The organism is Pseudomonas sp., assembly GCF_036404235.1.
Lineage (GTDB): Bacteria > Pseudomonadota > Gammaproteobacteria > Pseudomonadales > Pseudomonadaceae > Aquipseudomonas.
Genome location: NZ_DASWOT010000109.1, coordinates 1 through 53,664 on the forward strand (window position 1 = coordinate 1; position 53,664 = coordinate 53,664).

General features: G+C 58.0%; 43 protein-coding genes, 1 tRNA gene and 3 pseudogenes. 31 read left to right on the forward strand and 16 right to left on the reverse strand.

The window, feature by feature from the left end; translation table 11 throughout:
• Positions 1-26: 26 nt before the first annotated feature.
• From phnH to phnP, 8 genes are read left to right on the forward strand one after another with little or no spacing between them, the layout of a single operon-like run.
• Positions 27-629 (forward strand): phosphonate C-P lyase system protein PhnH, encoded by a 603-nt coding sequence (gene phnH, locus VGC62_RS13415; RefSeq protein WP_331187572.1) that lies wholly within the window; start codon positions 27-29, stop codon positions 627-629.
• Positions 629-1,720, forward strand: a complete 1,092-nt coding sequence (locus VGC62_RS13420) for a carbon-phosphorus lyase complex subunit PhnI (RefSeq protein WP_331187573.1) — start codon at positions 629-631, stop codon at positions 1,718-1,720. The genes phnH and VGC62_RS13420 overlap by 1 nt, the downstream gene beginning before the upstream one ends.
• Entirely contained in the window at positions 1,717-2,592 is an 876-nt protein-coding gene (locus tag VGC62_RS13425) for an alpha-D-ribose 1-methylphosphonate 5-phosphate C-P-lyase PhnJ (protein ID WP_331187574.1), read from the forward strand. Before VGC62_RS13420 ends, VGC62_RS13425 begins: the two co-directional genes overlap by 4 nt.
• A gap of 14 nt (positions 2,593-2,606) precedes the next feature.
• Complete coding sequence (phnK, locus tag VGC62_RS13430) at positions 2,607-3,431, forward strand: phosphonate C-P lyase system protein PhnK (protein ID WP_414705796.1); 825 nt, start codon at positions 2,607-2,609, stop codon at positions 3,429-3,431.
• Between the two features lie 37 nt (positions 3,432-3,468).
• A complete protein-coding gene (gene phnL, locus VGC62_RS13435; protein WP_331187576.1) occupies positions 3,469-4,185 on the forward strand; it encodes a phosphonate C-P lyase system protein PhnL in 717 nt (238 codons plus the stop codon).
• A complete protein-coding gene (locus VGC62_RS13440; RefSeq protein WP_331187577.1) occupies positions 4,179-5,342 on the forward strand; it encodes an alpha-D-ribose 1-methylphosphonate 5-triphosphate diphosphatase in 1,164 nt (387 codons plus the stop codon). The genes phnL and VGC62_RS13440 overlap by 7 nt, the downstream gene beginning before the upstream one ends.
• Positions 5,342-5,908, forward strand: a complete 567-nt coding sequence (phnN, locus tag VGC62_RS13445) for a phosphonate metabolism protein/1,5-bisphosphokinase (PRPP-forming) PhnN (RefSeq protein WP_331187578.1) — start codon at positions 5,342-5,344, stop codon at positions 5,906-5,908. Before VGC62_RS13440 ends, phnN begins: the two co-directional genes overlap by 1 nt.
• Positions 5,899-6,663 (forward strand): phosphonate metabolism protein PhnP, encoded by a 765-nt coding sequence (gene phnP, locus VGC62_RS13450; RefSeq protein WP_331187579.1) that lies wholly within the window; start codon positions 5,899-5,901, stop codon positions 6,661-6,663. Before phnN ends, phnP begins: the two co-directional genes overlap by 10 nt.
• A 41-nt stretch (positions 6,664-6,704) precedes the next feature.
• On the opposite strand, the gene VGC62_RS13455 is transcribed toward phnP, so the two are convergent.
• On the reverse strand, positions 6,705-7,400 hold the full coding sequence (locus VGC62_RS13455) for a pirin family protein (RefSeq protein ID WP_331187580.1): 696 nt from the start codon (positions 7,398-7,400) through the stop codon (positions 6,705-6,707).
• Positions 7,401-7,679: 279 nt separating this feature from the next.
• Here VGC62_RS13455 and VGC62_RS13460 point away from each other — a divergent pair, with 279 nt between their 5' ends.
• The gene (locus VGC62_RS13460; protein WP_331187581.1) at positions 7,680-10,175 is read left to right on the forward strand and encodes a UvrD-helicase domain-containing protein; all 2,496 of its coding nucleotides are present in this window, start codon (positions 7,680-7,682) and stop codon (positions 10,173-10,175) included.
• A gap of 96 nt (positions 10,176-10,271) precedes the next feature.
• Here the strand turns inward: VGC62_RS13460 and VGC62_RS13465 are convergent, their stop codons facing one another.
• On the reverse strand, positions 10,272-10,553 hold the full coding sequence (locus tag VGC62_RS13465) for a DUF1652 domain-containing protein (RefSeq protein WP_331187582.1): 282 nt from the start codon (positions 10,551-10,553) through the stop codon (positions 10,272-10,274).
• Between the two features lie 638 nt (positions 10,554-11,191).
• On the opposite strand from VGC62_RS13465, the pseudogene VGC62_RS27725 reads away from it, so the two are divergent.
• The 9 genes and pseudogenes from VGC62_RS27725 to VGC62_RS13505 form a co-directional block, all read left to right on the forward strand.
• Positions 11,192-11,962, forward strand: a pseudogene (locus VGC62_RS27725) (MCP four helix bundle domain-containing protein); the annotation flags it as partial.
• Positions 11,954-12,817: a methyl-accepting chemotaxis protein gene (locus VGC62_RS27730; RefSeq protein ID WP_414705797.1), complete on the forward strand. Its 864-nt coding sequence runs from the start codon at positions 11,954-11,956 to the stop codon at positions 12,815-12,817. The pseudogene VGC62_RS27725 and the gene VGC62_RS27730, both read left to right, overlap by 9 nt.
• A 265-nt stretch (positions 12,818-13,082) precedes the next feature.
• Positions 13,083-14,201: an MFS transporter gene (locus tag VGC62_RS13475; RefSeq protein WP_331187584.1), complete on the forward strand. Its 1,119-nt coding sequence runs from the start codon at positions 13,083-13,085 to the stop codon at positions 14,199-14,201.
• Between the two features lie 312 nt (positions 14,202-14,513).
• On the forward strand, positions 14,514-15,119 hold the full coding sequence (locus VGC62_RS13480) for a hypothetical protein (RefSeq protein ID WP_414705798.1): 606 nt from the start codon (positions 14,514-14,516) through the stop codon (positions 15,117-15,119).
• A gap of 215 nt (positions 15,120-15,334) precedes the next feature.
• Positions 15,335-15,874 carry a methylated-DNA--[protein]-cysteine S-methyltransferase gene (locus VGC62_RS13485; RefSeq protein ID WP_331187585.1) on the forward strand — a complete coding sequence of 180 codons (540 nt, stop codon included), beginning with the start codon at positions 15,335-15,337 and terminating at the stop codon, positions 15,872-15,874.
• Positions 15,875-15,954: 80 nt separating this feature from the next.
• Entirely contained in the window at positions 15,955-16,572 is a 618-nt protein-coding gene (lexA, locus tag VGC62_RS13490; protein WP_331187586.1) for a transcriptional repressor LexA, read from the forward strand.
• Positions 16,572-17,189, forward strand: coding sequence for a translesion DNA synthesis-associated protein ImuA (gene imuA / locus VGC62_RS13495; RefSeq protein WP_331187610.1), 618 nt, complete (start codon positions 16,572-16,574; stop codon positions 17,187-17,189). Before lexA ends, imuA begins: the two co-directional genes overlap by 1 nt.
• A gap of 7 nt (positions 17,190-17,196) precedes the next feature.
• The gene (locus VGC62_RS13500) at positions 17,197-18,627 is read left to right on the forward strand and encodes a DNA polymerase Y family protein (RefSeq protein WP_331187587.1); all 1,431 of its coding nucleotides are present in this window, start codon (positions 17,197-17,199) and stop codon (positions 18,625-18,627) included.
• Positions 18,624-21,722, forward strand: coding sequence for an error-prone DNA polymerase (locus VGC62_RS13505; protein ID WP_331187588.1), 3,099 nt, complete (start codon positions 18,624-18,626; stop codon positions 21,720-21,722). The genes VGC62_RS13500 and VGC62_RS13505 overlap by 4 nt, the downstream gene beginning before the upstream one ends.
• A 236-nt stretch (positions 21,723-21,958) precedes the next feature.
• Here VGC62_RS13505 and VGC62_RS13510 read toward each other — a convergent pair whose 3' ends face one another.
• The 8 genes from VGC62_RS13510 to VGC62_RS13545 all read right to left on the reverse strand — a co-directional run bounded on the left by VGC62_RS13510 (position 21,959) and on the right by VGC62_RS13545 (position 31,969).
• A complete protein-coding gene (locus VGC62_RS13510; RefSeq protein ID WP_331187589.1) occupies positions 21,959-23,374 on the reverse strand; it encodes a sigma-54 interaction domain-containing protein in 1,416 nt (471 codons plus the stop codon).
• Between the two features lie 58 nt (positions 23,375-23,432).
• Positions 23,433-25,016 carry an ABC transporter ATP-binding protein gene (locus tag VGC62_RS13515; protein ID WP_331187590.1) on the reverse strand — a complete coding sequence of 528 codons (1,584 nt, stop codon included), beginning with the start codon at positions 25,014-25,016 and terminating at the stop codon, positions 23,433-23,435.
• Between the two features lies 1 nt (position 25,017).
• The gene (locus VGC62_RS13520) at positions 25,018-26,040 is read right to left on the reverse strand and encodes an ABC transporter permease (protein WP_331187591.1); all 1,023 of its coding nucleotides are present in this window, start codon (positions 26,038-26,040) and stop codon (positions 25,018-25,020) included.
• Positions 26,040-27,104: a microcin C ABC transporter permease YejB gene (locus VGC62_RS13525; protein ID WP_331187592.1), complete on the reverse strand. Its 1,065-nt coding sequence runs from the start codon at positions 27,102-27,104 to the stop codon at positions 26,040-26,042. The genes VGC62_RS13520 and VGC62_RS13525 overlap by 1 nt, the downstream gene beginning before the upstream one ends.
• Positions 27,104-28,972 (reverse strand): extracellular solute-binding protein, encoded by a 1,869-nt coding sequence (locus VGC62_RS13530; RefSeq protein WP_331187593.1) that lies wholly within the window; start codon positions 28,970-28,972, stop codon positions 27,104-27,106. The genes VGC62_RS13525 and VGC62_RS13530 overlap by 1 nt, the downstream gene beginning before the upstream one ends.
• 344 nt (positions 28,973-29,316) lie before the next feature.
• Complete coding sequence (locus tag VGC62_RS13535; RefSeq protein WP_027898593.1) at positions 29,317-29,598, reverse strand: peptidylprolyl isomerase; 282 nt, start codon at positions 29,596-29,598, stop codon at positions 29,317-29,319.
• 103 nt (positions 29,599-29,701) lie between these two features.
• Positions 29,702-30,583 (reverse strand): triacylglycerol lipase, encoded by an 882-nt coding sequence (locus VGC62_RS13540; protein ID WP_331187594.1) that lies wholly within the window; start codon positions 30,581-30,583, stop codon positions 29,702-29,704.
• A 300-nt stretch (positions 30,584-30,883) separates the two neighbouring features.
• A complete protein-coding gene (locus VGC62_RS13545; RefSeq protein ID WP_331187595.1) occupies positions 30,884-31,969 on the reverse strand; it encodes a 3-deoxy-7-phosphoheptulonate synthase in 1,086 nt (361 codons plus the stop codon).
• Between the two features lie 666 nt (positions 31,970-32,635).
• Here VGC62_RS13545 and VGC62_RS13550 point away from each other — a divergent pair.
• Both VGC62_RS13550 and VGC62_RS13555 read left to right on the forward strand, forming a co-directional pair.
• Positions 32,636-33,409, forward strand: a complete 774-nt coding sequence (locus VGC62_RS13550) for a carbon-nitrogen hydrolase family protein (RefSeq protein WP_331187596.1) — start codon at positions 32,636-32,638, stop codon at positions 33,407-33,409.
• Positions 33,402-33,848 (forward strand): GNAT family N-acetyltransferase, encoded by a 447-nt coding sequence (locus tag VGC62_RS13555; RefSeq protein ID WP_331187597.1) that lies wholly within the window; start codon positions 33,402-33,404, stop codon positions 33,846-33,848. Before VGC62_RS13550 ends, VGC62_RS13555 begins: the two co-directional genes overlap by 8 nt.
• 44 nt (positions 33,849-33,892) lie before the next feature.
• Here VGC62_RS13555 and VGC62_RS13560 read toward each other — a convergent pair whose 3' ends face one another.
• Positions 33,893-34,132 (reverse strand): DNA-binding protein, encoded by a 240-nt coding sequence (locus tag VGC62_RS13560; RefSeq protein ID WP_331187598.1) that lies wholly within the window; start codon positions 34,130-34,132, stop codon positions 33,893-33,895.
• 82 nt (positions 34,133-34,214) lie between these two features.
• Here VGC62_RS13560 and VGC62_RS13565 point away from each other — a divergent pair, with 82 nt between their 5' ends.
• The 8 genes and pseudogenes from VGC62_RS13565 to VGC62_RS13600 all read left to right on the forward strand — a co-directional run bounded on the left by VGC62_RS13565 (position 34,215) and on the right by VGC62_RS13600 (position 43,420).
• A complete protein-coding gene (locus VGC62_RS13565) occupies positions 34,215-34,577 on the forward strand; it encodes a helix-turn-helix transcriptional regulator (RefSeq protein ID WP_331187599.1) in 363 nt (120 codons plus the stop codon).
• A 187-nt stretch (positions 34,578-34,764) separates the two neighbouring features.
• A complete protein-coding gene (gacA, locus tag VGC62_RS13570; RefSeq protein WP_331187600.1) occupies positions 34,765-35,409 on the forward strand; it encodes a response regulator transcription factor GacA in 645 nt (214 codons plus the stop codon).
• 1 nt (position 35,410) lies between these two features.
• The gene (uvrC, locus tag VGC62_RS13575) at positions 35,411-37,234 is read left to right on the forward strand and encodes an excinuclease ABC subunit UvrC (protein WP_331187611.1); all 1,824 of its coding nucleotides are present in this window, start codon (positions 35,411-35,413) and stop codon (positions 37,232-37,234) included.
• Positions 37,235-37,266: 32 nt separating this feature from the next.
• The gene (gene pgsA / locus VGC62_RS13580) at positions 37,267-37,827 is read left to right on the forward strand and encodes a CDP-diacylglycerol--glycerol-3-phosphate 3-phosphatidyltransferase (RefSeq protein WP_331187601.1); all 561 of its coding nucleotides are present in this window, start codon (positions 37,267-37,269) and stop codon (positions 37,825-37,827) included.
• 62 nt (positions 37,828-37,889) lie between these two features.
• Positions 37,890-37,965: transfer RNA gene (locus tag VGC62_RS13585), tRNA-Gly, on the forward strand.
• Between the two features lie 235 nt (positions 37,966-38,200).
• A complete protein-coding gene (locus VGC62_RS13590) occupies positions 38,201-40,039 on the forward strand; it encodes a tyrosine-type recombinase/integrase (RefSeq protein WP_331187602.1) in 1,839 nt (612 codons plus the stop codon).
• Between the two features lie 450 nt (positions 40,040-40,489).
• Positions 40,490-41,080: pseudogene (locus VGC62_RS13595) on the forward strand (DEAD/DEAH box helicase family protein); the annotation flags it as partial.
• Positions 41,081-41,221: 141 nt separating this feature from the next.
• The gene (locus tag VGC62_RS13600) at positions 41,222-43,420 is read left to right on the forward strand and encodes a DEAD/DEAH box helicase (protein WP_331187612.1); all 2,199 of its coding nucleotides are present in this window, start codon (positions 41,222-41,224) and stop codon (positions 43,418-43,420) included.
• Between the two features lie 100 nt (positions 43,421-43,520).
• On the opposite strand, the pseudogene VGC62_RS13605 reads toward VGC62_RS13600, so the two are convergent.
• A pseudogene (locus tag VGC62_RS13605) lies at positions 43,521-43,787 on the reverse strand (transposase); the annotation flags it as partial.
• 129 nt (positions 43,788-43,916) lie between these two features.
• Between VGC62_RS13605 and tssE the strand changes: the two are divergent.
• The gene (gene tssE, locus VGC62_RS13610; protein WP_331187603.1) at positions 43,917-44,342 is read left to right on the forward strand and encodes a type VI secretion system baseplate subunit TssE; all 426 of its coding nucleotides are present in this window, start codon (positions 43,917-43,919) and stop codon (positions 44,340-44,342) included.
• A 265-nt stretch (positions 44,343-44,607) separates the two neighbouring features.
• Here the strand turns inward: tssE and VGC62_RS13615 are convergent, their stop codons facing one another.
• From VGC62_RS13615 to VGC62_RS13630, 4 genes are read right to left on the reverse strand one after another with little or no spacing between them, the layout of a single operon-like run.
• Positions 44,608-46,350, reverse strand: coding sequence for an ABC transporter ATP-binding protein (locus VGC62_RS13615; RefSeq protein WP_331187604.1), 1,743 nt, complete (start codon positions 46,348-46,350; stop codon positions 44,608-44,610).
• Positions 46,347-47,285: an ABC transporter permease gene (locus VGC62_RS13620; protein WP_331187605.1), complete on the reverse strand. Its 939-nt coding sequence runs from the start codon at positions 47,283-47,285 to the stop codon at positions 46,347-46,349. Before VGC62_RS13620 ends, VGC62_RS13615 begins: the two co-directional genes overlap by 4 nt.
• Positions 47,282-48,199, reverse strand: coding sequence for an ABC transporter permease (locus VGC62_RS13625; RefSeq protein ID WP_331187606.1), 918 nt, complete (start codon positions 48,197-48,199; stop codon positions 47,282-47,284). Before VGC62_RS13625 ends, VGC62_RS13620 begins: the two co-directional genes overlap by 4 nt.
• A gap of 23 nt (positions 48,200-48,222) precedes the next feature.
• On the reverse strand, positions 48,223-49,893 hold the full coding sequence (locus VGC62_RS13630) for an ABC transporter substrate-binding protein (protein WP_331187607.1): 1,671 nt from the start codon (positions 49,891-49,893) through the stop codon (positions 48,223-48,225).
• A 327-nt stretch (positions 49,894-50,220) separates the two neighbouring features.
• On the opposite strand from VGC62_RS13630, the gene VGC62_RS13635 reads away from it, so the two are divergent.
• Together VGC62_RS13635 and VGC62_RS13640 are read left to right on the forward strand one after the other, a co-directional pair.
• Positions 50,221-51,198, forward strand: coding sequence for an ABC transporter substrate-binding protein (locus VGC62_RS13635; protein ID WP_414705795.1), 978 nt, complete (start codon positions 50,221-50,223; stop codon positions 51,196-51,198).
• A 121-nt stretch (positions 51,199-51,319) separates the two neighbouring features.
• Complete coding sequence (locus tag VGC62_RS13640) at positions 51,320-53,620, forward strand: molybdopterin guanine dinucleotide-containing S/N-oxide reductase (protein ID WP_331187608.1); 2,301 nt, start codon at positions 51,320-51,322, stop codon at positions 53,618-53,620.
• Positions 53,621-53,664: the final 44 nt, after the last annotated feature.

Sequence of the window (53,664 nt, forward strand, 5' to 3'; positions counted from 1 at the left end):
TTCACCTTGGTCAGAGGAGAAAACTGATGACCGCCACTCTTTTACAGCCCGCATTCGCCGACCCCGTGCTTGACGCTCAGCGCAGCTTCCGTGCTGCCCTCAAGGCCCTCGCAGGCCCAGGCGTTGCGCAACATCTGTTGCCAGCGCAATTGCCACCGCACTTGGAAGGTCTGGCGGCGGCCAGTCACGCGTTGTGCCTGGCGCTGCTGGACATCGACACCCCGTTGTGGCTCGCGCCGAAGTTCGACACCCAGGCGATTCGCGCCAACCTGACCTTCCATTGCGGCTGCCCGATTGTCAGCGACCGGCAGAATGCGCGTTTCGCGCTGCTCGATGACAGCCAGTTGCACGACCTCAGCGGCTTCGATCTAGGCAACGACCGTTATCCCGATCAGTCCTGCACGCTGTTGGTCCAGTTGCCCAGTCTGGAGGGCGGTCGCGAACTGGCCTGGCGTGGCCCCGGCATCCAGAGTGAAAACCAGGTGGCGCTACCGCTGGCCGAAGACTTCTGGCATGAGCGCGCATCGCGCAATGACTTCCCGCGTGGCATCGATGTGTTCTTCCTTGCTGGCAGTGAGCTGATGGGGTTGCCGCGCAGCACCCAGGTTGCGTTTCAGGGAGGTGCCTGATGTACGTTGCCGTCAAAGGTGGCGAACAGGCCATCGACAATGCCCATCGGGTGCTGGCCAAGAAGCGGCGCGGCGATACCTCGATTGCTGAGCTGGACGTCGAACAGATCCGCCAGCAACTGCCGATGGCCGTCGCCCGGGTCATGACCGAAGGCTCGCTGTATGACGAACAACTGGCGGCACTGGCGATCAAGCAGGCTGCTGGTGATCTGGTGGAGGCGATTTTCCTGTTGCGCGCCTACCGCACGACCCTGCCGCGCTTTAGCGCCAGCCTGCCCATCGACACCTCGGACATGCTCTTGAGTCGTCGCCTGTCGGCTACCTTCAAGGACGTACCCGGTGGCCAATTACTCGGCCCGACCTTCGACTACACTCACCGCTTGCTGGATTTCAGCCTGCTGGCCGAAGGCCAATACCCAGGGCCGCAGGTTCAGCAAGATGCCGCGCTTGAACCCTGCCCGAAAGTATTGGGTTTGCTGGCCAGAGAAGGCTTGATCAAGGAAGAGGCCGACCTCGGCGAGGCCATCGCTGACATCACCCGCGAGCCGTTGGAATACCCGGCCAGCCGTGCGCAACGCTTGCAAGCACTGGCCCGTGGCGACGAAGGCTTTCTGCTGGCGCTGGGCTATTCGACCCAGCGCGGGTATGGCCGTAATCACCCGTTCGCCGGGGAAATCCGCATCGGCGAAGTCCAGGTGTGGATCGAGCCTGAAGAACTGGGCTTTGCGATTGCCATCGGCGCTATCGAAATCACTGAGTGCGAGATGGTCAACCAGTTCGTCGGCTCGGGCAGCGAACCGGCGCAGTTCACTCGCGGCTATGGCCTGGCGTTCGGTCACGCCGAGCGCAAGGCCATGGGCATGGCGCTGGTCGACCGTTCGTTGCGGGCTGAGGAGTACGCCGAAGAAATCCAGTCCCCCGCGCAGCAGCAAGAGTTCGTCCTGGCGCACTGCGACAACGTCGAGGCCGCCGGGTTCGTCTCGCACCTGAAGTTGCCGCACTACGTCGACTTCCAGTCCGAACTGGAGCTGATCCGTAAACTGCGCAAGCCTTTCAAGGACCAGGCGCCCTCTAAGGAGAAAGGCCAATGAATGCCGCCACCCAACCTCTGCCCGCACGGGACGAGGCGTACAACTTCGCGTATCTGGACGAGCAGACCAAGCGCATGATCCGTCGCGGGCTGCTCAAGGCCGTGGCGATCCCCGGTTATCAAGTGCCGTTCGCGGGGCGCGAGATGCCGCTGCCGTATGGCTGGGGCACTGGCGGCATGCAACTGACCGCCGCGATTCTCGGCGCTGACGACGTGCTGAAAGTCATCGATCAAGGCGCTGACGACACCACCAACGCCGTGTCGATACGCCGTTTTTTTGCCCGTACCGCAGGCATCGCCACGACCGAGCGCACCGCTGACGCGACCATTATCCAGACCCGTCACCGGATTCCGGAAATGCCGTTGCGCGCCGATCAGATCATGGTCTATCAGGTGCCCAATCCCGAGCCGTTGCGGTTCATCGAACCGTTGGAAACCGAAACCCGGACCATGCATGCTCTCAACGATTACGGGGTGATGCACGTAAAACTCTACGAAGACATCGCCACCTTCGGTCACATCGCCACGGCGTATGCGTACCCGGTGACGGTGGACGAGCGTTACGTGATGGACCCCTCGCCAATCCCCAAATTCGATAACCCCAAGCTCGACATGAGCCCGGCACTGATGCTGTTCGGTGCCGGCCGCGAAAAGCGTCTGTACGCCGTGCCGCCGTACACCAAAGTCACCAGCCTGGACTTTGAGGACCACCCGTTCGAAGCGCAGAAGTGGGAACAGAACTGTGCGATTTGCGGCAGTCATGAGTCATTCCTCGACGAGCTGATTATCGACGATCAGGGCACCCAGAACTTCGTCTGTTCGGACACCGATTACTGCGCGCAACGCGTCAGCCAGGGGAGGGACGGCCAATGATCGCTGCCCGTGAAATGAATGACGCGACGCCCGCCGAGCGCTTGAACGACCGCGCACAACCGCTGCTGAAAGTACGCGGACTGGGCAAGTTGTACGGTCCTGAGAAAGGCTGCCAGGACGTCAGCTTCGAGCTGTATCCCGGTGAAGTTTTGGGCATCGTCGGCGAGTCGGGTTCCGGCAAATCGACCCTGTTGTCACTGCTCAGCGGTCGTTGCCCGCCTGACGCAGGGGTAATCGATTACCGCCGCGCCGACGCTCATAAAGGCGACGGCCAATGGCTGGACCTCTACAGCGCCAGCGAGGCCGAGCGCCGGACCTTGCTGCGCACCGAGTGGGGTTTTGTCGAGCAGAACCCGCGTGACGGCTTGCGCATGGCGGTGTCGGCGGGGGCCAACATTGGCGAGCGTTTGATGGCCCAAGGGGTGCGCAATTATCAAGCGCTGCGTGCTGCGGGGCTGGACTGGTTGAATCAGGTGGAGATCGATCCGCAACGCATCGACGACCTGCCGCGAACTTTTTCCGGCGGCATGCAACAGCGATTGCAGATCGCTCGCAACCTGGTGTCCGGTCCACGGCTGGTGTTCATGGATGAACCCACGGGCGGCCTCGACGTTTCGGTGCAGGCGCGTTTGCTGGACCTGATGCGCGGGCTGGTGCGTGAGCTGGACCTTGCGGTGGTGATCGTCACCCACGACCTGGCGGTGGCGCGTTTGTTGGCTGATCGGCTGATGGTCATGCGCCGTTCGCGGGTGGTGGAGACCGGCCTGACCGATCAAATACTCGATGATCCACAACATCCTTATTCACAGCTGCTGGTGTCTTCAGTCCTGCAATCGTGACCCGATCTTTGAGGCGGCTTTTTTGGGGAGTGGCTTGATGAACACGCTGATCGAGGTCCGTGACCTCTCGAAAACCTTCACCTTGCACCAGCAAAATGGCGTGGTGCTCAACGTACTGCGCGGCCTGACGTTCTCCGTCAGTGGCGGCGAATGCCTGGTGCTGCACGGCCAGTCTGGCGCGGGCAAAAGCACATTGCTGCGCACGCTGTACGGCAACTACCTGCCAGCGGGCGGCAGCATCCGCGTTCAACACCAAGGCCAATGGCTGGAACTGGTGGGGGCACAGCCTCGGCAGGTGCTAGCGGTGCGTCAGCAAACCCTGGGTTACGTCAGCCAGTTTTTGCGGGTGATCCCGCGTGTCACCACGTTGGAGGTGGTGATGGAACCGGCGCTGGCGCGGGGCTGGGAACGCGCCGATGCCAAGGCCCGCGCGCAAACCTTACTGGCGCGCCTGAACATCCCGCAACGCCTGTGGCAATTGGCGCCGGGGACTTTTTCCGGGGGCGAGCAGCAGCGCGTCAACATCGCTCGCGGCTTCATGGTGCCGTGGCCGGTGATGCTGCTCGACGAACCTACCGCTTCGTTGGACGACACTAATCGCCAGGTCGTGCTGGCGCTGATCAATGAAGCCAAAACAGCCGGCGCCGCCGTGATCGGCATTTTCCATGATCGCCTGGCCCGTGAAGCCGTTGCCGACCGCCATCTGGACATGACCCCGGCGGCACTGACTGCCAAGGAGTTACTCGAATGCTGAGCGAACAGATCCTGAGCAATGCGCAAATCGTGACGGCTGATCGCGTGTTCAACGGCACCGTGGTACTGCGTAACGGGCTGATCAGCGAGGTCGACACCGGCCTTAGTCGTCTGCCGCAGGCGCAGAACCTGAACGGCGATTACTTGCTGCCGGGCCTGGTGGAATTGCACACCGACAACCTGGAAAAACACTTGAGCCCGCGCCCCGGCGTGGACTGGCCGTCGGCGTCGGCGGTGATGAGCCATGACGCGCAGATCATCGCGGCCGGCATCACCACGGTGTTCGACGCGCTGTCCATCGGCGACGTCAACCCCAAGGGCAAACGCATGCAACAGCTGCCAGGGATGGTCGAGGCGATTGCCAAGGCCAACGCGTCCGACATGACCCGCGCCGAACACCGCCTGCACTTGCGTTGTGAGGTCTGCCACCCGGACACCCTCAGTGTGTTCCGTGATCTAGTGGAGCAGCCGCTGGTGCAACTGGTGTCGGTGATGGACCACTCGCCGGGTCAGCGGCAATTTGCCCTTGAATCCAAGTACCGCGAGTACTACATGGGTAAATATCACCTGAGCGCCGCGCAGATGGATGAGTTCATCGTCGAGCAGGTGGCCAACGCGAAGACGTATAGCGACCGTTATCGGCGGGCCATCGTCGATATTTGTCAGGTGCGCGGTCTGTCGGTGGCCAGCCACGACGACGCCACCTTGGCGCATGTCGAGGAGTCGGCGGCCTACGGCATGAGCATCGCTGAATTTCCGACCACCCTGGAAGCGGCCGAAGGCTGCCGACGTTTGGGCATGAGCGTGTTGATGGGGGCGCCGAACATCGTTCGCGGCGGCTCGCATTCGGGCAACGTCGCGGCGGCGAGTCTGGCCAAAGAAGGGCTACTGGATATTCTGTCCAGCGACTATTATCCGGCGAGCCTGTTGCAGGCGGCGTTCGCATTGGCTGCACAGTTGGATGATACTCAACAGCCGTCGGGTGCAGGCCTTGCGAAAGCGATGTCGACTGTCAGTGGCGCGCCAGCCCGTGCGGCGGGGCTCGATGATCGGGGGGAGATCCGAGTCGGGCTGCGCGCCGATCTTATTCATGTTCGCGCCGTGGGCTCACTGCCGGTGATCCAGCAGGTCTGGCGACAAGCGAAGAGGGTGTTTTGATGGCGGGCAGGTTGATCTATCTCATCGGACCGTCCGGTTCGGGCAAGGACAGCCTGCTCGATGCCGCACGCGAACCGATGGCCGAACGCGGCTGTCGGATCGTGCGCCGAGTCATCACCCGCTCTGCGGAGGCGAAGGGCGAGGCTGCGCAAGCAGTCAGTGTCGAGCAGTTTATGGACATGCAGGTTCGGGGCGCGTTTGCCCTGAGCTGGTTCGCCAATGGCTTGCACTACGGTATCCCCAATGACATCGACAAATGGCTGGCGGACGGTCATGACGTGCTGATCAACGGCTCGCGCGGTCATCTGCCTCAGGCCCGTGAGCGTTATCCGCAGTTGATGGCGGTGTTGTTGACCGTCGATCAAACCGTGCTGCGCCAGCGTTTGCTGGCGCGGGGACGGGAATCGGTCGAGGAAGTCGACGCGCGTCTGGGACGTAACGCGCAGTTTGCTTCAGATCTACTGGCCAATGATTCGGCGGTGTATCTGCTCGATAACTCGGGGGCGCTGGAACATACCGTCGGCCGGTTGATTCAACACATCGACCGCGAACACGCATGCGCCTGACCCTGCTCGGCACCGGCGATGCGCGTCAGGTGCCGGTTTACGGCTGCCAGTGCCCGGCGTGTCTGGCGGCGCATGAAGACCCGCGCTGGCGACGACTGCCGTGTTGCGCGCTGGTTGAGTCAGGCGATCAGCGCTGGTTGATCGACAGCGGCCTGACCGACCTCACCGAACGCTTTGCACCGCACACGCTGAGCGGGATATTGCAGACCCACTACCACGCCGATCATGCGCAGGGCTTGCTGCATTTGCGCTGGGGGCAAGGGTTGGTGATTCCGGTGCATGGCCCGGTGGACCCCGAAGGGTTGGCCGACTTGTACAAGCATCCGGGGATTCTTGATTTCAGCCAGCCATTCGCGGCGTTTGAACGGCGAATGGTGGGGGCGTTGAGCGTGACCGCATTACCGTTGATGCATTCGAGGCCGACGCTGGGCTATTTGCTCGAAGATAGCTTGCTGGAAGAGGGCGGGCGACGCGTGGCGTACCTGACCGACACGGTCGGATTGCCCGACGCGACAACCGAGTCTCTGCAACGCCAGCGGTTGGACCTGTTGATCCTCGACTGCTCAATGCCGCCGCAACCTCAAGCGCCGCGCAATCATAACGATCTCAATCTGGCGCTGGAGATCATCGAGCAGTTAAAACCGTGTCAGGCGGTGCTGACCCACATCGGGCATACGCTGGATGCATGGTTGATCCACGAGCCTCGGGCGCTGCCGGAACACGTCGTTATTGCGCGTGACGGGATGGTCCTGTAATCCCGGAGCCTCTTTTTCTGGTCAAGCTTTGCGCAGCGGTTTCACGCCACATCCACCAAAACGATTTCGCTGTCTTCAATGGCAGTCACGCGCAGCGTGCGCTCATTCTCCACCGCTACACCGTCGCGAGCTTCAGCGCGCAGGCCGTTGACTTCGATGACCCCGGTGGCTGGCACCAGATAAGCCCGGCGCCCAACATCCAGCACGTACTCGGCGGTTTCCCCGGCTTTCAGGTTGGCCGCGACCAAGCGGGCATCGGCGCGAATGCGCAGTTCGATGTCATCGTCAGACTTGCCGCTGGCCAGCGTCACAAAGCCCTCGCGATTGCCTTTTGGGAACGGCTTGGCGCCCCAGGAAGGCGCTGCGCCGGTTTCATCCGGCATGATCCATATCTGGAAAATTCGGGTTTCTTTGGATTCCAGGTTGTATTCGCTGTGCGCCACGCCGGTGCCTGCACTCATTACCTGCACGTCACCCGCTTCGGTACGGCCACGGTTGCCCAGGCTGTCTTCGTGAGTGATTGCGCCCTCACGAACGTAGGTGATGATCTCCATGTCCCGGTGAGGATGGCGAGGGAAGCCAGTGCCAGCCTGGATCACATCATCGTTCCAAACCCGCAACTGACCCCAGTTCATGCGTTTGGGGTCGTGGTATTCAGCGAAGGAAAAATGGTGGTGCGCGTTCAGCCAGCCGTGGTTGGCGCCGCCCAGGGTTTTGAAGGGTCTTAGTTGCAACATGATCGTTACCTCCAGAGCAGGGCCGGGATGTACATCAGCGCTGCTGAATGATGAGTCGTTATCGATGGGAGGATGATCTATCAAATTTTCATCGACAAAAAGCGTAAATTTTGCGTTGAGTTTATCTAGTAATTCGATTGGTTTATGGCGCTTACCCTAGAGTGATACGTGCAGTTGATCGGCTAACCCCATGAGCAGTAAGCATTTCGCTGGAGCTTGCGCACGAATGAGGGGACCATAGGCGGCTTTCACGTTCACTCGCTGATAACCGGAGCCCGCGTGCCGCACGATCCTTCTGTCGAGCCTACCCACGAACTGCCCCCTGAACTCTTGCCACCCGAGCGCTTGACGTTTTTCAAACGTCTGCTGGCGCGTCTTATTGGCCGTCATTTGTCGCGGTTGCAGGCGCAACATGTGCCGTCCTGGCGCCAAGGCCACACTGATGGCTATCTCAACGGTCATATGGAAGGCATGAACGAGGGGTACGCCGAGGGCCATCTGGACGGCATCGAAGAGGGCCGTCAGGTGTTGGTGATCCGTGATACGCGGACGCAAGCGCATCGTGGCCCGAAGACCGACGATCATCTGTTCGATGACTGGCGCTTGCCGCTGACCACTGAGCTGAAAAAACGCATCAAGGCCGACGTCGCGCAATGCCTTCCCGCCCATGCCCAGCCCACCGCCGCACAATGGAAGATGATCTTCAGCGATACGCCCTCAACCTACGTTATTGCCGGTGCCGGTGCGGGTAAGTCCACCTCGCTGGTGCTGCGCGTGCTGTTGCTGCATCACTATCTGGGGTTCGAGTTGAGCTCGATGACGGTGGTGACGTTCACCCGTGAGTCGCGCAAGGACTTCATCAACAAGCTGATCGACGTCATGGGGCTGTGGGGGCGCAATCTGAGCCTGCGAGAGGCTCGCGATGTGGTTAGAACCTTCCATTCGCGCATTTTGCCGCTGGTGCGCAGTCTGCCCGGCTTCGATCAACTGCAAGCGTTCGAAAACCTCAGCAACCAGACGCGCAACGATCTTGAAGACGGGGTCGACAGCAACCCTTTTGATCTGCGGATCAACGATGCCCAGCGTCAACAGATGAATGTCTGTTACCGCGACCTGTATGCCGCCAATCCGCGTTTTCGTGAAGTCATCGCGCCGATGTATCGTCATGCGCTGCAACTCAAGGAGCTGGACCGCGACCACCCCGATGTACAAAAACGTATCACCGTAATGGGTTTATCCTCGAAACGGGATGAAGAACTGTGCGACGTGGTGGAGGATTTGTGGATCAGGGCCGGGGCCTGGCCGATAAAGGGCATTGAGCCCATGCGCCAAGTCATTGAAATCAGTGGTCTTGCGTTTCATGTACACGGTTATTCGCCTGAGCTGGACGCCTGGATCGTGCTGGGTTTTGATCCCAGTGAAGATCAGCATTTGCGACGCCCGGACGCCAAGCTGCCGGTCTGGGCCGAATGGGTTATCAAGCGCACCTTGTTTCAAGCTTTCTGTCGTAAGCCATTGATATGGATTGAAAGCTACCAGGCGTCCAAGGGCTTTCTACACTCATTGTCGGGTGCCGCGGTCGCCGGGCCTGGCTTTGACTACAAAGTCAAAGGCGAATTGAGCGCTGCGCCACTGCTCGACTGTTTTGTGGCTGCCGCCAGCTTTATCGAGAACCTGGGGCTGGATGTGCCCTGTGCGGTCTCGCAAATGAGCTTCTCGGAGCAAGACCCCGACCGGTATTTCTTCGAAGCCCTGAGTATGTTCTGGAAGGCCTTTGAAGACCACTTGTTGGATCAGTCGCCGCCGATCATGACGTACAACCGGATGTTCTCGCTGTTTGGTGAAACCTCGCCCGAGAACCTAAAACTGGTTAGCGATGAGGTGTTACGCCCCCTTGCGCACTTGATGATCGACGAGTTTCAGGATGTCTCGCCACAGATCGTTTCTTGGATTCGCGCCAGCCTGCGGGAAATCCGCAGTCGCGGCCCGGCCATGCATACCGGGCGTGGCGCACAGCGCTCGTCGCTGCTGTGCGTGGGTGATGACTGGCAATCGATCTATGGCTGGCGCGGCAGTTCGCCGAAGTACTTCATGGAGTTCGCCAAGGAGTTCGCTTCGCCATCGACTACCAGGGTCATGCTTAGCGAAAACTTTCGCAGCCATCAACACATCATCGATGCCGCTGAACACATCGTGCGTGCAGCGCCCGCGATCACGGGCAAAAAGGCCAGGGCCAGCGGCGCCGAGCAGCAATTGCTGCCTGTGACTGTGCTTGATCGTGACGACGATCAACTGGTCGCGCGGTTGATCGAGCATTACAACGATGGCGATTCGGTGTTGCTGCTGTACCGCAAGAGCAGCGATAAGGCCAGGCTGCCTGATGCGCTGCAAGCGCTGGTCGACGCCGATTACGGTTTGCCTGCGCAATCACGACGCTTCAAGCAACTGACCTACCACAGTGCCAAGGGCTTGCAGGCCGATGCAGTGTTCTTGCTGGGCGACTGTCAGCATCTGACGCAATCGCCATACAAGAATCAGGTCTACCTCATGGCAGGGCTTGGCAAGGAAGGCGACCTTGATGCGTTCGACAATGCCCAGAAGGACGAAGTGTTGCGCCTGGCGTATGTGGCGATCACCCGTGCGGTGCGGCACTGCTATTGGTACATCGATGCCAAGGGCCAGGACGATATCAACGTATCGAGGGCCTCGGCGAGGATTGCGGGTGACAAGGCGTTTTTCGAGGATAGGCGCGGGGCGATGGGGGTACAGGATTGATGCGTTATCTGTAATACATGATCTGTACGGCCTGTATGGGAGGGGGCTTGTTCCCTCCCACAATAATGGCGTCAGTCTTCAGAATCGTAAAAAGGATCAAGCCCGATTCAGATAACGCGTCTGGGGTGCAGAGAATGTTTCCAGCTCCAGTTCGATGGCTTCAATGATGCGTTCGACGTCCATGGCGTTCATGACCGTTGCGCAGGGAATGCCTGCGATCGCGATCACCGTTTCGCCGCTGGCTCGGTCGAACAGACGCGCAACCATGCTACTGGGGGCGTCCATATTGGCTTCGAAACCTACCGGATGAAAATGCCAGCGCATCAGCTGGCAGGCATTGGGGAACGTGACTTTATTCATGGGGCCTACCTCGTTCAATCGAGCAATTGCAAAGCTCCGCAGGGCAGGAAACCGGGCTGCCATCTCCCATCGAGAACGCCTGCAACACCTTTGCTAGAGCATGGCGATGCATTTCTTGAAGTAGCGCTGGGCTATACATGGATGGTCAACCCTTGGAGAGATTAAAAGTAGCACCGACTTCTGCTGGTCAGGAGGAAAATTTCCTACACGAGTGATATTTTTTCGATTTATTGATGTACATCATGTTGGTTATTCCCGTACCGAACCGTATGTGATCGATATTTCACTGTTTATTTCTAAGGCGTTTAGCCACTATTGCCTGTGGGGTCGCGTGTTGCCTAAATCTCCTGAAAGATAATGAAAGTAGGTGAAAAAAAAGTGAAATCGCCTTCGGCGTTCTGTCGCTTTAATCAAAAATCAGAAGCACAAACGTTTTTGGTTTTTCATTAAGGCGTTTTCAAACATGTGTTTTGAAAATATTTATTTTACGACTGAATGAATACTTAAATTCGGCCGATAAACCGCTTGGGCGTAAATGAAAAGTGGGCTCGATAGCCCACCATTGCGCCTGCCATTATTGAAGCGCGTGAAACGGGCTCCCTCAATAATGACGAGGCAAGGACGCAAAAAACTGATTTTCAAATGAGAGTGTGTCCATGTCGATAAGAAGCATAAATATCGCGCCACGCGCGTTTCTTGGGTTCACGTTCATTGCCTTGCTGGTCGTGGGGCTGGGCGCTTTTGCGCTTAATCGTATGTCTGTGATTCGCCAAGCGACGACCGATATGCAAACCAATATGTTGCCCAGCGTCGGGTACCTGGGAAATATGCTGGAAAATACGCTGCGCCTGCGCATTACGTCGTTTCGTACGCTGGTCAACCGTGAACCCGCCAGCTTGCGCGAGACGGAAGGCCGCATCGCCGAATTGATCAGCAAACTTCAGGACGCGAAAAAAAGTTATGCCGCCACCCCGATGAGCGACGATGAATCGACGCTCTATAAACAATACGAAGCCACCTTGACGACGTTTCTCGACGTGCAAAGACAGGTGCTAGAGCTCTCGCGACAAGAGAAGAGCGAAGACATGCGTAACTTGATCAACACCCGTATGAAAGATGCGACGGATATTATGGGTGTGCAGATCAATCAACTGATCAGCATCAACAGGAAAGCCGCCGAAGACGCATCAGCTATTTCAACGCAGCAATATGAAAATGCAATTACCGGGGTGATCGGGGTTGCGATTTTCGCCGTATTATTGACCATCTTACTTGCCTGGTTATTAACTAAAAGTATCGTTAACCCGCTGTCTAGAGCGGTCCGGGCTGCACAGGACATTGCTGAAGGCAACCTGACGCGGCCCATCGATGTCGATGGCAACGATGAGCCTGCGCGTTTGCTTGACGCGTTGGTGACGATGCAGAAGAACTTGCGCCAGACCATTGAATTGATCTCTGGCTCCTCGACGCAGTTAGCCTCCGCTGCCGAGGAGTTAAGCGCAGTAACTGAGGAGTCTTCGCGGGGCTTGCAACAACAGAACAATGAAGTCGAACAGGCTGCCACGGCGGTCAATGAGATGACGGCCGCGGTCGAAGAGGTCGCGCGTAATGCGGTATCCACCTCCGAAGCCTCCAAGCAGTCCAACGACACGGCGCGCCAGGGACGTGATCGCGTGCTCGATACCGTCAAGTCTATTGAGTCGATGGCCAAGGAAATCCAGACCACGTCCGGATTGGTTCAAGGATTGGCAGAGCAGGGCCGTGACATTGGCAAGGTGTTGGACGTGATCCGCTCGATTGCCGAGCAAACCAACCTGTTGGCGCTCAACGCAGCGATTGAAGCTGCGCGCGCGGGCGAGGCTGGGCGAGGCTTTGCGGTGGTAGCCGATGAAGTCCGGGCGTTGGCCCATCGCACGGCACAGTCGACTCAGGAAATCGAGCAGATGGTGGCCGCTATCCAGACCCGCACCGGCGAAGCGGTGCAATCGATGGTGCAAAACACCGACCGCACGCAAACCACATTGGGCTTGGCCAATGCTGCGGGCGATGCGCTGGAGTTGATTACCGAAGCCATCGCTCAGATCAATGAGCGCAATCTGGTGATCGCCAGCGCGTCGCAAGAACAGGCGCATGTCTCGCGCGAAGTGGATCGCAACCTGGTGAACATCCGCGATCTTGCTGTTCAATCGGCAGCGGGTGCTAACCAGACCAGCGCTGCCAGCCATGAGCTGTCACGCCTGGCGGTGGATTTGAATACGCTGGTGACACGTTTTGTGATCTGAGTCGCGAGTTTTAACGCCCTGTCACTGAACACATAACCCAAGCGTTTGGTGGCCGTGATTACAACTCTGCGGCCACCAGAAACGTCCATGACAAGCTGAGGCCGTTGTGCAATCCGATGGCAGGCTTGCATGGCAATGGACAAGGGCAGGGGCAGGGGCAAGGTCGCCGGTGGCTCGGGCGCAACAAAACTGTCATGCAGAGGTTGTCAGACGAGTGGCGGCACAGCATTCTGTTGATCTAATTTGTTTCAGGATCTTTCTACACATGTCTGTTGCTGCCCGTGATGCCGATGTCGCTTCCCGCCGTTCGGCGATTGTCCTCAGTCTGTGTCTGCCCAGTGATGTCCTGTTGTATCTGATACTGCCGATGAACGCTGATACGTTCGGTATTTCTCTGGCTCAGGCCGGGATTCTTCTGGCGGCCAATCGACTGGTACGCATCTTCGGTTACAGCTATGTCGTGCGCTATTTCGCCGCCCGGGGTGATCGTCCTACGGTCATGCTGGCGGCGGGTGTCTCTGCGCTGTGCGCACTTGGGAACTCGTTCATTTCCGGTTTCTGGTGGCTGCTGATCCTACGTTTGGGTTGGGGCTTGGCCTACGCTGCACTGAACCTGTCCACGCAAGTGTTGGCGACCTCCGAACCTGGCGGCGCAGCCCGTCGTTCCGGGCGTTCGCGTGCGGTGATCGCGATTGGCCCCATGATTGCCTTACCCGTAGGGGCCTTGATCAGCCTGCACTTTGGGCCTCGGTTGATTTTTCTGATCCTGGCGTTCACGTCGCTGATCGGGCTGTGGTTGGCGCGGGGGTTGCCGGATAAAGCCCACGCGATGCCGGCCTCAAGTGGACGTCGTTTCAAAATGCCTGACAGCGTGGCGGTTTGGTCATTCATCGAAGGTGTGGCGCTGGACGGTCTATTCATTTTTGGTCTGTCGCTGCAGGCGCAATCGGTGCTCGGCGGCAACGCGGTGTTCATCGCCGGGGTGCTGCTGGCGTTGCGTTACGTATCGGAGATGCTACTCAGCCCGTTAGGCGGACGTGCCGCTGATAGCTTCGGCGCCGTGCAAATGCTGGTGGTGTTTTCTGCGCTGACCGCCGTTGCCCTGACGGTCTTTGGTTTGCACTGGCTGATCATCGGTGCCGGTGGTGTTTTGATTCTACGGGCGCTGCAGTTGCCACTGGTAACCACGCTGGTTGCGCAACGCAATCCAGGTGCTGGGCGCGTGCAAGCGCTGGCGGCAAACGCCGTCTGGCGGGACGTGGGTGCAGGGGTCGGTCCGTTGCTGGCCGGGGTGTTGCTGCCGGTGGCCCCGGCTTCATGGGTTTATTCAATGGCTGGGCTGGCGGTGGTCATCAGTGCGGTGGTGTGCAGCTTGCGCAAGTGAAGAAGTTGTTCCCGGCATATGCTTTGTGGGCCTTGGATACATCTTCTTACAGTACCGTTCAGCGATTAATACGTTTAATCAGACACTTACGTGCAACTTCCCAAGCGTTTTAGCCTCACATCGTCATTCTTCATATCGCAATAAAGCCCTGCCAAGCTGTATTGCGTATCAGATAGCCAGCTCACAAGGATGTCGCACGTGGTGGCAGCCCATCACACATTCAGAACCCAGACCGCCATGACCTTCTTCAAGCCATCCGCTTCATCCCGCCCGCTGCGGCGTTTCGCTTATTTGCTGTTGCCGATTGTGCTTATGTGTTCAGCCGTCCTGCTTTTCTCCGTTGGCAGAGGTGTAAACGCTGAGCCGAAGAACGGCATCCAGACCTTGGTTTTCCTGCGTCATGCGGAAAAACCCGACATGGGGCTCGGGCAATTGAACTGCCAGGGTTTGAATCGTGCCATCGACCTGTCGACCTTGTTACCCAAAGAGTTCGGCAATGCCAATTTCATCTTTGCTGCCAACCCGAGTCGGCATGTGGAAGAGGGCGAGGGCGATCATTCCTACAGCTACCTGCGCCCATTGATGACCGTCGGCCCCAGTGCGATCAAATTGGGTCTGCCGGTGAACATCGACTTTGCCGCCAACGACACCAGCGACCTGGCTGACGAGTTGATGCGCGACAAATACCACGACGCCACCATTTACACGGCCTGGTCTCATGGCTATCTGCCTGAACTGATCAACAAGGTCGCCGAAGAAGCCTCAGGAAAGAAAGTCAGACTGTTGGACGACTGGGTGGGCGATGATTTTGATTCGGTGTCAGTGCTGACCTTAAAGTGGGTCAACGGCAAGGCTTCGCTGGAGTATGAGAACTACAAGCAGAACCTCAATGATGGGGCGGTGGGTTGTCCGACGTGAGTAGGCTCAGAGTTCGGGCCCTGTTTTAACGCCGCCCGGCCTCGCGCAAGCACGGGGCTGCCAGGGTGCCATTGTGATCAAGGTCGCTTTCAGCCCCCCTCCTGTTTGGGTCTTGCTCGTATGGCAGCTGACGGAAACGGCAGTGGGGCGTAATCTCACTGTTTTCCATGGCGAACGCCCCTGCGGTGTTCGTTGAAACTGATCAGGATGACACCATGACCTTCACCTACCGCTTTATGGACTCCCCGGTGGGCCAACTGAAACTGGTAGCCAAGGGCAGCAGATTGGCGGCTGTTCTCTGGGAAAACGATCGTCCAGACCGCGTGCGACTGGGCATCATGACCCAGAGCCTGGACAGCGAAATCCTCAGCCAGACTGAACAGCAATTGAACGAATACTTTGCGGGTACGCGCAAGAGCTTCGAACTGGAACTGGACTTTGCCGGGACTGACTTTCAGAAAAAGGTCTGGCAAGCGCTATTGACCATACCCTTTGGCCAAACCCGAACGTACAGCCAGATCGCCCATCAGGTGGGTAGCCCGGCGGCGGTCAGGGCGGTGGGCGCGGCCAATGGCAAAAATCCGATTTCCATCGTTGCGCCATGCCACCGTGTAATAGGCATGTCGGGCGAGCTCACGGGGTTTGCGGGTGGGCTCGCGGCCAAGGAGCTGCTGTTGAGGCTGGAAGGGTGTGATGTGTTTCGATTGAAGAAACGAACAAACGTTGAAGAATCAGTGCAGGCGTCATTGTTTTAAACAGCGCTGCCTGTGCGACGTTAGAAATTGCACCCTCCCTGACCAAAGGTTCTAGTCAGAAAATCCTCCATGGAGTACAAATGTACCCCATGACGACCTTATCTCCCCGCCGTACCCAAATCCTGGCCTTTATTCGCGAACGCATTGCGCAGAATGGGCAACCGCCGAGCCTGGCAGAAATCTCTGAAGCCTTCGGCTTTGCTTCGCGCAGTGTAGCGCGCAAGCATATCGTGGCTTTGACCGAAGCCGGCCTGATCGAAGTCACCGCTCATCAGGCGCGTGGTATCCGGCTGGTGGAAACCCGCCCCAAACCTGAGTTACTCGAACTGCCGGTGCTCGGTCGCGTGGCGGCGGGTTTGCCCATCGGCCCTGATATAGACACCCATGACACATTGCTGCTGGATCGCGGGACCTTTTCGCGCGTTCCTGATTACCTGCTTCGGGTCAAAGGCGACTCGATGATCGAGGACGGTATTCTCGATGGCGATCTGGTGGGCGTGCAGCACAGTATCGAAGCCCATGATGGGCAGATCGTGGTTGCGCGTCTTGATGGCGAAGTCACGATCAAGCGCCTGGAAAGAGGCGAGAACCAGTTCCGCCTGTTGCCACGCAACCCGGCTTACCAGCCGATCATCGTCCACCCCGATCAAGACTTTGCCATTGAAGGCGTGTTCTGTGGCCTGGTGCGACGCGAATGATGGGGGCAGTGGTCAGCCTTGACGCGCTGCTGGATGAGCGTCGGGTCTGGAAAGGCCGACCTGCGGTCCAGCCCGTCGCCGCACAACCCACCGGGCATGCATTGCTGGATGCCGCTTTGCCCATGGGCGGCTGGCCACCCTCAGCCCTGAGCGAGATTCTGATTCCGGCCAATGGCAGTGGTGAGTTGCGCTTGCTGTGGCCGACCCTTGCGCGATTGGCAGACAGCGGTGAGCGCATCGTGCTGGTGGCGCCACCCTATGTGCCTTATCCGCAAGCCTGGCAGGCTGCGGGGATTGATTTGCGACAATTGTCGGTGATCGACGCCAATGAGCGCGACGCTTTGTGGGCCGTTGAGCAATGCCTGCGGTCGGGCAGTTGCGGGGCGGTGTTGTGCTGGCCGAAAACAGTCGATGACCGCGCTCTGCGCCGCTTGCAAGTGGCCGCTGAAACCGGGGAGACCCTGGCTTTTGCCTGTCGTCCTCATTTGGCTGCCGGCAACCCTTCGCCTGCCGCCTTGCGCATCGCCATCGATTTACGCCCCACCCAGTTGCGGGTGCTCAAATGCCGAGGCGGGTTGACGCCGCCAAGGCCCATTCCTTTTTCGACTGACGCGTGAGGTCGCCATGCTCTGGGCCTGTGTCCTGCTGCCGCAACTGGCGCTGGACGGCGTTATGCGTCGTCGCGTCGATCCGCAACAACCGCTGGCGTTGATCAGCGGCACAGCCCAGCGCCGGGTACTGCAAACCGTCAATGCCGCCGCTCGCGAGCTGGGCCTGCGCCCCGGTCAATCGTTGACCGCCGCGCAGGCGATGTCGCGTGCGTTCGACACCGTTGAATACGACCCCGCCGACACCGAGCGTTGGCATCGTTTGCTGGCCGCTTGGGCCTATCGCTTCAGTTCCCAGGTCAGTTTGAAATACCCGCGCGTGCTGTTGCTGGAGATTGAGTCCAGCCTGGGGTTGTTCGGGCCGTGGCCGCAGTTTGAAGCGCGCTTGCGCCAAGAGTTGACGGCGCTGGGTTTTAGTCATCGTATTGTCGTGGCGCCCAATCCGGTGGCGGCCCGCATGCTTGCCAACGGCCATGACGGGCTGTCGGTGACCTGCAATGACAGCCTGTTGCAGATCATCGAGCGGATGCCGGTCAACCGTATTGGCCTGAGCCATGAAGCCTCGACGGCTTTCGCAAGGATGGGGCTGCACACTCTGCGGCACGTGCTGGCATTGCCGCGTGATACCTTGGCGCGGCGCTTCCCCCCACAGGTTTTGCAGCACCTGGATACCCTGGTTGGACGCAGGCCCGTGGCGCTGGAGTGCTATATCCCGCCGAACTTTTTCGACATCCGCATCGAGTTGAATTTCGACGTCGAATCCCATCAGGCACTGCTGTTTCCGCTCAAGCGCTTGATCTCTGACCTGGCGGCTTTCCTCGCCGGACGCGACAGTGGCGTTCAGCGTTTCGTCATTCATCTGGAGCATGTGTCGAGCCTTGGTAACGCGGTGCCCGATACCTTGGTGCCGGTGGGACTGCTCAGCGCCGAGCGGGAAGCGAACATGCTATTCGAGCTGGCGCGAGGTCGGCTGGAGCAGATTCAGGTGCCGTCGCCGGTCCGCGCGGTGCGTTTGCAGGCCCGTGATTTGCCGGCGTTCGTGCCCTCGCACCGCGAGCTGTTCGATGACCGTCCACAGCAGTCCTTGCCGTGGGAGCAACTGCGCGAACGTCTGCGCGCGCGATTGGGGGACTCCGCAGTCAATGGTCTGTGCGCTCATGCCGACCATCGTCCTGAATGTGCCTGGCAGTCGGGTTTGATCAACAAAACCGCTGTGCCCCCACCTTACGCTCCGCGCCCCGGCTGGTTATTACGCGAGCCGGAACCGCTGCGCGAGTCCACGGTGCGGGTGTTGGCCGGGCCTGAGCGTATTGAGTCCGGATGGTGGGATGGTGGCGATATGCGACGCGACTATTTCCTCATCGAAACCCGGTCCGGCCAGCGCGCCTGGGCCTATCGAGCGGTGGGCGACGACAGCGGCCTGTTGCTGCATGGCTGGTTCGCATGAGCTGTGACTACGCCGAATTGCACTGCCTGTCCAACTTCAGCTTCCAGCGCGGGGCCTCCAGTGCCAAGGAGTTGTTCGAGCGGGCAAAGCTGCATGGGTACCGGGCGTTGGCAATCACCGACGAATGCACGCTGGCGGGCATCGTTCGCGCCTGGCAGGCGTCCAAGGACAGCGAGCTGCCGTTGATCATCGGCAGTGAAATGAACATCGACCAAGGGCCAAAAATCGTCCTGCTGGTCGAAAACCTCACGGGTTATCAAGCCCTGTGCGGGTTGATTACCCAAGCCCGACGTCGGGTAAAAAAGGGCGAATATCGGCTGTTGCGCGAGGATTTCACTCCGTCCATAAGCGGCCTGTTGGCTTTATGGATGCCGGACCTGAACGAACCAGCTAGCCGCTTGCAGGAGCAAGGGCAATGGCTGCGTGGGATATTTCCCGATCACTTATGGCTGGGTGTCGAGTTGCATCGCGGGCCCGATGACGAAAAACGCCTTGCGCAATTGTTGGCTCTAGGGCGTGAGGCTGGCATTCCTGCCGTGGCCAGTGGCGATGTACACATGCATGCTCGTGGTCGCCGTGCGTTGCAGGACACCATGACTGCTATTGCCCACCACACCACGGTGGCCGACGCCGGGTATCGATTGTTTAGCAATGGCGAGCGGCATCTGCGCCCAAAACCGCTGCTGGCAGACCTCTATCCTGCGCAGTTGCTGGCTGAATCCCTACGGATCGCCGAGCGTTGTACCTTTGACCTCGGCCAGTTGCGTTACGAATATCCGCATGAACTGGTGCCCAAGGGAGAGACTGCCAGCTCATGGCTGCGCACCTTGACCGAAGACGGCGCTCGCAAACGCTGGCCCGACGGGGTGCCCGTCAAGGCTCGGGCGAACATTGAAAAGGAACTCAAAACCATCGCCCAGATGAAGTACGAAAGTTACTTCCTCACGGTGCAGGACATTGTCGACTTCGCCCGTAAACGTAGCATTCTGTGCCAGGGGCGGGGCTCGGCAGCCAACTCGACAGTGTGTTTCGCGCTGGGCATTACCGAGCTGAATCCTGAGAAGACCGATCTGCTGTTCGAACGCTTCATCTCCACCGAGCGCAATGAGCCGCCGGATATCGACGTGGATTTTGAGCACGAGCGCCGGGAAGAAGTCTTGCAGTACGTGTTTCGCCGTTATGGCCGGGGCAGGGCGGCGCTGACTGCCGTCGCCAGCACCTACCACGGAGCAGGCGCGGTCAGGGACGTCGCCAAAGCGCTGGGGTTGCCACCTGACCAGATCAATGCACTGGCCGATTGTTTCAGTCGCTGGAGCGATTCCACGCCGCCCGCCGAACGCCTACGCGAATGCGGATTCGACCCGGACAGCCCCATTCTGCGCCGGGTCATGGCGCTGACGGGCGAGTTGATCGGCTTCCCTCGGCATCTGTCACAACACCCCGGTGGCTTCGTGATTTCCGAGCATCCCCTGCAAACTCTGGTGCCAGTGGAAAACGCGGCGATGGCCGATCGCACGATCATTCAGTGGGACAAGGACGATCTGGACCTGGTGGGGCTGCTCAAAGTCGACATTTTGGCTCTGGGCATGCTCAGTGCGTTGCGCCGCACTTTCGATCTGGTCGAACTCCATCGGCATAAAAGATGGACACTGGCGAGCATTCCCCAGGACGATAAACCCACCTACGAGATGATCAGCCGCGCCGACACCATTGGTGTGTTTCAGATCGAATCGCGTGCGCAGATGTCAATGTTGCCGCGTTTGAAACCCGAAAAGTTTTATGACCTTGTGATCGAAGTCGCCATTGTCCGGCCGGGGCCGATTCAGGGGGATATGGTGCATCCGTTCCTGCGTCGGCGTAACGACGAAGAACCGATTACCTATCCGCCTCGTTTGAAAGAGGTTTTCGAGCGAACCCTGGGCGTTCCGCTGTTTCAGGAGCAAGTCATGCAAGTCGCCATGATTGCCGCTGATTACACCCCCGGCGAAGCGGACCAGTTGCGCCGTTCCATGGCGGCCTGGAAGCGTCATGGTGGCCTGGAGCCGCATCGTCAGCGCCTGGCCGAACGCATGCAAGCCAATGGCTACGAGGAGGCATTCATCACCCGGATCTTCGAGCAGATAAAAGGCTTCGGCAGCTACGGCTTCCCGGAATCACACGCCGCCAGCTTTGCACTGCTGACCTACGCCAGTTGTTGGCTCAAATGCCATGAGCCAGCGGCGTTCACCTGTGCCTTGATCAACAGCTGGCCTATGGGTTTCTACAGCCCCGATCAATTGCTTCAGGACGCTCGCCGTCATCACATCGAAATCCGGCCGGTGGACGTGCGTTACAGCACTTGGGATTGCTCGCTGGAGCCAGTCGAAAACCGCGAGCATACCCAGAACCTGGCGATCAGGATGGGCATGCGCATGATTCGCGGTTTTCGCGAAGAAGACGCCAAACGCATCGAAACCGCTCGTGCAGACAAGGCGTTCAGCGATGCGACCGATCTGTGCGTGCGCGCGGGGCTGGACAATCGAGCTCGTGAATCACTGGCCGATTCCGGCGCGCTACGTGGCCTGATTGGCCACCGTCATCGAGCACGCTGGGAGATCGCAGGCGTCGAGGCTCAGCGTCCGCTGTTCACCGATCAAGGCACTGTTGACGAGCCGCAAGTGGCGCTGCCTATACCGAACGTGGCGCAGGATTTGATGGCGGATTACCAGACCCTCGGTACCACGCTGGGCCCGCATCCGCTGGCGCTGCTGCGCAGAAAATTGGTGGCCAAACGCTTTCGCAGCTCCAGGGATCTGTTGGCGTTGGAGGATGGTTGCAGCCTCAGCGTGGCCGGGCTGGTGGTCGGCCGGCAGCGGCCCGGCACTGCCAGTGGCGTGACCTTTGTGACCCTGGAAGACGAGCACGGCATGATCAACGTGGTGGTCTGGCTGGATCTGGCCGAGCGTCAGCGCAAAGTACTGGTAGGGTCGCACCTGATGCAGGTCTTCGGTCGCTTCGAATACCAGAAAGGCGTGCGTCATGTGATCGCACAACGGCTGTTTGACCTTACGCCGTTGCTGACTGGGCTGGACGTGCGCAGTCGCGATTTCAAGTGATCGAGCGCTCAATGCACAACGATCAATGCTTGTAAGGGATCGCCCGTGGCCCAGACGCCGCGCTGTCGCGCTGCAAACAAGGGATATGAGCTGCCAAAGGCTTCGATGGTGTGCGCAGCGCGCCCCGTGTTGCAGATGGCCCCTAAAGGTCGTTTGGACCTTATCGCAGCCTTCGGTAGCGGCTACAGAAAATTTCTTTTATTCAGATCGTTACAGTGTGTTTGAGGAGAGTCTCCTTATTGAGACTCGGCGATACCCAACGCCGCCATCTTCTTGTACAGCGTGGAACGCCCCAACCCCAATTGCTGAGCGGCGAGGATGACGTTGCCGTCGCATTGGACCAATTTCGCTTGAATAAGCTGTCGGTCAAAACGTTGTCGGGCCTGGCTGTAGGTTTCCAGACAGTCGCGTTGTGAAGTGTCTGGCACCTTTGCATCAACAGGCATCAGCGTGCCGATGGCCACGCGGATTTCATGGGCATCCAGCAACAAGTCGTCACTGAGCAACGCCGCACGTTCGAGCACATTGCGCAGTTCGCGAATATTGCCCGGCCAGGCGTGCTGCGCGAGTACGTTCATGGCATTGGGCTGGAGCTCATGCTGACTGCGCAGCTCTTCAAGAATCGCTTCGCTGAGGGCGGGCAGATCGTCCAGGCGCTCACGCAGAGGTGGGACCTGAATCGGCAATACGCTGAGGCGGTAAAACAGATCAGCACGAAACTCGCCGCGTTTGATCGCCGCTTTAAGGTCGGCAGAGGTCGTGGCAATCAAGCGTACGTCGCTCTTGATCATCTGGTTGGAGCCGATCGGTTCGTACTCCTTTTCCTGCAACACCCGCAGCAATTTGCTTTGCAAGGGCAGGGGCATGTCGCCGATCTCATCGAGAAACAGCGTGCCACCTTGTGCCAGCTGCAACTTTCCAGCGCGCCCTTTGCGATCCGTACCCGTAAAGGTGCCGGGGGCTGTACCAAAAAACTCGGCTTCTAGCAGCGTCTCCGGGATCGCCGCACTGTTGATGCTGACGAAGGGTTTGCTGGCGCGTGGCGAGGCGTTGTGAATGGCGTGCGCGAGCAGTTCCTTGCCGGTGCCGGTTTCACCCTGCAGCAGCACGGGCGAGTCTGCGCTGGCACTGCGGCGCGCCCGGCGCTTGACCTCAAGGGTCGGTGCGCTGGTGCCAATGAAGTGCGCAAAGCTGTATCTCGCCTGCCGCGCACTGAGCAATGAACGGGTCGATGCCAGTTCCTGCTGCATGCTCAGATAGCGCTTGAGCAACGGGCACAAGGCATGCAGCTCATCGAGCAGGGTAAAGCCAATGGCTCCAATCACCTCGCCGAGATCGTCATGAATCGGCAGGCGCATGACCACCAACGGGTCTTTTGCCGTGTCCATTATGTCGAGCAAGATCGGCTGACCCTTGCTCGCGACCTGGCGTAACAAACTGCCGGGGATCACCTGTTCACAGGGTTGGCCCACAGCCTGGCCGGCGTCTTGCAGGCCGAAGCGCTTTGCATAGCGCTCATTGATCCAGACGATCCGGGCTTGCTTGTCGACGATGACAGTACCTTCACTGGACTGCTCGATGATTTCGAACAACGAACGGATCGCAAGTCGCCGTACGCGTCGGTAATCCTTGAGGCTGTCGCTGTCTTTCATGCACTGTTCCGTCGTTACTCTCTTCGGCACCTGGCCGCGCAGACTGCTGTGGGTGTTTTCAGTTGAACCCCGGATGTGCCGCTGCCAATAACTCTTTGGTGTAGGGATGCTGAGGGGCATCGAATACATCATGGCTGGCGCCGCGTTCGACCACCTTGCCGTCCTGGACCACGATCAAGTCATGGGCCAGCGCCCTGACCACCGCCAGATCATGGCTGATGAACAGGTACGTCAGGCCGTGTTTCTCCTGCAATTGGCGCAACAAGGCAACCACCTGTTTCTGCACAGTACGATCCAGTGCAGACGTCGGCTCATCCAGCAGTATCAGGGCAGGTTTAAGGACCAGCGCACGGGCGATTGCGATACGTTGCCGCTGCCCGCCGGAAAACTCATGGGGATAACGATGTCGGCTCAACGGGTCGATGCCGACTTCTTCCAGCACCCGAATGACTTCGCTCTCACAGCTGATCTTGTCCAGTTGGCTGTGTACTTCCAGCCCTTCACTGATGATCTGCGCCACCGACATACGCGGGCTGAGGCTGCCATAGGGGTCCTGAAACACCACTTGCATCTGCTTGCGCCAAGGGCGCATTTGTTTCTGATTGAGGGTGTCCAGCGACTGGCCCCTGAAACGGATACTGCCACGTGATTCCAGCAAGCGCAGGATTGCCTGACCAAGTGTCGATTTTCCTGAGCCCGATTCACCGACAATGCCGAGGGTTTTACCGCGTTCGATGCTCAGACTGATGTCATCCACCGCTTTGAGGTATTCCTTATGACGGCGAAAGATCCCGCCGCCCAACGAGAACCAGACCCGCAGGTTGTCGACTTCCAACACCTTCTCGCGCGTATCCCGGGGCAGCGGCTCGCCCGCAGGTTCTGCGTCGAGCAGCAGTTGGCTGTAGGGGTGCTGGGGGTGTTGGAACAACGAATGGCAGTTGGACTGCTCGACGATCTCGCCTGCGCGCATCACGCAGACCCGCTGAGCGATGCTGTGTACCAGATTCAAGTCATGGCTGATCAACAATAACGACATGTTCAAGCGTTGTTGCAGCTCTTTGAGCAGCAGCAGTATCTTGCGCTGTACCGTGACGTCGAGCGCCGTGGTGGGCTCGTCGGCGATTAGCAATTCTGGCTCGCAGGCCAGCGCCATGGCGATCATTACCCGTTGCCGCTGCCCGCCAGACAGTTCATGCGGATAGGCTTTGAGGCGCTTCTTGGCGTTCTGGATGCCGACCAGTTCGAGTAATTCAAGGATGCGTTTTTGTGCTGCTCGACCGGTCATGCCTTTATGCAGTAGCAGGGTTTCGCCGATCTGCTTGGACACCGTGTGCAGCGGGTTGAGCGAGGTCATTGGCTCCTGGAAGATCATGGCGATCTGGTTGCCGCGAATCTCGCGCAACAGTTTGCCGTCGGCGCCCAGCAGCTCTTGCCCTCGATAGCGGATGCTGCCGGTGCTGACAGTGCCCGCCTGGGGCAGTAGTTGCAGGATCGAGTGCGCTGTCACCGATTTTCCGGAGCCCGATTCTCCCACCAAGGCCAGGCATTCGCCGGCCGGGATGTCCAGGCTCAGGTTTTTGACCACTGTATTGCCGCTGAAGGACACCGACAGGTCACGTATTTGGATCAGGCTCTCAGACATGTCAGGACCTCGGGTCAAAGGCGTCACGCAGCGCCTCGCCTATGAAAACCAGCAGCGACAGTATCAGCGCCAAGGTGAAAAATGCGGTAAGGCCCAGCCAGGGCGCTTGCAGATTCTGCTTGCCCTGGCCGATCAGCTCGCCCAGTGACGCGCTGCCCGCTGGCATGCCGAAGCCAAGGAAATCCAGGGCGGTCAAGGTCGAGATTGCGCCGGTCAGAATAAAGGGCAGGTAACTCAAGGTTGCGTTCATCGCATTGGGCAGGATGTGCCGCATGATCACTTTGCTGTCGTCCAGGCCCAGCGCGCGGGCGGCTTTGACGTATTCCAGGTTGCGTCCACGCAAAAACTCGGCACGCACCACATCGACCAGCGCCAGCCATGAAAACAGCGCCATGATCCCCAGCAGCCACCAGAAGTTGGGTTCGACGAAGCCCGACAGGATGATCAACAGGTACAGCACCGGCAGCCCGGACCAAACCTCCAGCAGTCGCTGGCCGATCAAGTCCACCCAGCCACCGTAATAGCCTTGCAGCGCGCCAGCGGCAATGCCAATCAGCGCACTGATGACGGTCAACGCCAACGCAAACAAAATCGACACTCGCGAGCCAAAAATCACCCGCGCCAAGACGTCTCGGGCCTGGTCATCGGTGCCCAGCCAATTGACTGAGGAGGGCGGGCTCGGCGCCGGTTTGTTCAGGTCGTAATTGGGCGTGTCATCACTGAAGGGGATCGGTGGAAACATCATCCAGCCGTCGCCTTTTTTGATCAGTTGTTGGACGTATTCGCTGCGGTAGTCTGGCTGGAATGGCAGTTGACCACCGAACTCTTGCTCGGTGTAGCGTTTGAAGGCAGGAAAGTACAACGAGTGTTGATAACTGAGCACCAGGGGTTTGTCGTTGGCGATCAATTCGCCACCCAGACTGAGCAGAAACAGGCCGCAAAACAGCCACAGAGACCACCAGCCACGACGATTGTTACGGAAACGCTCGAAACGACGGCGAGCCACCGGAGACAATCTGCGCATCAGGCATTCCTCGCGCTGAAGTCAATTCGGGGGTCGACCAGGGTGTAGCAAATGTCGCCCACCAGTTTTATCAGTAGCCCGAACAAGGTGAAGATGAACAACGAGCCGAACACCACCGGATAGTCTCGTGAGACTGCGGCTTCATAACTCATGCGGCCCAGGCCATCGAGCGAAAAAATCACCTCGATCAGCAAGGAACCTGCGAAGAACACGCCAATGAATGCCTGCGGGATGCCCGCGACTACCAGCAGCATGGCATTGCGGAATACATGCCCGTACAGCACACGGCGTTCGCTCAGGCCCTTGGCGCGTGCGGTCACGACATATTGGCGAGTGACTTCATTCAGGAAGGAGTTCTTGGTGAGAATGGTCAGTGTCGCGAAACCACCGATCACCAGCGACGTCACCGGCAACACCAGGTGCCAGAAGTAGTCGGCGATCTTGCCGACCGTGGTCATTTGATCGAAGTTCTCCGAGACCAGCCCGCGCACCGGGAACCAGTTCAAGGAGGTGCCACCGGCAAACACCATCACCAGCAACATCGCAAACAGGAACGCTGGCATGGCATAACCGATGATGATTGCCGTGCTGCTCCAGATGTCGAAATGGCTACCGTGCTTGACTGCCTTGCGAATGCCAAGCGGAATGGACACCAGATAGGTAATCAGGGTCGCCCATAACCCCAGCGAGATAGACACCGGCATTTTTTGCAGGATCAGGTCTGTGACCTTGGCTCCGCGGAAAAAACTGTTGCCAAAATCAAGGCGCGCGTAACTCTTGAGCATCAGCCACAGACGTTCGTGCAAGGGTTTATCAAAGCCATACTGGTGCTTGATGTCCTCGATGAGCTTAGGGTCCAAGCCACGGCTGGCGCGGGACTGCCCGGCATTCATGGTTTCGGTGTGGCCGGTGCCAATAGAACCTCCGGCGACTCCTTGCAGCTTGGCAATGGCTTGTTCCACCGGACCGCCCGGCGCTGCCTGCACGATAAAGAAGTTGACCAGCAAAATGGCAAACAGGGTCGGAATGATCAGCAACAGACGCCGCAACAGATAACCGAGCATTACTTCACCTCCGAGGGGCTGGCCGAAGCGCCACGCTGTTTGGCGAACTGCTCATTGGTCAGGGCTTGAGGGCTGATTTCCCACCAGGTGTCGATGGCTTCACTGTTGCGCGCTTGCACTTTCGGGATGCCGAAGCGGTTCCACCATACGGTCGAAGAGCCCGGCGGGTAATAGTTGGGAATCCAGTAGTAGCCCCACTGCATGACTCGATCCAGCGCGTGGGCGTAGTCAATCATGGTCGGTTTGTTGTCAGCCGTAGCCAGTCCATTGATGAGTGTGTCGATGGCCGGGTCCTGCAACACCATGTAATTGCTGGAGCCAGGGTCCTTCGCCACTTTGGAGCCGAAGTTGTTGTACAGCTCCACCCCTGGCGAGGTCGACACACCATAACCGGTGACGATCATGTCGTAATCGCGGGCCATGACCCGGTTCAGGTACTGCGCCGAGTCGATGCGGCGGATTTCGAAGTCGATACCGATCTGCGCCAAATTGCGCTTGTAGGGCAGGAGGATTTTTTCAAAACCGCTCTGGCCGTTAAGAAAGGTGAAGCTCAGCGGCTCGCCGTCGGCATTGACCAGGTGATCGCCCTTGGGCATCCAGCCTGCCTCTTCCAGTAACTGCAGTGCTTGCAGCTGTTTGTCACGGATGAAACCGGTGCCGTCGGTTTTCGGCGTCTGGAATACCGTGGTGAACACTTCCGGCGGGATCTGCCCGCGCAAGGGTTCGAGAATCTTCAGCTCGGATTCTGTGGGTAACTGCGTTGCGGCCAGATCGCTGTTGGAAAAATAACTGCTCTGGCGAATGTAGACGTTGCGCATCATCTGTTTGTTGGTCCACTCAAAATCCCAGAGCATCGCCAATGCCTGACGCACGCGACGGTCCTGGAATTTCGCGCGGTCCAGGTTGAAAACGAAGCCTTGGGAGCTTTGCACCGAGCCCTTGGCCAAATGCGCTCGTTGCAGGCGACCTTCGGTCAAGGCATCGCTGTCGTAGCCGATGGAATAGCCGGTAGCCGAGAACTCTCGGTTGTAGTCGTAGCCGCCGCCGCGCAGCACTTGTCGGGCAACGTCGATGTCGCCGAAGTACTCGACGCTGAAATGATCGAAGTTGTACATGCCTCGGGTGACGGGCAGGTCTTTGGCCCACCAATCGGTATTGCGCTCGAAGGTGATACTGCGTCCGGCATCGACCTTGGCGATGCGGTAAGGGCCGCTACCGAGGGGGATTTCAAAATTGCCAGCGTCGGCGAAGTCGCGGGTTTTCCACCAGTGTTCGGGGAAAACCGGCAGAGAGGCGAGGTCCAGTGGCAGGGTGCGGTTTTGATTGCTTTTGAAGTCAAAACGCACTTGGGTTGGGGATTCGACCTCCACACCTTTGACGTCTTCGAACTCGGTCCTGTAAGACAGGCTGCCTTGAGTCATCAACAGGTTGTAAGTGTAACGAACGTCATCGGCGGTTATCGGAGTGCCATCAGCAAAACGCGCTTTGGGGTTCAAAATGAAACGCAACGACATGCCATCGGCACCGCGCTCCATTTTCTGCGCCACCAAACCATAGACCGTGTAGGGCTCGTCCAGCGAACGCACGGCAAGAGGCGAGTACAGCAAACCGTTGACTTGCGAGACGCCGGTGCCTTTGTCGAGATACGGCATGATGTGGTCAAACTGACCGATTTCCAGCGCCGAGCGGCGCATGCTGCCGCCTTTTGGGGCATCCGCGTTGACGTAATCAAAGTGCTGGAAATTTGCAGGATAGCGGGGCGCCTCTCCGTAGACGGTCAATGCGTGTAGGGGGGCGGCGGACAAGGATTGAAAACCCGAGACTAAGGCCAGTGTGGCAACTATCAGCGATGAAAAAACAAAACGCATTAAACGAATCCTGACTGATGCCCGAAGCAAAGCATCAGGGTTTGAGGGTCACGGGCAAGCAGTGATGGCCTGCCCCGCAGTCGTCCGACTTATTCTTGTTCGTTACCTCTAGTGCCAAGGTAGCGGATTTCCGGTGCTCTTTGTAACCGCATACTACGTGTGGATTATGACGCTGACATAGTGTCGCTGCCGCTTTAAATACCGCAAGGTGTGATCTGCACGATATGCGCATAATCGAAGCAATTTCTTTGCCGGAATCGATAGAGCGCCAGTTTTTACATGATAAAAATGCGAACGGCCCGCTTTATAAGGGCGGGCCATTTGCGATGAGCGGTGCGCCAGGATTAATCCTGACGGCTGGTCACTTCAAGCAGGTGATAACCAAATTGTGTCTTCACCGGCCCTTGGACGACGTTGACAGGTGCGCTGAACACGACAGTATCGAATTCTTTGACCATTTGTCCTGGACCGAACGAACCCAGATCGCCACCTTGACGGCTGGATGGGCAGCTGGAGTTGGATTTTGCAACCTCGGCAAAATCAGCACCGCCTTCGATTTGAGCTTTGAGTTCGTTGCATTTCTCTTCGCTTGAAACGAGGATGTGGCGGGCAGTGGCTTTGGCCATTTGGAGTACTCCTGTGAAAAAAAGGAAGAGCCTACCGGATTAAGGAGGGTTTTTCTCGAGAAAGTTCCTGAGCGTTTCTGCTACGGGGAATCAACCTCCTGTTCTACAAACCTTTGTTACTGAGCCTGACAGCGTGCTCGATATAAAGCTTGATAGGATCAACGTTTTTGCGCACCAGCGACGCGGTTTGGTTGATCGTGTCAACGTGGTCCATTGGGTAGTCAGAGCGAATGACGTTACCCAGGTGTGAGCTGAAACGGCCGACCAGTCCGTCATTGAAGTCCTTTTCTCTATCGAATAATAGAGCGTAGCTGCGACAAGCCAGGTGCAACGGGTCGAGGCCGTTTTTGCCTTCGCCAAGAAGTGTGTCAGTGATGCACCCGCTCCAGGAATAGTAGCCGACGCCGTTGACCCATTCCGGTCCTTCGTCGCCCCAGTTCGGGGGCAGGCCTTGCGGGTACTTGTTGTTGAATTTAGCGACACCTGCGGTGGTGAGTGCATCAAGGGCCTCTATCGGATCTTGTGGCAATGTTGCGTTGCTGCTGATCAGTGCGAGAAATTGCGAGAAACCTTTGGTCAATGCTGCGGCAATTGTCTCGGGCAGGGCACCTGGTTCAAAGGCCAAGCGTAGACGGTCGGCCACTTCCGAGCCGTGGTTGGGGCCGCTGATGGAGGTAACCGACGCAATCAGGTCAGGTCGTTTTGCCGCTGCGTAGCGAGAGGTCAGTGCGCCCTGGCTGTGACCAAACAGGTTGACCCTGGTAAAGCCCGTCCTTTTCAAAAAACGCTCGATTTGCGCCAGCAGTTGTTCGCCACGTGTCTCATTGTTGTGCGCACCTGAGAGCGCGGGGACATATGTTCGACAGCCGGCGTTCTCCAGTGCGTCCTCAATGCCGTAAAACATGTCGAAGTTGCCGATGCGATCAAAGCCAAAGAGGCCATGAACCAGCAGGATGGGGTATTTCGTCGTCACTTCCGTGTGCATGATGAATCGTCTATTGAGTGTGTTGGCCAATGACGATATCGACTGGAAGGATTAAGAGCAGAAAGCTGTTGTCGCCAAGCATCTGCGTGGCTCAATCTGTCGACAAGCTTTGCTCACGCTTGAAGGCCAATCGATTTCAGTACCCAGGTGAGAGACCACCGCACCATGCGCGAAATCCTTGAGGCTGCGGGGTTGTTTCGTACGGATGTGGTCTGAATGAGCACGTGATTGCCCAGTCAGGAACGACATCCGATGGGGAAGCCGGCTACGCGTCATCGGCCAGCTTCCCGTTTCCGTTTGTTACCTGTAACGCAGCTTGCTTACCGCCTGACGCAACAGCTGCTCCGTGGCAGCCCAGCCCAGGCAACCGTCGGTCACCGAAACGCCATAGCTCATCGCCTCGCTCAACGGCTGACAGCCTTCGAACAAATGGCTCTCCAGCATCATGCCGATCAGGCTGTTATCGCCCTTTAAACGCTGGTCGAGAACATCATTGAACACAGCCGGCTGGCGCAATGGGTCTTTGCCGCTGTTGGCGTGACTACAATCGACCATGATCCGCGCCGCTGTGCGGTTCTTCACCAGGCTTGCGTTGACCTGGGCGATGCTTTTTACGTCGTAATTCGGACCGCTGTGCCCCCCGCGTAGCACGATGTGGGTGTCGGGGTTACCCTGCGTTTCGATAATTGCCGGATGGCCCTGGCGATCAATCCCGAAGTGACGATGTGGATGAGCGGCCGAGCGGATGGCGTCACAGGCAATGGTTATGCCTCCATCGGTGCCATTTTTGAACCCTACAGGCATCTCCAGGCCGCTGGCCATTTCGCGATGGATCTGCGATTCGGTGGTGCGCGCACCGATGGCCACCCAGCTCAACAGGTCATCCAGGTAACCAGCAGCCATGGGTTGCAGCAGTTCGGTGGCGACAGGCAAGCCCAGCCGTAGTATTTCGCGCATGAGATGACGAGAGAGCGTCAAACCGCCTGCCATGTCGTCGCTGCCATCAAGGCGCGGGTCGTATGCGAGACCTTTCCAGCCGACTGTGGTCCGCGGCTTTTCAACGTAGGCGCGCATGACCAGTAGCATTTGGTCGCTGACCTCGGTCGACAGTTCAGCCAGGCGTTGGGCGTATTCAAGCGCCGATTGAGGGTCATGGATCGAGCAAGGGCCGACGATCACTAGCAATCGGGAGTCTTCACCATTAAGGATCGCGCGAACTGACTGGCGGTGGGCTGCGACCTGTTGGATCAGTGCGGCGTCGAGCGGCAGTTGGTTCTTAAGCTGCAAAGCGCTGGGCAAGCGTTGTGGGGCAGGGTTGATGTCAATCAGAGTCACAGGGTTGGACTCAAGGTCTGACAAGCTGTTTGTGGCGACGGACGAATTCATGTTCTGGCTTCCTGGCCGGCGGGCATGCTCCCGCGCGGGTCTACTGGGGTGTTCGACAGTGGGTCGGGCTGGCTGTTTGGGTATGGCTGCCACCTATAAATGACCGATCGGAGGCGGCTGGCTGGCCCGAACGGAGGTTGCTAAATCGCCATGCGAAGTGGACGTCGTTGCGGTAGTAGCGGTTGTCGTTCATGTCGTGATCCTCGATTCAATCGTTAAGTTTTCGAAGGCTGAAAAAACAAAACCCCCGGTCGGGTAGCCGACCGGGGGTAGAGAGTTCTCTGGTTGGCGTCCCCTGAGTAATGGGCGCCGGTTAGGTATCAGGCGCGCCAGTGGCTAAACCAATACCCATAAAAATAAGAAGCGCGGGGCGCAGCCTGATTGCTTGCATCCCAGGCAGCGGCTTGCGCAACCAGACGCGTGGCGTCGGCGATTCGGCAAAGCTGAGAGGGAGTGGAAGGCAACATGGTCTGTCTCCGTTGAGTGGACGTGAGCTTACTTCAAGCCCGTGTCTCAGTTCAATTGGAAATATCAATCAAGGGCATAGGTATCGGTTGCGTTGGCGATTTGTTTGCTTGAGTCAGAAAAATCGTTGATTTATCGGTAAGGTGCGTGCTGTTGAATACCACGCTTCTATAAGAGCCGCACAATCAAGGGAATGACGGGATGAGTGTCAGGATTTATGCGATCGCACAGATCGCCGTGGTCGCAGGTGATATCAAGGCCAATGTGCAAAAACATCTGCGCTTCATGCATCAGGCTGCCCGGCACGGCGCGCAATTTTTGCTGTTCCCAGAGCTTTCATTGACAGGTTACGAGCCGTCGTTGGCTCGCGCTCTGGCGATTAACCCAAGCGACGACAGGCTCGAACCGCTGCGTGACCTCGCGATACAGAGCGCGATGCTGACGGTGGTGGGAGCGCCTGTTAAAGGCGCTAACGCACAAGACATTTTGATTGCTGCGCTGATCTTCGATGGCCATCGGCGTGTTGGTTGTTACACCAAACGGCATTTGCATCCGGGCGAAGAAGCCATCTTCACCGCCGGTGATGGCGGCGTTCTACTGAGTATCAATCATGATCAGATTGCATTGGCCGTTTGCGCGGATTTCAATCAGCCGATCCATGTGCAAGAGGCCGTGCAAGCAGGCGCTGATGTGTATGCGGCGAGCGTGCTTATTTCCAGAAACGGTTATGTAGCTGATTGCGAAGTGCTCGCCGGCTATGCACGCGAGCACAAGATGGTTGTGATGATGGCTAACCACGGAGGTCCGACCGGAGGATGGCAATCGGCCGGTGCAAGTGTAATTTGGGGAACTGATGGCGAGCAGATCGCGGTAGTCGAAGGCGAAGGCGACCGCTTGCTCATCGCCACGTGTCGGGATGGCAACTGGGCGGCGTATATCGAGCCATTGACTGATGAGTGGTGCCGTGATGACTGAAAAATCCATCGTGGGGCTAACGCTTCGCGTCGCGGGACATGAAGATCTGCCGTTTGCCCGTGAACTGACGCGAGTCAACATGCGGCCCTATTACGCTCAATACGGTTTGATCTGGCAGCAACGCGCGTTCGACCAAGAATGGTTGTCGCGCCAGACCTTCATCATCCACAAGTCAGCCAAACCCGTAGGCTTTTTCGGGTTTACGGTCGAGTCCGACTATCTCTATTTGCGCGATGTTCAGTTGGTTGAGCCCTATCGGGGAGAGGGCATAGGTACCTGGGTCATGCAGCGCATCGCTGAGATTGCGCGCAGCCATGGTTACAACCGTGCGCGATTGAAGGTTTTCAAAAGCAACCCAGCAAAGGAGCTTTACCTGCGGCACGGGTATTCAGTCGTGAGGGAGGACGTGGCGCTTTTTTGGATGGAGTGCGTCGTGTGATGCCGAGCAGTCATCCTGCGACACCTTGAGCACGAGGCAGTCCATTACTTCTCGGCTCGCACGTCATCAATATCGTTGTCGTCGGGTGACGGTATCACCCCTATCTTCATGCCCAAAAGCACTGCGACTTTGTGCGCCTCCCCCCTGCGGCCCTTTTTGCGACCCGAAAGAATTTGGTAAGTCGTTGCTGGGTCGACATTATTTTCCCGAGCAAACTCTTGAACAGATTTACCTTGTTGTTCGAGCCAAGCCTTGGCTTGTGCTGCGGTGCGGATTCCGGGCATAGTTCAAAACCGCTCAAGTCAGTTTAATTTTATCTGGATTCTACCATTCGTACGGATGGGGTCAACAGGGTTATGCATTCAAATGAGTGGAATAGGCGTCCGACTTAGAAAAGAAAGAGACCGGCTGGGACTTTCTCAGAAGGCATTTGGTGAAATTGGAGGGGTCGAAGCCAATGCTCAGGGGAAATACGAAAGCGGTCACCGCGCTCCCAAGGCTGATTATCTGGCAGCCGTTGCTCGCAGGGGTGTCGATGTTTTATATGTGCTAACTGGCACACGCACGCCGGTTTCGCTTGATCACCTCAGTCAGGTGGAGGAATGGGTGCTAGGCAGTTACCGGTCGTTGGACAAAGAGCATCAAGACGCTATACGGCGCTTGACCACGACCTTGGCTGAGCTATCGGGCCCATACGCGGTGCAGAAAAAGCCGACTACAGAAGAATGACAAGTGTCTGCAATCACAAGCGTACGTTTGAATATTCTTGCAACGAATGTTGTGGGTGATGGTACGTTGTCGACACGTCATATCTTTTTCAGCATGACAGTGCGGGGACTGCATCAAGCTGGGTCCCGGCCATCGTTTTTGTTAAGGTGACGAGTATTCGTCATAAATTGCTTCGCGAGGTGTCTGCTTGATTAGGGTGCTGGTTGTCGACGACCATGATCTGGTTCGAACAGGTATCACGCGCATGTTGGCCGATATTGACGGTCTGCAAGTCGTTGGTCAGGCTGACTCTGGTGAAGAATCCCTTAAGAAAGCCCGGGAACTTAAGCCCGATGTAGTGCTGATGGACGTCAAGATGCCCGGCATCGGCGGGCTTGAGGCAACGCGCAAAATGCTGAGGAGTCATCCTGATATTAAAGTGGTGGCAGTGACTGTTTGCGAGGACGATCCTTTTCCCACCCGATTGTTACAGGCCGGTGCCGCGGGTTACATGACTAAAGGCGCGGGGCTGACCGAAATGGTTCAAGCCATCCGTTTGGTGTTCGCTGGGCAGCGTTACATCAGCCCGCAAATTGCTCAGCAGCTAGCGCTTAAATCATTCCAGCCGCAAACCAGTAATTCTCCGTTCGACCTGTTGTCTGAGCGCGAAATCCAGATCGCCTTGATGATTGTCGGCTGCCAGAAAGTACAGACAATCTCTGACAGGTTGTGCCTCTCCCCGAAAACCGTGAACACCTACCGTTACCGCATCTTCGAAAAGCTCTCGATTGGCAGCGATGTCGAGCTGGCTTTGTTGGCTGTCCGTCACGGCATGGTCGATGCCAGCGCCTGAAATGACTCAATCGTTCGATCCCAGTGCTTTCCTTTCTACCTGCAGTGGTCGTCCTGGCGTGTATCGGATGTTCGACGCCGAGGCGCGGCTGCTGTATGTCGGTAAAGCCAAAAATCTGAAGAAACGCCTTGCCAGTTATTTCCGAAAGACCGGGCACGCCCCCAAGACAGGCGCCTTGGTCGCTCGCATCGCGCAGATAGAAACCACTATTACCGCCAATGAAACCGAGGCGTTATTGTTGGAGCAGACGCTGATCAAGGAATCGCGTCCGCCCTATAACATTCTTCTACGTGACGATAAGTCCTACCCTTATGTGCATTTATCAGATGGCGAATTCCCCCGACTAAGCATTCATCGTGGCGCCAAAAAGGCCAAAGGTCGTTACTTCGGTCCTTATCCGAGTGCAGGCGCAATTCGAGAAAGTTTGAGCCTGATGCAGAAGACCTTTCTGGTTCGGCAGTGCGAAGACAGTTTTTACAAGAACCGCACCCGGCCGTGTCTGCAATACCAGATCAAGCGCTGCAAGGCACCCTGTGTGGGATTTGTCGAGCCGCAGGTGTACGCCGAAGATGTGCGTCACTCGGTGATGTTTCTTGAGGGGCGTAGCAACGCGTTGACCGACGAGTTGAACATGCTGATGGAAAAAGCCGCCACCGAACTCAATTTCGAGCACGCGGCCGAACTGCGCGACCAGATTGGCCTGCTGCGTCGTGTCCAGGATCAGCAGAGCATGGACGGCGGCACCGGCGATGTCGATGTAGTCGCTGCGTTCATAAATCCTGGTGGCGCCTGCGTACACTTGATCAGCGTGCGTGGCGGACGAGTCCTAGGTAGCAAGAATTTCTTTCCGCAAGTGGGTATTGAGGAAGAAGTCGGCGAGGTAATGTCGGCGTTCTTGGCACAGTATTTCCTGGGTGGCACCGACCGTGAGCTGCCAAACGAGATCATCGTAAACGTGGTCAATGAGGATTTTCCGGCACTGATCGAGGCCATCGAAGCATCGCGCGGACGCGAATTGTCCATCAGCCATCGAGTGCGTGGCACTCGTGCTCGTTGGCAACAACTGGCGGTGACTAACGCCGAACAGGCATTGGGCGCCAGGCTTGCCAATCGACAACACATGGCCGCACGCTTCGAAGCGCTAGCCGAAGTGCTCAAGCTGGACGAGTCACCACTTCGCCTGGAATGCTATGACATCAGCCATTCCAGTGGTGAAGCAACGGTGGCATCCTGTGTGGTGTTTGGGCCAGAAGGGCCGATTAAATCCGATTATCGTCGCTACAACATTGAAGGCATCACGGCTGGGGACGACTATGCAGCGATGCACCAGGCGCTGACTCGTCGCTTCGGCAAGATAAAGGACGGCGAGGGAAAACTCCCTGATATCTTGATTGTCGACGGTGGCAAGGGCCAGTTGTCCATGGCTCGCGATGTGATGAGCGAATTGGCCGTGCCCGATCTCATTTTGCTGGGTATCGCCAAGGGGGCTACGCGCAAAGCAGGCTTTGAAACCCTGTATCTGAATGACGCAGCCCATGAATTTACGTTGAAGGGCGATTCGCCCGCATTGCATTTGATTCAGCAAATTCGTGACGAAGCTCACCGATTTGCGATCACGGGACATCGCGCACGACGCGGTAAAACCCGCCGTACCTCGACGCTCGAAGGCGTCGCCGGGGTAGGGCCAACGCGTCGGCGCGATCTGCTCAAGCACTTTGGCGGTTTGCAGGAGTTATCCCGTGCCAGCATCGAAGAGATCGCTAAAGCACCCGGAATCAGTAAAAAGCTCGCAGAGTCGATTTATGCAAACCTGCACAGCGAGTAGAATGCTCGTTCACCTCGTAGCCAGTTGTGCCGATGAATATCCCTAATCTGATCACCGTTTTACGTGTCTTGCTGATTCCGATCTTCATTCTGCTGTTCTATTTGCCCTACTACTGGAGCTACATGGCGGCGAGTTCCGTGTTTGCGCTGGCCGCTGCGACGGACTGGCTGGACGGTTATCTTGCGCGTCGGTTGGAGCAGAGCACACCGTTTGGTGCATTTCTCGATCCAGTGGCAGACAAGCTGATGGTGGCGGTGGCCTTGGTGCTGCTGGTGCAGGCGCATGCCAATTTTTGGTTGACCCTGCCAGCCGCTGTCATCATTGGCCGCGAGATCGTCATCTCTGCCCTGCGCGAATGGATGGCAGAGCTGGGCGCGCGTGCTCAGGTAGCGGTGTCGAATCTGGGCAAGTGGAAAACTGCCGCACAGATGGTTGCGCTGGTAATTCTTCTCGCCAATCCTCCTGCATTTACCTTTTGGGTCGTTCTCGGTTATGTGCTGTTGATGGTTGCGGCTGGGCTGACGTTGTGGTCGATGGTGCAATATCTGCGCGCTGCATGGCCGCATCTACGAACCACAACGGATGAGAAATAAGTTTTGAATCAAAGGGTTGACGTCGCCATTTGAGTCTATAGAATGGCGGCCATTACCAAGATGCGGGAATAGCTCAGTTGGTAGAGCACGACCTTGCCAAGGTCGGGGTCGCGAGTTCGAGTCTCGTTTCCCGCTCCAAATATTGCGCTGCAGAGTTCCACTGAATTCTGTAAGTGATTGAAATCAGGACCTTCGGGTCCTTTTTTCGTTCCGGCGGGAACCACTGAAATCCAGCACCATCCAGTGCGTTTAAGTCCTGAATTGAGTCCCGAATGAGAGTCTTGAATTCGGACGCGCACTGAATCGGTTTGTTGCTGGAGCAGCTTGGATCGTGAGATGAGCATCTGGCCCTGACTCTGATCAGGAGCTCGCTATGGCACTCTCGGATACCACCGTTCGGCAAGCCAGAATTACCGGCAACGATTACTCCCTCGGCGACACGGATGGGCTTGCGCTCAATGTGACGGCCCGCGGGGGAAAGATCTGGTATTTCAGGTACTACTGGGCAGGCAAGCAGAAGCGCATGTCCCTGGGCAGTTACCCGCAGATCAGTCTCAAAGACGCGCGTGGACGCCGTGATGAGGCGCGAACCTTGGTTGCTCAAGGCATCAATCCTTATGAGCATCGTAAACAGCAGCGTCGTTCTGTGCGTAATGCAGCAGAGCACATCTTTGAAGCGGTGTTTGATCAATGGGTCGCGTTCCGCAGGCTGAGCCTGAAGGAGGGGCGCCAGAGCACACTCTCGCAGATCTTGAGAATCTTTAAAAAAGATGTCCTGCCAACGCTCGGCCGGCGCTCCATCTACGACATCAATCGCCACGACTTGATGCACCTACTGAGTGGAATCGAACAACGTAAGGCCTTAACCACGGCCGAAAAATGTCGGACCTGGTTCAAGCAATTGTTCCGATACGCCCTGGTGAAGGTGGAGGGGCTGGAACAAAATCCCGCGTCGGACCTCGATGTTGTCGCAATCCCCAAACCTCCGGTTGGACACAATCCATTTCTTCGTATGGACGAGCTACCTGCGTTGATGATTGCTCTTCGAAACTACGGTGGCGCAATCCAAACACGACTAGGTCTTCGCTTGTTGCTGCTAACGGGGGTGCGTACCGGCGAGCTGCGTTTGGCGACACCCGACCAGTTTGATCTGGAGCAGCGGTTATGGATCATACCGGCGGAGGTGGTGAAGCAACTCCAGTTAGCTATGCGGAAGCCAGGCAAGCAGGTCGCAAATATACCGCCTTACATCGTCCCGCTCTCGGTCCAGGCGCTTGAAATAGTGCGCGAGATGCTGAGCCAAGTTATCCCCGCGCAGCGTTACTTGTTCGCGCACCGAAGTGACCTAAGCAAACGCATTAGCGAGAACACCTTGAATGGAGCGTTGCGTCGAATGGGCTATGCCGACCAACTGACCGGGCATGGGATGAGGGCGACGATTTCGACGGCGCTAAATGAGATTGGCTACCCCAAGGTATGGGTCGACGCGCAGCTTTCTCATGCCGATCCAGACAAGGTGAGTGCGGCCTACAACCACGCGGAATATATCGAGCAGCGTCGGACCATGATGCAGGATTGGGCGAATAGATTGGACCTTTGGGGGCAGGGGAAACCGAAAGCAGCAAGCTCTCCGCTGACTATTCGTTTAGAGGGCGCAGCTTCGCTGCCCTTACTGGAAAACGCGAAGGGAAATGCCGTTCTGTACAGCAGCAGCTTTGCATCGGCGACCGTCTCATCGACGATGCTGGACAGTAGCGAGAAAGACCCCATTGGGCCCAACCAATCGTCTGTTGTGCCCGCTCTAATACGGACTGAAAAACCTCACAACTCTCACGTGTCTGAAATCCAGCGTGAACGGGCCGAAATGTTGGCCACGTTTGAAGCTTCGAGTAATTTGCCGCTGCTGGTCTTCGCCAGACTGGCAGGCAAATCCCGCGATCAGATCAATCGTGATATTAAGGCTCGACGTCTTCTGTCCCTGAGCTTGGGGAATCGTGGTCAGCGCATTCCCGATTGGCAGCTTGATCCGTTACGGCACAAGTTGGTGCTCACGGTATTAACGCGGTCTCCGGATGTGGATGCATGGAGGCTATATCGGGCGCTGTGTAAACCTCATGAGCGACTAAAAGGTCTTTCGCCAATCGATGGACTCACCATGGATAATTTCGAAATTACCGCGCGGGTTGTCTGCTGGGCCCTGCGCTCGATCTAATGTTTCATCTTCGAGTGCTGACGGGCTTGCCACTGATTTGATTACGTTCGACGAGCTCCCGTTGTAACCCGGGTGCTCGTTGGCGGGAGGGCGCGAAGCGGTCAATGTTTCGCAGCAAGTCAAAATGTCCAAAGAACATTTTGACTTGGCTCTAGGACGGTATTTTTAGGCGGAAAAATTCAAAATATGCCCCCAGTTTTGCCCCCAGTTGAATCAGGTTTGCGAGTGATAGCGAATGGCGATTTCTCACATAGGCTAAGATGGATTCGGATGGCTTTCAGTGTACGTTCATCTCGAATTGGACCGTTGGGTATCGATCGCCGGTTGGAGAAGGCAGAGGAGTGGGGCGTTTGAGAACTGCTTTTCGGGGTACACCTGAAATGACGTTCACTGATAGCATGTGGCCATGAATAATCAGCGCTGATTTTCACATTCAATTTGGTGAACGCAATGGTCGATGCTACAGGGAAGTACTTAGACGTATATCAAAGCTGGCAGCAACACCTCTTCAACTTCAACCTGGCAGTCCGGGATACCAATACGCCGGGCTTGCGTAAACCTCAGCTTGCCGCCCTATACGCTTCACTGGGACACCTGGTGATGTCTCCGGCCACGACGGCAACGATCGTGATGCCAACGGGTACCGGCAAGACCGATACCATGCTTGGTCTGCTTATCGCAGGGCGGTTGGCAAGGACATTGGTGCTCGTCCCGTCAGATGCCTTGCGTTCCCAGCTTGTCGAAAAATGCCTCGGGCTGAAAAAACTTCGGGAGATCGGTGCTGTTTCTGCCATAGCACTTAACCCTGTGGTTAGGGCGATCGGCTCAGGAATGTCGGCTGAAGATGTCCAACAGCTTGCCGAGGCGAATGTAATTGTCGCTACCCCGCAAGCATTGCAGTGATTCGACACAGAATCCCTCCAAGCCTTGGCTGAGCTCTGCAGCCACCTGATCATCGATGAAAGCCATCATGTGGCCGCCATGACATGGGGGCGGGTGAAAACCGCGTTTAAAGAGAAGCCATGCCTGCAGTTCACTGCTACGCCTTTCAGGGAGGACAATCAGCCCCTTGAAGGCAAGATTATCTACAATTACCCGTTGAAGGATGCGCAGATCGATGGCTACTTCAAGTCGATCGAATTTCACCCAGTGCGCGAATACAACCTCGAGTTGGCTGACCAAGTGGTTGCTGATAAGGCGGTAGAGTTGTTGCGAGGCGATCGAGAGCAAGGCTTTAACCACCTACTGATGGTACGCGCACGATCGCAAAAACGTGCTGAAGCCCTGTTTGAGTTCTACAAAAAGCATGAGGACCTCTCACCCATTCTCATCCACAGCAAGGTGCCGAATCGGGTCAAGCTGCTGGGTGAAATTGTCGAGAAGAAATACAAGATCATCGTATGCGTGGACATGCTGGGCGAAGGCTTCGACCTGCCAGAGCTGAAAATCGCGGCTATTCACGACCAGCATCGCAGTCCGGCCGTCACACCACAGTTCATCGGTCGGCTAACCCGGGTTGATGACACGCTAGGCGACGCCAAATTCGTCTCAAACATAGCCAACCAGAAAGTCGATTACCAGATGGCAGTGCTTTACAAGGAAAGTGCCGACTGGAGCGCCGTGATTCGAGATGTGAGCCAAGACAAGATCGCCCGCGAAATCGAAAAAGAGACGTTCACTGAACAGTTCCCGGATGATGCCGACTCCGAGGAGATTTTCGGGTTGAACCCAAACCCCAAGATCAGTGCGATCGCCTACCATGTGGAGCGTGACCAGTGGCGGCCAGAGAAAGCGAATCATTTCTCCCAGAAGAAAGAACCGCTGCAGTTCCTTTCTATCAACGACGATTCAGACACCATCATCATGGTGACGCGACGAGAAACACCCGTCGGATGGGCTCAGACCTCGGCGATTGTGGACACGAACTGGATTCTGTACCTGGCGTACTACCACGCGCCCGACAAGACGCTCTTCATTCACTCCTCTGGTGATGAGTCGCAAGCGACGCGTTTTTTGAATTTGATTGCAAAGGATGCCAGGAGAATCAACGGCGAGCCTACCTTCCGAACCCTGCACGACATCAAGCTCATGAAGCTGCAGAACGTGGGGCTGTCCAGGACACGCAAGGATCTGAGATTCACGATGCACGTCGGGCGGGACATCAATACCGTCATCAGTGAAATCGAGAACGGCACGGCGAAAAAGTCCAACATCTTCGCAACGGGCTATGAAGATGGACATCGCACCACCGTTGGCTGCTCTCACAAAGGGAAGATCTGGGAGATGAACTCTTCCAGCATCATTTACTGGATTGAGTGGTGCAAACGTGCCTCGCAAAAACTCAACGATGCCTCGATCAACCCTTCTGAAGTGCTCAAGGATGTGATTCGCTCGGAGAAGACCGAAGGGGCTTGGCCAACGGGACTTTTCTATGCTGATTGGCCGGAGTCCATTGCGATCGAAAACGAGCAGAAAATTTCGCTAGCGTTCAACGGTGAGATTTTCAACCTGCTTGATGTCGAGCTTGGCAAACCTCGGCGAAGCGATGATCTGACACTAGAAGTGCCCCTCATCGCCATTGCAGTAGATGGCACGGAGCGTCTGTTGCCTGACATCACGATACGGTTACTGAACGACAGCTACAAAGTCTCCTGCCCTGGGGTCAAGATCATTTTCGCCGAAGAGAGCTCGTTCGAGCAGTACCTGGATATGAACCCTTTGGTCCTGCTAGCCGTGGACGGTTCGATGATCGAGGGCAATTACCGGTTCTACACACCCAATAGCTTGGACTTGAAGCTTCCCATAGCGCTGATTGAGGCTTGGGACTGGGGAACCACCCAGATCCACAGCGAGTCGATGAGGGCTACCCGTAACATGGACACCGTCCAAGGGTTCACCTACAGCCGTATTGAGGACGACTATGCATTCATTTTCAACGATGATGGCGCTGGTGAGATTGCGGATCTGGTGGCAATCAAAGAGAGCAAGGACGCAATCTTTGTCGACCTTTACCACTGCAAGTATTGCCCCCAAAAAGATCGGCCTGGTGCTCGTGTCTCCGATGTTTACGAGGTCTGCGGTCAGGCATCACGATCGGTGAAATGGCTGCACACCGAGGAAAAATTCTTCAATCGATTGATCGGGCGGTACCAGCAATCGTTGCCGAAAGGGTTCGACAGAATCCTCAAGGGTGACCCAATAGATTTGGAGCTGCTTCGCAACAAGTGCCACGACCACGAGATGATTTTCAGATTTGTGATCGTACAGCCTGCCATTTCAGCAGCGAAGATCTCCGCTGATCAGCTCGCTGTCCTCGGTACAAGTTATTCCTACATTAAAAATGTGTCTGGTTCAGATGTCAGGGTTATAACCAGTGTATAACGCGAGGGCGAACTCATAATCCCGATTGTCGTATCTAGGTGGGGGAAGCGTTAAATTTGCCGTTCGCCTTATATGCTATAGGCATACGGGCCTAGGCTCTGTCCTCGCGCAGCCGCTGGTTCTCCCGCTCCAGCTCGCGGATGCGTTGCTGCTCGGGCGTCAGCGGCTTGCCGATGCCAGGCTGGCCGGCCTGCTCAGCCTCGTATTGATCCAGCCAACGGCGCACCGCGCTGTCGACCAGGTCCAGATCACGGCAGACCTGGCCCACGCTCAGGCCTTGGTCTCGGATCATCTGCACCACCTGCAACTTGAAGGCGGTGTCGAAATTTCTACGGCTACGCGGTGTCATGTCTTGCTCGGTCCTCATTGGGGATGATCATCCGCTATCGAGGTGTCCACGAGAATTAGACCAGGACACCTGGACCCGGATCGGCCGCGAGTGATCGAGCTGGGGGACAATCGGCTGTCCCTTCGCCCGATGGTGACGGAATGACCGATGAGTGAACTCAATCCTTCGCTCTACGAAATGCTCCTGCAGAATTTTGACGGCGAGCTGGATCTGTATCGAGTCGATGAAGCGGACCAGCACACCCTGTCGGTGCTGGACAATCTGCAACGCATTCTCAACAGTCGCGCTGGCACGCTCAGCCATCTACCGGATTACGGCCTGCCAGACATGGGCGTGATTTTGCAGGGCCTTCCCGCCACGGCGCATACACTGATGAGCATCATGGTCGGCACCTTGCTCAAATACGAACCACGCTTGGCGGCGGTGAATATCCAACTGCTGCCCCAGACTCATCCGGGGCATCTGGAGTACGCCCTTGACGTGCAGCTCAAAGGAGGCCGGCGCGCAACCTTCGGCACCACCGTTGCGCCCGAAGGCAAAGTGTTGATGCGTCACCTCAAGCGTCAGAATTAATAAATGTGTCGGATGTACCGGCCTCTTCGCGGACAGGTCCGCTCCCTCAGGGTTTGCATCACATCGGGATTTTGATGGGCTACCCGAATCCTTCGCGGGCAAGCCTCGCTCCAACAAGATCTGCGCGGAATCGAGATACCAGCAGCGCCGTAGATCCAACGTGGGAGCGGACCCGTCCGCGAAGGCTATTCACCAGACGCTACATCTCTGTGGGATTTACCAGCCCCTTCGCGGACGAGTCCGCTCCAATGGTTTTGCGCGCCGGTCAGGCGCGCTGGGCCGTTGCCGCTATGCCCGAGGTTATCGAGGCTCCCGGCAACGAGGCCAGCAACTGCTGCGTGTACGGATGTGTCGGCGATTCAAACAGCGGCGCGACCTCACCCTGCTCGACGATCAACCCTTGGTGGAACACCAGCACCCGATCACTGATGTGTTGCACGACGCCCAGGTCATGGGAAATGAACAGCAGCGACATTTGATGGCGAGCCTGCAGCTCCCCAATCAGGTCGAGCACCTGTGCCTGGACGTACACATCCAGCGCCGAGACCGGCTCGTCGCAGATCAGCAGCGTGGGCGAGGGCGCCAATGCCCTTGCGATTGCGATTCGCTGGCGCTGTCCGCCGGACAAGGTGCGTGGATGGCGATGCATGAACGCCGCGCCCAATCCGACCTGACGCAGCAGTTCTACCACCTGTTCTTCGCGCTGGCCTTTGTTTGCGTCGCTGTCCGGCAGGTTCTCGGCAATGACCTGAAACACGCTGTAGCGAGGGTCGAACGAACTCAGCGGGTCTTGTGGGATGTACTGCATTTGTCGGCGCAACGGGCGTCGTTTCTGCTCGCTCACGCCGCTCCAGGGTTGGCCCATGAGCCGGACTTGCCCACTGTCGGGCGTCAGCAGACCGAGCACAATGTTGGCGCAGGTGGTTTTGCCCGAGCCTGACTCGCCGACGATGCCCAGCGCTTCGCCCTTTCTGATGACGAATGAAGCGTCTTCCAAAGCGGTAAAAGCAGACTTCTTACCCCAGCCCGAAGACCGGTAGTGTTTGCTGATGTGGCTGACCTCCAGCACCGCGTCGTCGGATACCACGCGCTGGGTCAGGGCATCCCGCTGAATCACCGGTTTGCTGGTGGGCGATCCGGGACTGACAATGCGCGCCGACCCCAGCCGATGCCCGCGCGACGCCGCACTCGGGGCCGCCGCCAGCAGCTGGCGGGTGTAGTGATGACGCGGGTTGCGCAACACTTCGCTGACGGGCCCGGCATCCACCACATTGCCTTCGTGCAGCACGCAGACCCAATCGGCGATGTCGGCCACCAGCGCCAAATCATGGCTGATCAACAGCAGTCCGGCACCGGCCCGGACACGTTCGCCGAGCAGTTCGATCACTTGCTTTTGCACCGTGACATCCAGTGCGGTGGTCGGCTCGTCCGCGATGATCAGTTGCGGCCCGCCGGCAATGGCGGAGGCGATCAGCGCCCGTTGCCGCAATCCACCGGACAGCTCGTGGGCGTATTGACCTGCGCGATGCGCGGGATCGGGGATGCCCACTTGCCCGAGAATTTCCTGTACCCGCGATGCAACGGCGGCCCTGCCGTTGATCAAGCCGTGGCGGACGATGACTTCAGCGGTTTCCTGGCCGATGGTGCGCAATGGGTCCAGTGACACCAGCGCATCCTGCATCACCAGTCCGGCGAAGGTGCCGCGCAACGATTGCCAGTCACGTTCGGTGAAGGTCAATGCATCGCGGCCTGCCACCTGAAAGCGTTGCGCCTGGATACATACGCCGTCCCCGGACAATCCCAACAGACTGCGCGCCGTGATGCTTTTCCCCGACCCTGATTCGCCCACCAACGCGACGCATTGTCCGGCCCTGATGCTGAAGCTGACATCACGTACCAGCGGCTTGCCGTGATTGTGTTTATCGAAACCGATGTTCAGGTGCTCGACATCCACCAGCAACTCTCGGGGCAGAAACTCCAGGGGCTGAAGCGTTTGCACAATGCTCATGGCTGACGGCCCTCGAAGCGGCGCTGAACGTGGTTACCGATCAGGCTGAAAGAAATAACGGTCAGGGTAATCGCCAGACCGGGGAAGACGCTGGGCCACCAGGCCGTTCTCAGCACATCGCGCCCTTCGGCCAGCATCACGCCCCATTCCGGTGTCGGCGGTTGCGGCCCCAGCCCCAGAAAACTCAGGCCCGAAACGGCCATGATCGAACTGCCGATGTCGATGGTTGCCAGAATCGGAATCGCCACCAGCACGTTGGGCAGCAGGTGTTTGTAGAAAATCGAGGCGCGACTCTTGCCGTAGAAACTGGCGTGGGTGACGTAGTCGGCCTTGCGCACCAGTTGCGTCTGGCTGCGGACCATGCGGCCAAATTTGGGAATACCGGCAATGCCGATGGCAATCGCCACATTGACCATGCCAGGCCCGATCAGCGCAATCACCAATAGCGCCAGCAATACGCCGGGAAACGCCGACAGCACGTCGAACACGCGTGAAGCGACTTCGTCCAGCCAGCGGTTTTTCATGCCCGCGACAATGCCCAGCACCACGCCGAACACGAGGCTGATCATCATCCCCGCCAGGCCGATCAGCAGTGAATAACGCGTGCCGTAAACCACGCGGGCGAACACATCCCGGCCCAGTCGATCGGTACCGAACCAGTGCTCGGCGCCGGGTGCCTGCAGGCCCTGAGTCACGTCACCCACCAGCGGGTCGTAACCCGTGAGCAGGTGAGGGACAACCAGCGCGCCGAGCAGCACCAGCAAAAACGCAGTCGCCAGCTTTATACCCAGCGGCACTCGATGTGCACGCTGAGGCAGGGTGTCGGCAGTCGTGATCAGCGCAACGGTGTCGACTGGCTGCGACGCAGTCGTCTGGGGAGGCGATTCAAGAGGCAGTACGCGTTGCGCGGAGGATTGACCGGATGAGTAGCTCATTGGTTTTTCAGCCTCGGGTCGATGAACAGGCACGCGATGTCGAGCAGGGTCGAGATCGACACGTAAATGGCAGCGGCCAGCAGCACCACCGCGAGTACCACTGGCACGTCCTGAGCGGTGATCGCGTTGAGGGTGACGGTGCCCAGGCCTGGGCGGCCGAAGACTTTCTCAGTGATCACTGCGCCGCCGAGCAGGCCGCCGATCAGCCAGCCGCCGAGGGTGACGATGGGCAGCAAACCGTGCCGCAGCACATGCCCTGCACGCAGCCGTGTTTCGCTCAAACCACGTGCCCGCACGGTGGTGACGAAGGGTTGCTCCAGCACTTTTTCCATGGCTTCGCGCAGCACCTGAGCGAGCAAACCCACGGTCGGCAACGCCAGTGTGATCGTCGGCAGCACCAGCGATTTCCAGCCGTTGGCGCCGGACACCGGAAACAGCCGCAGTTGGAAGGAGAACATCATCAACAGCAGGATGCCGATCCAGAACACCGGCGTTGAGGTGCAGACCAGTTCGAACAGCGAGGCGATCTTGCGCAAAAACGGACTGCGGCCAGCGGTCGCCAGACTCAGCAGAATCGACACCACAATCGCCAGCGCCCCCGCACTCAGGGCCAGTTGCACCGTCGGCCAAAACTGTGAGCTGAGCACGTCGGAAACAGGCAAGCGCATGATGTAGGACGTGCCCAGATCGCCATGTATCAAGCGGCCGAGGAAAGCCAGGTATTGCTCCGGCAGGCTTTTATCCAGCCCCCATTCCGCGGCAATGGCCTCGCGCATGCCGGGGTATTCGACGTCACCGGCCAGAATGTCGGCGATGTTGCCCGGCAATGAATGCAGGGCAACGAAAGCGGCCGACACGCTGAGCCAGATGACCATCAAGCTGCTCGCGACCCGAGTGATGACTGGACGCCACATGGCTGCTCCTTATTTGGCGGCGCTTACTTAGCCGCGCTTACGTTGGCCGGGCTAAGCCAGGCGTCGTAAAGGTTGGAAGGGGAATCCAGTTGCGCTTCGAAACTCAAGCCGTGCAGCGTGTCCTTGGCCGCAATCTGATAGCTCGGCGCGAACAGCGGCACGATGTACGCCTGATCCACGGCGCGTTGCTGGATGCTGTCGAGAATTGGCTGGCGAGCCTTCAGGTCCGAGGTGGCGCGGGCTTTGTCGATCAGGCCGACGATGACTGGATCGGTCTTGTCTCGCACACCGCTGTAAAAGCCGGTGGCGCCAAGCACGTCACGCAGGGACAAGGCACTGTCGGATGGGTTGAGCGTGTTGGGGTAAATGTTCCAGTTGCCGTCGACGCGGGTTTTCGCCCAGTCGCCGCCGGTGGTGATGCGCAGGTCGAGGTCGAAGCCGATGTTCTTTTTCACGGCGGCCTGGATCGACTGGATCAGCAGGTCGCGGTTGTCGCGCACATACGGTTGTGGATAACCGACTTCAATGCGCAAACGCTGGCCGTCCTTGGTGCGATAGCCTTCGGCATCGCGTGCGGTCCAGCCGGCCTCGTCGAGCAGCGCGTTGGCCTTGCTCACGTTGTTACCCCAAGTGCCCGCAAGCGCCTTGTTGTAGGCAGGGTTGTCCGGCCCGATGTTCGACCAGGCGCGCGGCACGGTGCCCAGATACAGGCTCTTGACGATGGCATCCACATCGAAGCCGTCACGCAGCGCTTGCCGCACCCGGACATCGCTGCCGACGCCGTGGGTGTAGTTGATGTTGAGCGTGAACGAGGTTTCAGCGGACGGCCCGACCAGGTACTGAAAGCCTTCGACGTCCTTGAACAAGCCAATGTCCGACGGCTGCACGCCTTCGATCAGATCAACCTGCCCCGAGCTCAAGGCTCCTGCGCGCACGGCGTATTCGGGGATGAAGCGATAGGTGACCGAGTTCAACCACGCCGGCCCTTGATGCGCGGCGTAGCCAGGGCCCCAGTTGTATTTTGGGTTCTTCACGAAATGCGCGGTCTGCCCGCGCTGGTATTTGTCGAAAATGAACGGCCCGGTGCCCACCAGTGCAGGGCCGCCTGCGCACAGGTCAACGTCGCTGCGCAGGGTTTTCGGTGAAAGGAATCCGAGTTTGACGCTGGACAGAGACTCAAGCATGGAGGAGTCCGGACGCGCCAGAACGATCTTCACTTCATGCGGCGAAACCACCTCGGCGTGGTCGTAATACTCCAGGAACGTCGCCGCGATGGCGGTGTTTTTCGGGTCCTTGGTAAAGTCCAGATTGGCCTTGACCGCCTCAGCGTTGAACGGCTCGCCATCGGTGAAGGTCACGTCATCGCGCAACACGAAGGTGTATTGCAAACCGTCCGGCGACACTGTCCAGCTCTTCGCCAGCCATGGCACGAAGCTGCCGTCGGCTTGCTTGCCGATCAACGAGTCGACGTAGTTACGGATGATGATGAACGCGTTTTGCTGGCCGGAGCGATGCGGGTCGAAACACACCGGCTCCGTGGTGATGCCCCATGAAACATCGCCTCCCGGCGCAGGCTTGGCGGCTTCGCTGGCGACTTTCGCAGCAGGTGCCTTGCTGTTGGAGGTGTCGTTGCAGCCGGCAATCAAAGCGCTGGCGACCAGCGTGCAGGCGAGGCTGAGGTGAAGGTGATTCATGGAGTCCCTTAGGCCGGCGAATGCTGACCCTGCTGAAAATATCGAATGAGATCTACTATGCAAAAAAATGATCTTGATGAGACTCTATATGCGGTTTAGGAATTACGTCAAAGGCCGGTTGTGCATATGGTTATAACGATGACACTCGCTTCTTGTGTTTCTTTGCTTATTCCAAAAATGCATTTATGGAATAGCAAAACCGGTGTTATGGTTTTAAGCCGCTGTCCTGGCTTTTGACGCTGACAGCGGCTCATATCGGCGACCGCACGAGCGGACCGGACCTCATTTCTATGATCCGGCTCCGTTCAGAGCCCCTGGAGACATCGCGTGTCGTTCAACCGCTTTCCCGTCAAAAAATCCCTGTGCGGTCTCGCACTGGCCTTCTCCGTATCCCTCGCGACACAGGCTGCCGATCTGATCGTGGGCGATCAAAGCTATAACGCGCGCACGGTCATGGAAGCGGCCGGGGTACTCAAGGATGTGCCCTACACGCTGGAGTGGAAGCAGTTCACCGCCGGGTCGCCGGTGGCCGAAGCGTTGAATGTCGGCAGTCTCGATGTCGGGCTGCTGGGCGATGCGCCCGCGTTGTTCATGGGCGCGTTGGGTGCGCCGATCAAAGTCATCGGTGTGTCGCGTCAGAACCTAGAAGGCGTAGCGATCGTGGTGGCCAAGGATTCGCCGATCAAGACCGTGGCGGATCTGAAGGGCAAAAAGGTCGCCATCTGGAAGGGCTCGTTCAGCCAGCAATTGATGCTGACCGCGCTGGACAAAGCCGGTGTGCCGCGCGATGCGGTGGAATACCGTTACCTCAGCGCGCTGGATTCTTCCCACGCGCTGGATGGCGGTTCGGTGGACGCCATCGCGACGTGGGACCCGTACGTCACGCAACAGGAGCGTCAGGGATCACGAGTGATCGCCACGGCCAAAGGGCTGATCCCGGCGCAAAGCTTCATCGTCGCCAATGATCGCGCGATCAAGGACAAACGCGCGCAGATTGCAGATTTCCTCCAGCGCCTGCAGACCGCCCGAGCGTGGTCTGTTGCCAGCGCGCAAAACACTGACACCTACGCCAATGCCTGGTCGGCGCTGACCAAGGCCGATGCTGAAGTCGCACGGCGCTGGTTCGAGCGCTCGCAGACTGTGGTTGTCCCGGTCGATGCTCAGGTGATCGCGCAGGCCCAGCAAACCATCGACTTTTTCAACGGCGCGGGGCTGACCAAATCCTATCCAGCTGGCAATGTGTTCGATGACTCGTTCAGTGCCGAGTTGACCAGTGCCGCTGCGCCCGCCCAGGCTATACGCTAACAGTGATCGTTCCCACGCTCTGTGGTAACGCCGCCCGCGATGCTCCGCGTCACCTGCGAGCTGGACGCGGAGCGCGGGAACGATCAATCAAAAACCAACTGGAACCGGGAGTCTGCACGCCATGAGTTTTACCTCGCTGCATTGGGGCGCGTATCGTCCGCAGGTCGTGGACGGCAAGCTGCGGGCCATGGTCCCGGTGGAATGGGACAGCGATCCATCGCCCATAGGCGACTCGATTCCCGACGCGATCACCTCGCCAACCCGAGTGCTTCGGCCTTCGGTGCGGCGCAGTTATCTGGAAGCTTTCACCCACCAGCCGGGCACCGATGGCCCTGCGCTTCGGCATCAGGCACTACGCGGGCAGGACTCCTTTGTCGAGGTATCCTGGGACGTCGCACTGGATCTGGTGGGCAAGGAACTCAAGCGCGTCAAGACCGAGCACGGCAACCAGGCGATCTTCGGCGGCAGTTACGGCTGGGGCAGCGCGGGGCGGTTCCATCATGCGCAGAGTCAGCTGCATCGCTTCCTCAACAGCTTCGGCGGCTACGTCTTCAGCATGGACAGCTACAGCCTGGGCGCCGGGCGGGTGTTGATGCCGCACATCGTCGGCAATATGGACTGGCTGCTGGCGGCGCACACCTCCTGGAAAAATCTGGCGCAGCACTGCGAACTGTTCGTTGCCTTTGGCGGCCTGCCCGCTAAAAACGCACAAACCAGCCCCGGCGGCGCCAGCGATCACCTGCTCAGTCGCGCACTGGAACAGATGTCTGAGGCCGGCGTGGAGTTCGTCAACGTCAGCCCTCTGCGCGACGACTTGGTTGGCCCTGACAAAAACCAGTGGCTGGCGGTGCGTCCGGGCAGCGATACCGCCCTGATGATGGCGCTGGCCTACGTGCTGATCAGCGAAAACCTGCATGACGAAGTCTTCATTCAGCAGTACACCGTCGGTTATGAGCGCATTCGCGACTATCTGCTGGGTGCGGTCGACGGGCAACCTAAAACCCCGGAATGGGCCGCAGCGCTGACCGACATCCCCGCGCAGCAAATCAGCGAGCTGGCGCGGCGCATGGCCAGCAAGCGCACGATGATCAACATCGCGTATTCGCTGCAGCGCTCGGTGCATGGCGAGCAACCGTTCTGGATGACCGTGACCCTGGCCGCATTACTTGGGCAGATCGGTTTGCCCGGTGGCGGTTTCGGGCTGGGTTACGGCTGCATGAACAACACTGGCAGCGGTCGCAAGGCGTTTTCCGGTCCGCGTTTTTCCCAGCATGTGAACCCGGTCAAGGATTTCATTCCGGTGGCGCGGGTCACCGACATGCTGCTCAACCCCGGCGCGCCGTTCGATTACAACGGCAAACAGTTGCAGTACCCCGATATCCGCTTGGTGTACTGGGCGGGGGGCAATATTTTCCACCACCATCAGGACCTCAATCGCCTGCTGGAAGCCTGGAAACGCCCGGAAACCATCATCGTCCACGAGCAGTTCTGGACCGCGCAGGCCAAGTACGCCGATATCGTGCTGCCCGCCACCACGGCGCTTGAGCGCAACGACATCGGCAGTTCGGCCTCGGACCGCTTCATGATTGCCATGCAGCAGGTGATCGAGCCGGTGGGTGAATCCCGCGACGATTATTCGATCCTGGCCGGTCTGTCCGAACGGTTGGGAATTACCGAGCGCTTCACCGAGGGCCGCGATGCCGAAGGCTGGCTGCGCTTCATTTATGAAGAGTCGCGGGGCAGGGCGGGGGACTTCGGCATCACGTTGCCGGACTACGATCAGTTCTGGCGCGATGGCGTGTTTGAAGTCGAGTATCCCGAGGTTGACACGGTGTTGCTCAAGCCGTTTCGTGATGACCCGCAGGCCAATCCGTTGCCGACGCCATCCGGCAAGATCGAGATCTTTTCAGAACGCATTGCCAGTTTCGGTTACGCCGATTGCCCTGGGCATCCGGTGTGGCTGGATAAACCGCCGCAGTCATTCCCGTTGCACCTGCTGTCGAACCAGCCCAAAACCAGACTGCACAGCCAATACGACCATGGCGCCTACAGTCGCGCCTCGAAGATTCAGCAACGCGAACCGCTGACCCTTAATCCTGAAGACGCGCAAAAGCGGGGCATTTGCGACGGCGATGTGGTCCGGGTGTTCAACGAGCGTGGCGCGTTTCTGGCGGGGGTGATTGTGTCCGAGGCGATTCGTCCGGGCGTGGTGCAGATTGCTACCGGCGCGTGGTTCGATCCGTTGGTGCGTGGGCAAACCGGCAGCCTTGAAAAGCACGGTAATCCCAACGTCATCACCGACGACGTCAGGGCGTCGAGCCTGTCCCAAGGCTGCTCGGCGCAGACTGCGTCGGTGGAGATCGAGAAATGGCAGGGTGAGTTGCCGCCAGTGACAGCGTTCGAACCGCCGCTTTTCGTCTAGTGATGTCCGTTGGAGCGACGTTGCCTGTTGGAGCCGAGCTTGCT

Bases quoted from the DNA above. Each gene is read 5' to 3' on its own strand.
- phnH (WP_331187572.1), top strand. From the start codon at position 27: ATGACCGCCACTCTTTTACAGCCCGCATTCGCCGACCCCGTGCTTGAC.
- VGC62_RS13420 (WP_331187573.1), top strand. From the start codon at position 629: ATGTACGTTGCCGTCAAAGGTGGCGAACAGGCCATCGACAATGCCCAT.
- VGC62_RS13425 (WP_331187574.1), top strand. From the start codon at position 1,717: ATGAATGCCGCCACCCAACCTCTGCCCGCACGGGACGAGGCGTACAAC.
- phnK (WP_414705796.1), top strand. From the start codon at position 2,607: ATGAATGACGCGACGCCCGCCGAGCGCTTGAACGACCGCGCACAACCG.
- phnL (WP_331187576.1), top strand. From the start codon at position 3,469: ATGAACACGCTGATCGAGGTCCGTGACCTCTCGAAAACCTTCACCTTG.
- VGC62_RS13440 (WP_331187577.1), top strand. From the start codon at position 4,179: ATGCTGAGCGAACAGATCCTGAGCAATGCGCAAATCGTGACGGCTGAT.
- phnN (WP_331187578.1), top strand. From the start codon at position 5,342: ATGGCGGGCAGGTTGATCTATCTCATCGGACCGTCCGGTTCGGGCAAG.
- phnP (WP_331187579.1), top strand. From the start codon at position 5,899: ATGCGCCTGACCCTGCTCGGCACCGGCGATGCGCGTCAGGTGCCGGTT.
- VGC62_RS13455 (WP_331187580.1), bottom strand. From the start codon at position 7,400: ATGTTGCAACTAAGACCCTTCAAAACCCTGGGCGGCGCCAACCACGGC.
- VGC62_RS27730 (WP_414705797.1), top strand. From the start codon at position 11,954: ATGCAGAAGAACTTGCGCCAGACCATTGAATTGATCTCTGGCTCCTCG.
- VGC62_RS13475 (WP_331187584.1), top strand. From the start codon at position 13,083: ATGTCTGTTGCTGCCCGTGATGCCGATGTCGCTTCCCGCCGTTCGGCG.
- VGC62_RS13480 (WP_414705798.1), top strand. From the start codon at position 14,514: ATGTGTTCAGCCGTCCTGCTTTTCTCCGTTGGCAGAGGTGTAAACGCT.
- VGC62_RS13485 (WP_331187585.1), top strand. From the start codon at position 15,335: ATGACCTTCACCTACCGCTTTATGGACTCCCCGGTGGGCCAACTGAAA.
- lexA (WP_331187586.1), top strand. From the start codon at position 15,955: ATGTACCCCATGACGACCTTATCTCCCCGCCGTACCCAAATCCTGGCC.
- imuA (WP_331187610.1), top strand. From the start codon at position 16,572: ATGGGGGCAGTGGTCAGCCTTGACGCGCTGCTGGATGAGCGTCGGGTC.
- VGC62_RS13500 (WP_331187587.1), top strand. From the start codon at position 17,197: ATGCTCTGGGCCTGTGTCCTGCTGCCGCAACTGGCGCTGGACGGCGTT.
- VGC62_RS13505 (WP_331187588.1), top strand. From the start codon at position 18,624: ATGAGCTGTGACTACGCCGAATTGCACTGCCTGTCCAACTTCAGCTTC.
- VGC62_RS13510 (WP_331187589.1), bottom strand. From the start codon at position 23,374: ATGAAAGACAGCGACAGCCTCAAGGATTACCGACGCGTACGGCGACTT.
- VGC62_RS13515 (WP_331187590.1), bottom strand. From the start codon at position 25,016: ATGTCTGAGAGCCTGATCCAAATACGTGACCTGTCGGTGTCCTTCAGC.
- VGC62_RS13520 (WP_331187591.1), bottom strand. From the start codon at position 26,040: ATGCGCAGATTGTCTCCGGTGGCTCGCCGTCGTTTCGAGCGTTTCCGT.
- VGC62_RS13525 (WP_331187592.1), bottom strand. From the start codon at position 27,104: ATGCTCGGTTATCTGTTGCGGCGTCTGTTGCTGATCATTCCGACCCTG.
- VGC62_RS13530 (WP_331187593.1), bottom strand. From the start codon at position 28,972: ATGCGTTTTGTTTTTTCATCGCTGATAGTTGCCACACTGGCCTTAGTC.
- VGC62_RS13535 (WP_027898593.1), bottom strand. From the start codon at position 29,598: ATGGCCAAAGCCACTGCCCGCCACATCCTCGTTTCAAGCGAAGAGAAA.
- VGC62_RS13540 (WP_331187594.1), bottom strand. From the start codon at position 30,583: ATGCACACGGAAGTGACGACGAAATACCCCATCCTGCTGGTTCATGGC.
- VGC62_RS13545 (WP_331187595.1), bottom strand. From the start codon at position 31,969: ATGAATTCGTCCGTCGCCACAAACAGCTTGTCAGACCTTGAGTCCAAC.
- VGC62_RS13550 (WP_331187596.1), top strand. From the start codon at position 32,636: ATGAGTGTCAGGATTTATGCGATCGCACAGATCGCCGTGGTCGCAGGT.
- VGC62_RS13555 (WP_331187597.1), top strand. From the start codon at position 33,402: ATGACTGAAAAATCCATCGTGGGGCTAACGCTTCGCGTCGCGGGACAT.
- VGC62_RS13560 (WP_331187598.1), bottom strand. From the start codon at position 34,132: ATGCCCGGAATCCGCACCGCAGCACAAGCCAAGGCTTGGCTCGAACAA.
- VGC62_RS13565 (WP_331187599.1), top strand. From the start codon at position 34,215: ATGAGTGGAATAGGCGTCCGACTTAGAAAAGAAAGAGACCGGCTGGGA.
- uvrC (WP_331187611.1), top strand. From the start codon at position 35,411: ATGACTCAATCGTTCGATCCCAGTGCTTTCCTTTCTACCTGCAGTGGT.
- pgsA (WP_331187601.1), top strand. From the start codon at position 37,267: ATGAATATCCCTAATCTGATCACCGTTTTACGTGTCTTGCTGATTCCG.
- VGC62_RS13590 (WP_331187602.1), top strand. From the start codon at position 38,201: ATGGCACTCTCGGATACCACCGTTCGGCAAGCCAGAATTACCGGCAAC.
- tssE (WP_331187603.1), top strand. From the start codon at position 43,917: ATGAGTGAACTCAATCCTTCGCTCTACGAAATGCTCCTGCAGAATTTT.
- VGC62_RS13615 (WP_331187604.1), bottom strand. From the start codon at position 46,350: ATGAGCATTGTGCAAACGCTTCAGCCCCTGGAGTTTCTGCCCCGAGAG.
- VGC62_RS13620 (WP_331187605.1), bottom strand. From the start codon at position 47,285: ATGAGCTACTCATCCGGTCAATCCTCCGCGCAACGCGTACTGCCTCTT.
- VGC62_RS13625 (WP_331187606.1), bottom strand. From the start codon at position 48,199: ATGTGGCGTCCAGTCATCACTCGGGTCGCGAGCAGCTTGATGGTCATC.
- VGC62_RS13630 (WP_331187607.1), bottom strand. From the start codon at position 49,893: ATGAATCACCTTCACCTCAGCCTCGCCTGCACGCTGGTCGCCAGCGCT.
- VGC62_RS13640 (WP_331187608.1), top strand. From the start codon at position 51,320: ATGAGTTTTACCTCGCTGCATTGGGGCGCGTATCGTCCGCAGGTCGTG.